Origin of the sequence: Paenibacillus sp. GCM10028914, from assembly GCF_042666275.1 — a bacterium.
Taxonomy (GTDB): domain Bacteria; phylum Bacillota; class Bacilli; order Paenibacillales; family Paenibacillaceae; genus Paenibacillus_AQ.
The window spans coordinates 173,015-230,685 of record NZ_JBHTFO010000015.1 but is presented as its reverse complement, the minus strand read 5'-3'; the positions used below and the strand labels follow the sequence as shown (position 1 = coordinate 230,685).

Here is a 57,671-nt window from a genome sequence, read left to right as displayed (position 1 = left end):
GACTAGATGGTATCCATTATCTGATATTATCTCCTCAATCCCTTGTGCCATCGACGACAAGAATGGATCTGTAATATCGGGCAGCATTAGTCCAATAGTAAAAGATTTTCGTTGAATTAAACTTCTTGCGACAGCGTTAGGTGTATAATTTAATTCCTTCATCGCTTCAAGAACTTCTTGTTTCGTTTCTGAACGAATGTCAGGATGATTATTCATAGCTCTAGATACGGTCGAGACAGAAACACCTAATTTTTTGGCTACATCTTTAATCGTTGCGATAGGTCTCCACTCCTTCACCTTGATTGGTAACGTTTCCGGTAACGTTTCCAATTTCTATTTTAGAACAGCCTTTTTTTAATATCAAGTATTATTTATCATTATCTTTTTTTCAATTGGCGCGGATTTTGATTATCAATTTTCAATTTTTTCTTCGGAGCTTTAGCGATGTCTTCCCAAGGAACAATTTTGAAATTCTGATTCGCTATACTTCCGTCAGACTGGGCATTTGTATTGTCCTGCGTAATGAAAATACCGTTAGGATACTTATCGCCCAAACCAAACGATTGAACATCGATTCCATCTGTCTCAGAGGTACCATCGATATCCCCGTCAACAATCATAAAGGTTGTTAAATAGGTACCACTCTTACGATCATAAATGACGTACCGGTCACTTCCTTGACTAGAAGCAATTAAATAACCTTCACCATTCTTGCCATAGTATATCGTTACACCTTCAACATCTTCTGTAAGGCGGATGCCATCAACCGTATCGATCTTCGCTTCAGGCAAAAGACCGCCATCCGGTTCCGCATTATATTTCCAAATCGCGACATTCTCTTCCGCAACATAGAACTTACCGTACTCATCATCAGCTACAATGCCTTCTGTAACGCTGCCAATCTTCAGCTCGCGTACGAGTTTACCGTCAACTTTACCATTTCCGTTATCGTACAATTCCCATTGTTCGAATTCACCCTCTTTACCGGTGATTAAACCGTACATTTTGCCGGATCGGTGGCTTTGATACAAGCCGAATCCATAGACCTCTTCCATATTAGATTCCAGATGATCGCCCGTAACTTCAGTTAACTCACTTGTATCTGGATTAATGATAAAAATGTTAATTGTATTTGTTGTACGGTTCGTTGATGCTGCGATATCAACCTTTTGACCATTTAGCATAAAGTTGTATCGAACATCAACATTGTTCATTTTCCCAACACCGTATGCTCCAATACGATTACCATCTAAATTGTAGACTTCAATACCACCCGGATTAGCTTTTTTATTGGCTCCTATAATTAAGCTTTTATTCCCATCGTTAGGATGTATCCAGATTGATGGATCATCAATAGAATCACCACTTTGAGCAGAAGGTTCGGTCTCTAGATTCGCTTTGACCTCAATAAGTGATGCTGGTGGCTGATGTGCAATATCTAGAATATTTGCACTTGCATTTTGTAAATTCACTGCTTTAACAAAATCGTCATCCTCTGGAATCATCATTATGCTTCCATCCAATTGTACAGCAGCAGGGAACCTGCCAACTTGAGTACCAAGCTCATATTGATCACTGCCTACGGTGACTTTTCCTGTCATTCCATTACGAAGCTTAAACAAGATCGATTGTGTGTTTACATCCCATACGGAAGCAGCACCAAGCGGATTTAGAACCTCTTCTTGCAGAGGAACATACTCAATCTCTTCTTCTGCTGCGATAGCTATAGAAGATACCTGTAACAAAAGAGCCAAACTTAAAAGGATCACAAACGTTTTTTTAAAGGATACCATCGCGGAATTCCTCCTCGAATTATAAATTCACTGCGTCTGTTAAACGAGTTGATTCATTCGATCCATTCTTGTTTGTACCAGTAATAAGTCGTTGACTGACTTTATCATAAACATTCACTTTTTCTTTTGGAAACGTAATCCAGACATGACTACCCACCAAGTAATCCATCTCCCCCATATATTTCACCAAGACTGTCGTGCTGCCATTAAAGGTTAATTGAACAAGAGTTTCGGAGCCTGCTGGAAGAATGGATGATACGCTGCATTTAATACTATCTTTGACTTGCTCAGGATAAATTGTGATATCCTCCGGGTAAATAGCAAGAACCACATCACCTGAATGTTGGTGTTCAGAAGGTATTGCAACTCTTCCTAAACTTGAATCTGTTAGCAGGCATCCAGCTTGATACGTACAAGAAGCATCAACAAAATTGATTGTCGGATTGCCGATAAAATCAGCTACTCTTAAATCAGCAGGATGTCGATAGATTCCTCGTGGCGTATCAACTTGAACCAAATTACCTTCAAAGAAAACAGCAATTTTGGTTGACATCGTTAAAGCTTCAACTTGATCATGAGTGACATAGATAATGGTTGTATTCAACTCACGATGCAATCTTTTTAGTTCTGCGCGCATTTCAAGTCTTAGCTTGGCATCCAGATTTGAAAGAGGTTCATCAAGCAGCAAGATTTTGGGCTCAGTTACAATGGCTCTTGCTATGGCAACGCGTTGCTGTTGTCCACCAGACAGTTCTGAAGGGTAGCGATCTTTATACTGAATGATTCTCATCTTCTCTAAAGCGAGTTCCACTTTTGTGCGGATCTCTTGCTTAGGCATTTTTTTGAGGGTCAATCCAAAAGCTACATTTTCATACACCGTCATATGCGGCCATAGTGCGTAGCTCTGGAACACAAGGTTCAATCCACGTTTTGAAGCTGCAGCATAAAACCGATTTTCTCCATTAACCACTTCCTTTCCGCCAATCGTAATGATTCCTTCCTCTGGATTTTCAAGGCCCGTTATTACACGTAGTGTTGTCGTTTTCCCGCAGCCTGAAGGACCTAATAACGTCATGAAGTCGCCTTCTTCGATGACAAAATTAATATCTTTCAGGATATGGTTGTGATCAAAATATTTGTTGATATGTTTCAATTCAATTCTGCTCATGTTAGCCACCTATTCCTTTCGTTAGATCCGCCTTACCCCACTTGGTCGCTATAAAGTATGTCACGATAATGATCATGATAATAATTACTGTTATTGCATTCGAAAATTGTTGGAATCCGCTTTCTGCATACTGGAAAGTAAGTGTCGTTAATGTACCTGTCTTCGGGGTAACTAATAAAATAATCAAATCGAGTTCCTTCATACCACTAATGAAGCCGAGTAGGAATGCACTAATTACGCCTTTTCGCGTCAAAGGCAGCATGATCTTAGTAAATCTCTTAAAGAAGGAAGCTCCTTGTATTTTGGCGGCCTCTTCAAGTTCACCACTGATCTGCATCATACTACTCGTTCCTGATCGGGTGGCGAAAGGGAGCTCCTTAACCACGGTAATCAAAATGATTATGGTCAATGTACCGTACAATGCTGGAATGAGAAACCCTGGTTTAGCAAAGATCGATAGATATATAGCAGCGAATGCGATACCCGGAATCAAATATGGAGTAAAAGTTAACTGTTCAATGACTCTTGTCGTCATTGATTTTCTACCTTTAGCTACAATATATCCGAGTGTAACACCTAACACTGCTGACAATGCGGCGCCTCCAAAAGCAACTATCAAAGAGTTTTTAAGTGCCAAACGAATATTGTCACTCATCAAGACGCCCACTTCACCCGAAGCGATATTCGGATTCGATGATCCTATCCAAAAATGCGATGTAAAGTTACTCATGCTGTATACACCTTCCTTCAGCATGAACGATTGCAAGAATAACATTAGTAACGGGAATATCCCTGCGATGAACATGAACGACATAACTGTTGAGAATATCGGAATTCTCCATTTACCTAGTGGCGTTAAAGTCTTACGTGCATCCTTACCACCAACCGTTGTGTAACCCTTCCTCTTCCCAATTGCCTTCTGATTGATATAAATCGTTATTGCTGCGATTAAGATTAAAACAATACTAAGAATATATGCTTGTGATGTCATTCGTCCGCGAATACTGCTGTATAACATCGTTGAAATCGTATAGTATTTGATCGGTAATCCAAGAAATGCCGCTGGTCCGAAGGTACCCATCGATTTCGAGAAAGTAAGAATAAATGCTGATAATATTGCTGGTAAGACCAAGGGAAATGTGATTCGGCGTAAAATAGTTATACGCTTTGCTCCCAAAATATCTGCTGTTTCTTCAAGACCACTATTAATCGAACTCAAAGCTACAGCGATCAAAAGATAGAAAAATGTAAAGTAATGTCCAACTAGTACAATAACAATCGGTATAAGTCCATAAGAGAGCCAATCCGGAGGACTAACTCCGAATAATGCTTGGATTAGTCCCTTACTTCCACCAATCCGATCATTTTTAAAGATAACCAACCAAGCCATTGATTTCATCCAAGATGGGAGCATATATGGAATAATCGCCATAAATGCGATCGTCTTCTTCAATGGAATATCTGAGCGTGTGACAAGCCAAGCTAGCGTGCCTCCGAGAATAGCAGATAACACAGAAACCCAAATAGCAATATGGATAGAGTTTAATATCGGTTCATAAAATACATTTTTACTAATATCACCTGCAATCATATAGAGCCAATGCTGTAGTGTTAATTTTCCTGGTTCGGCATCCGGATAAGCGCGCATATCATCATGACTCCAAGTAACGGTACTTGATACCATTTGAACTAATGGAATGACAATCGTATAGACCAGAAAGATGATCGCTACCATGCTAATGACATGCATTGGATTGGTTAAGAATGCAACAAAACGATTCTTGAACCGAGCTTTATTAAATTTTGAACCCTGGTTATTCTGCTGCTTCTTGGTTGTGTATTCGGTATTACTCATTGACATACACCCCTTCTTTGCCGGCACGAACCTCTTCAAGTACGTAAATATTATTTTATGTTTTTAATCCAGAATTCGCGGAATTTGATAGAGTTATTGTAGAAAAACTTACCATCGTATTGCCAAACATTTAATTGATCCATGTTGATAGGATTTTTATGAGCCACGCTTGGATTGGATGGCCATGAACCCAGTACATTAAATGGTCTTAACCCTTCACCCTCTCCTCCGACTTCGCCCATCATCCAACGAATCATAAGCTTCGCTGCAGCGGTATGCTTAGCTTGGTCAGCAATATACAAATAAGACGGTCCTAATACAGAAATCTTTGGCTTCATATCAAAGTTAGCGCTAATTGCTAGCTCTTTTTGTTCGATATTACGTAATTTACTAGAAGCACCGATTCCTATAGGTGGCTTTTCTTGTGCGCTTGTGCCTACATTCTCCACAACATCATCACTGGATTTAACTAATACTGGATCATTCTTGAGTAGGCTTGAGACAAATTCATAACCAGCATTTTCTTCTGTTAATTCAATTTCTTTACCATACAATTCTTTATAAGCAGCTGCCATATCATCGGAGTGTTGTATCATTGAGAGGAACAGTTCCATAGTATCTGAGGATTCTAGAGGATCATTTATGAGTACACGTGTCTTCCATTCAGGTTCCGTTAGTTGCCACCAGTTCGATACAGGAGACTCTTTATATACATTTGTATTGAAGTAGATTGTTCGAACGGTAGCGTTAGTAACCAACCCTGGGAGATCTTGAAATTCTTTTGTTAAGGTATCTAAGATATCAGTCGGTTTATACCCGTGTAAAATCCCCCGTTCAACCAGATCAGAGGATACAACGCCTAAAGTATCTTTTACATACACCATATCCGCATTGTAAACATTGGATTCATGTTCACGCACGAGCTTCTCTACAATTTCATTAGTGCTCATGTCATAAGCTTCAACCGTCACTCCTGGATACTGAGCTTCGAATGATGCTTTGACATCTTTAATACGACTTGACTGAGAGTATACGACAACCTTTCCTTCTTTCTTTGCTTGCTCATATAGTTCGTCGACCGTTTCAGTTTTATCGAGACCTTGCTCGACTGCCCAATTAGAGCTTCCTGAGCCTTGTTTTGCTTTGCTTTCCTGTCCGCAACCCGCAATGACAGTCATCATACATATTGAAATAAGGAATAATTTGAAGCCTTTACCTCTCCCCATATCACAGAACCTCCCTTAGTTACTTACAAGTTCAATTATTGTGTAAGTCTATTGTTGGGATTATGTCTGAGTCTGTAGCCAGGATTGCCAATTCATATGATCAATACCTTGCTCACTCGCGCAAAATGCATAAAATGCATGAATAAAACTCAATCTTTCGAGAGCAGCTTTACGAAGATGTAGTCCTTGCTCCGGATTCAATCGGTACATATCTCGGCCACCAATCTTTTGCTGGCGAAGTAATATATCATCTAAACTCACTTGTTTGGCATTACGAATCATGTCGTACATCAAAATAAATGTGGTTGCACGACCTACACCTCCACGACAATGAAAGTGCAACCACTCCCCTGAAGATAACGCTTTCACAAATGTGATAAACTCATCAACAATTGCATCTGATGGACGATGATGATCCGTTACACAAAACCGGATATATCCAACTCCCTCTTGAGCTGTTAATTCTGCTTCTGAATGCACTTGTTTGGGAGAAATTATAGAATTTCTTAGCTGAAAAGATTTCCCTTCGATGTAATCAAATTCAACCTTATCTACCTCAATAAGCTCATCCAAATATTGTCTTTCAAGCTTAATTACAGCTTCTTGGCTCAAATCACGATTTGAATCATTGAAGAGACTGTACCAACTAATAGCCATTCCATTCACAAATCCATGACATTCTTGCCTAAGATCTACGACGGTTAACCTATCGTTTGGAATGACGGATTTCATATACTTCAAACCATTTAATGAAAACTGTCCGCTTGCAGATGCTTTCAAATTATGCAGTCCTATAGTGCTCGACTCATGTTCTACGGAATCAATGCACATACGAAATCTTTTAGGTGGATGTTCAGCGGTTTGATTATTGTCGCAATCAATCAACTTGAAAACTTGAGATGTACTGATATCGAACTGTTCAGACAATCATGTCACCCCTTTTTAATTCGTTAGGCTCTGATTTTATCTTGTGTTCGTTTCTGTGCGAGTCAATTTAGTTGAGGTAATTATGTGTGGTAACGCGTATGAGGGAAGATATGAGGAAATTTGAATGTATATTAAGCGCTTACAACTGTTCGAGAAATATCTATCCATTCAATCAGAATATAAGATTTCAATCAATAGACCACCTCCGATATTGTTCTGGTATCGTTATCGGTAACGTTACCAATGTCATATTCGTATTATATATTTGTGAAAATTATGTGTCAATACCCTCTATTCAATGATTTTTATCATAAACAAAAAAAGAATTGCATCATCAACTCATTTTTATGTGACAAGATGTATGCTCAATAAAAAAAGCCCCTAAATGGGGCTTTTTATCAAAACGAACACAAAGGCGACTTATGATGTCTCCACCTTGGAAATCCTTCTTGCAAAATCTACAAATTGAAATTTGTCCAATCGATGTCTAGATTCCGTAAATTGAAAGAGCGTTGTGTCCTCCAGATGAACATATCCCCGGACGACAACGACATGGGTATCATTCTTAAGATCCATATACTCCTTGTCCATTTCTGTAACTTGTTCCACAGAGATCACTTTCTCTGCATAACTAATCTTGAAATGAAGCTCCTTCTCTAAATACTCATATATCGAATATGCTGCAATGTCCTTCGTCAAATTCACAACGATATCAGCTGGAAAGTAATCGATGTCTAGAATAATGCGCTCACCATCAAGCTCTCTGGCACGAATGACCTTCCATACAAGTTGATCAGCTCGAATATGGAGTTCCTTGGCAATAGTGTCTCCTGCAGGTACACGTTCGGTTACATGAACATGGGTTCGGTTCTCTTTCCCTAATCGCTCGGTAACCTCTTTATAACTGACCAGTCCCGTTATTGGGAATTTCAATCTCCCTTTATCCAGGACAAACGAACCTTTCCCTTTAACTTTGTTAATGTAACCATTCTGGGCAAGCAGGTTCAGACCCTTCCGTACTGTTTCTCGAGAGGTCTGATACGTTGCGCAAAGCTCATTCTCTGAAGGGAGCTTACTTCCAGGTTCAAGATTTCCATTATCAATACGTTCGGCATAATCGTTGTAAAGTGTAAAATAAATATTGTTTGTCATCGCATCATCACCATCGTTATTGTACCATGTTTTGCAATGATTTCATTCGTTCAAACCTAGACGATTTGATCAATTAATAACGAACCTGAAGTATCGGGGTTTCGCCTTGAATAGCTTCTCCCTCATATTCCTTCACTTCTTGAATACCATCCTGACCGTCCGGTATAAGAATCGGAGTAATGATAGGCAGTCCTGCCTGTTTAATAAGATCCATGTCGAATTCCAGCAATAACTGTCCTTTCTTAACACTCGATCCCGTTTCTACGTGTGCAGTAAAACCTTCTCCTTTTAAAGAAACTGTATTGATTCCTACATGAATCAATATTTGAATATCGTTCGGACCAGAAAGAATGATAGCATGTTTACTCTTCTTAATGAGATGGGCAACCGTTCCGTCGAATGGAGCGTATACCTTCCCGTCAGAAGGAATGATGGCGATACCTTGTCCCATTTGTTTCTCTGCAAAAGCTGGGTCAGGTACTTCGGATAGTGGTACCACTGTTCCGTTCATCGGAGATGATATATCTACAACAAGCTTCTCCGAGTTCAGGTCTGCTCCAGGTGTTACAACGACCTCATCACAATCGACATCATTCGTCGTTGCAGCCTGTTCACTCGCTACGGGTTCCTCTGATTTCTCTTGAGCGAGTCCATTAGACTGTCTTGACAATAGATATTTTCCGTACAAGAGCGTTCCGGTAAATGGAACCACCAGCACCACAATCATACCCAGGAAGAAGATCCCCCATTTATTCGGGAAAATCGACAAGAACCCTGGTATACCACCTACACCTATAGATGAAGCAAGTACGTTATTTAACGCTAAAAGGACGCCTGCGATTCCGGAACCGATCATACCGAAAATAAAAGGATATTTGTGTCGAACGTTCACCCCGAAAATAGCCGGCTCGGTTACGCCCAAAAAGGCTGAAATCGATGAAGTTACGGCTAGACCTTTCGCTTTTTGTTCTCTAAAGATGAACATCATTGCAAGGGCTGCGGCACCTTGAGCAATATTAGACAAGGCAAGCATTGGCCATAAGAAGGTACCACCTTCACTTCCGATCAATTGAATATCCACCGCAAGGAACGTATGGTGCATCCCTGTAATGACCAGTAATGCATACAAACCGCCATAAATTAATCCACCGAGTGCAGCAAATGAATCAAAGATGCTGACAAGACCTGAAGTGAGTACATTACCAATCGCAAATGTGATTGGCCCTACGACAACAAAAGCAAGGAATCCGGTCACTAATAGGGCAACAGGTGCCACAATAAGCAGTTTAATCGAATCATTTACCCGTTTATTCAGAAAAATCTCAATCTTAGCTAGGATGTAAGCAGAGACGAGCACCGGCAATACTTGACCCTGATAACCGATCTTCTCAACTTCAAATCCGAACAGGTTCCACACTGGAACTGTACCTTCCAGCTTGGCGTTCGCATAATTGTATGCACTCAGCAAATCTGGATTCACGAGAATCAAGCCGAGTACGATCCCGAGAAGTGGGTTACCTCCAAATTGCTTCACAGCTGACCATCCGATCAAGACCGGCAGGAATGTAAAGGCTGTACTTGCAATCAGATTAATGATGGAAGCTACATCTGCCCACTGAGGATACACATCGATCAGAGATCGATCTTGATAAAAAATACCATCACCTGCAAGTATATTGTTTAACCCGAGCAAGAGACCCGCCATAACGATTGCAGGCAGGATCGGAATAAAGATATCGGCAAGTGTTTTTATTGCCCGTTGTACAGGATTTTGTTTCTTGCTGGCAAGAGACTTCACATCATCCTTGGTTGCTCTCGCCCCTCCGGTGATTTTAATCATTTCATCATAGACCTGATCTACTAGGCCCGGACCAATGACCACCTGAAATTGCCCCTGGGAAGAAAATTGTCCCTTTACGAGGGCATTTTGATCTAGTGCCTTGGCATCTACCTTGCTCTCATCCGCAAGGGAAAATCTCAATCTTGTTACGCAATGTGTAGCGGCTTCAATATTGTCTTTACCACCGATAGCTTCAATGATCCGCTCCACGTTTTTACGATCTATATTCGCCATAGCCATCCGCTCCTGACTTTAGAATTATTAGTGTATAGAATTATCAGCCTTTATCAGCCACATATAAGATCCATACGGTTGAAGTTTAATGGTCTGAGAAAGTTCTGGCTCTTCTGCAGTATTGCCAATTAGAAGCTCTGCTGAGCGACCTTTGAGAAGACTCTCAGTGAACTTTTGCGGAAGTTCAAAAGATACCTCTTCCCCGCTGAAATTGGAAATAACAACCAAAGTTTCTTCTTCATTTACTCTGGCATAGGCATAAACCTGAGGATGACCTTCGTCAAGACGAATGTATTTTCCATCTGTAATGACCTGTAGTCTTTTGCGAAGTTCGATTAACTTACGATAATGATGGTAAATTGAATTCGGATTTTCTACCTGTGACTTTGCATTGATTGACGAGTAACGCTCATCGATCTTGATCCAAGGTGAACCTGTCGTGAATCCAGCCTGGTGACTGTCATCCCATAACATTGGGAGCCTTGAATTATCCCGAGATCGTACTCTTACAATATGAGCTGCTTCTTCAGGCGTTTTACCTCTTTGTACTAGAATTCTGTACATATTGAGTGACTCTATATCTCTAAATTCGGAAATATCGTTCCATTTAGGATCTGGCATGCCGATCTCTTCTCCTTGATAGACATAAGGCGTACCTTGTAATCCATGGAGTGTCGTAGCCAGCAGTTTGGCACTTTCTTCACGGTATTCGTTATCGTTCGTAAACCGTGTAAGCGCCCGCGGTTGATCATGATTGTTCCAGAACAACGCATTCCAGCCGCCGCCTTCCTGCATGCCGATCTGCCAATCCGAAAGCACCTTTTTTAGTTCCTCGAAATCATAAGGCTTCAATTCCCATTTTTGTCCGTTCGGATAATCTACCTTCAGGTGATGGAAGTTAAATGTCATGGAAAACTCATTTTCCTCTGGGTTTGAATAACGAATGCAATGTTCCAGTGTCGTGGACGACATTTCACCTACGGTGACTATGTTGTATGGTCTGAACACTTTTTCATTCAGTTCTTTAACATATTCGTGTACACGAGGTCCATCAGTATAGAACTTTCGTCCATCCCCAGGAGCTACAGAACCGTCATCGTCCGGAAATAGCTGATCTTTAGATATCAGGTTGATAACATCCATCCGGAAGCCATCTACGCCCTTTTTTGCCCAAAATGTCAGCAAATCCACGACTTCTTGTCTGACCTTCTCATTCTCCCAGTTCAAATCTGCTTGTGTCTTATCAAACAATGTTAAAAAGTACTGTCCTGTTTCTTCGTCATATTGCCAAGCAGGTCCACCAAATTTGGATTGCCAGTTGTTAGGCGGGCCTCCATCCTCAGCAGGATCTTTCCAGATGTAATAATCCCGATAAGGATTATTTCGCGAAGACTTCGCTTCCTTAAACCAGCGATGTTCCGTTGATGAATGATTGACCACGATATCGATCATAAGATGCATGTCTCTCTTCTTAAGTTCCCGAACGAGCTCGTCAAAATCTTCCATCGTACCATATGCAGGATCGATATTGTAATAATCTGCAACATCGTAACCGTTATCATTTTGGGGAGATACATACACTGGCTGAAGCCACACAATATCAATACCCAATCCTTTTATATAATCAAGCTTTTCAGTAAGACCTCGAATATCACCTGTTCCTCGGCCTGTTGTATCATTAAAGCTCTTAGGATATACCTGATAAATTGTAGATTTTCTCCACCAATCCCGTGGTTTGTTTTCCTTCGTTTGCATAGTGAAATTACCCTCCTCGTCGCCCTGTATATACAAGTTGTCTATAACAAAATATAAACATGTATATACAGGATGTCAACTTCCTAATAATACATACCCACTTCAATGTATTATTGACTACTATTTTGAGTGGAATTCACAATACTAAAAACAAAAAAAGCCGCAAATTTGCGGCTTTTCGGATAATTAGCATATTGTCAGACATTGGATAGTCAAATAATCATTTAAAATACTTTTGTCGTCCATGATTCGCAGTTCCAAACAACATTCGCAATATCATTATAAAACTCAGGTTCGTGAGAGATCATGAGAATGCTTCCTTTGTACGCTTTTAAGGCGCGTTTCAATTCGTCTTTAGCATCCACATCCAAGTGGTTTGTCGGTTCGTCAAGAACCAGCAGGTTGGTTTCGCTGTTTATAAGTTTGCACAAACGAACCTTAGCCTTTTCCCCACCACTCAGCACAGCGATTTTGCTCTCAATATGCTTTGTCGTGAGTCCACATTTAGCAAGAGCAGCACGCACCTCAAACTGAGTATAGGAAGGGAACGTTTCCCAGATTTCCTCAATACAAGTATTGTAGTTGCCTTCTTTCATTTCTTGCTCGAAGTAGCCAATTTCCAGATTGTAACCGAGCTCAACCGAACCGGATAACGCAGGGATTTCACCTAAAATACTGCGTAGCAATGTCGTTTTACCGATACCGTTCGCTCCGACTAGGGCTACTTTTTGACCACGTTCCATTTGCAGGTCTAACGGTCTGGATAGTGGGCTATCATAGCCGATTACAAGATCTTTCGTTTCAAATATCATTTTTCCGGAAGTCTTGGCTTCCCTAAAGTTAAATTGCGGTTTCGGCTTTTCTTTCGCTAGCTCGATGACTTCCATCTTATCAAGCTTCTTCTGTCTGGACATCGCCATATTTCGGGTAGCCACACTGGCTTTATTCCGAGCTACAAAATCCTTCAGATCTGCGATTTCTTGCTGTTGTCTATTATATGCTGACTCCAGCTGTTGTTTTCGCATTTCGTAAACTTGCTGGAACTGCTCGTAATCTCCGACATAACGTGTCAGCTTCTGATTTTCCATGTGATAAATCAGATTAATAACGCTATTCAAGAACGGAATATCATGCGAGATCAGGATAAATGCATTTTCATATTCCTGAAGATAGCGCTTCAGCCATTCGATATGCTGTTCATCCAAGTAGTTGGTAGGCTCGTCTAACAGCAGAATGTCTGGCTTTTCAAGCAGAAGTTTAGCGAGCAAAATCTTGGTACGTTGACCACCGCTTAAATCATTGACGTCACGATCCAGTCCGATGTCTGTAATTCCCAGACCCCGAGCTGTTTCTTGCACCTTCGCATCAATCATATAAAAATCCTGGTTCGTCAGCGTATCTTGAATGGTACCCACTTCTTCAAGAAGCTTATCCAGTTCTTCAGGAGAAACCTCTCCCATTCGGTTATACATTTCGTTCATTTCTTGCTCAAGATCGAACAAATATTGGAACGCACTCCGCAGCACATCTTGAATCGTCATACCTTTCTGAAGAACAGCATGCTGGTCAAGGTAACCTACCCGTACACGCTTAGACCATTCCACTTTTCCTTCATCGGGCTGAAGCTTATTTGTGACGATGTTCATAAAAGTTGATTTACCTTCGCCGTTGGCACCGATCAATCCAATGTGTTCGCCTTTTAGAAGTCTGAAAGATACGTCTTTAAAAATAGCGCGATCTCCAAAACCGTGACTTAAACCTTCAACATTTAATATACTCATCCATAACACCTTTTCTTATATTTATCGATTTATTATAAGCTTGATAAAGTGATGATTTCAATACAAAGTCTTCAAGAAGAGGATGCTCCACTTAGGATACCTCTTTTTCTGTCTCGCTAATTCGGTCCCAGTCAATCGTATTCTCAAGTATAAGAGCTAAACTAATACCCATGAGCAATCCATTACTAATGAAAGGCTGAAGGAAGGTAGGAAAAGATGAAAAGTACGAACTTGGGAAAGTCATAATTGCGACTGCTACAAAGATCGGTACAGCTGTCCGGTATACATTCCGTTTGTTAAATTTAACTCTATTAATAAAATCATAAGAAGATAGAAACAATTGTAAATAGGACACGAACAAGACTGCACTTCCGACACTGACTGGAATATCTGAAAAGAAGTGAGCTATCGGCGGAAACACTCCCATCATTAGAAAGAGGAAGCCACCAATGATAAATGGCAATCGATCTATAATACCAGATTGTTTCAGGAAACCAATTGAAGATACAAACGGTGTATAGGGTACGAGTCCGAATAAACCACTAATTGCTGTTGATATGCCTGATATAATGAAGCTGGCATTGTATTGTTTTTTTGTTGTGACTACACCGTATAAATCCTCTGTTCCCTTTAATGAACCAAACGTATTCGCCAGATTTAGAATTCCTGTTACAACAGCTACAATAATAATCCCCACATTAAGTGTAGGTTTACCAAACGGAAACAACTCTAGAGCAAATGAGGATTTGCTAACCACACTATCTTTCTGCCCGATTATCAACTCGAATGCAATCCAACCTATGACAATGCCTGCTAAGAGCGAATACTTACTTATTCTGTTTGGAAGCTTAACATTAACAATGATGATCAACACGACAAGAATTAACGAAAGCAGCGTAATATGAATATCAATTTGGGCATGATCAGGTGTATTACCCATTGGTAATCCTAACATTCCTTTAAGAAAGATATGTATGATTTGGAAGCCGAATAAGAGCATGAATACGCCCATTACACCCGGTTTGAACAATTTAGCTAAGGCAGACCCCCATCCGAAAATCCCTACAAGCATTGTCAGCATAGCTGAGATTAGTATTCCTACAGACAGACTTCCTCCGAGTTCAGCTAAAGAAATTCCTTGTCCAGCTGCTATGTTCACCGTTGTCAAAATCATGCCCCACCATAAACCAGATTGCCCTTCTAAAATGGCCCGCTTATGACCAAAGAATGCTTGGCATACACACGCACTTCCCGTAACAATAAATGACATTTGTAATGAGGCCATGATCTGATCCTCTGACAAATCAAACGCAGCCCCAATGGTAAGCGGTATAATTACAATGTTAGCAAAAATGAAAAACAGCCACTGCAGGCCCGCTATCCAATTTTCTGATCTTCTTAAATCTGTTATCATGAAAAATCTCCTTAAATCGAAGATAGAAGCAAATACATGGAAATTTCCAAGCGATAATTGTAACATATATGTCGATTTTTTTATACTCATAAATACAACAGAAGTGTATCCTGATTTGTTTGAATTCAGCATTATTGGCCCTTACTCTTTTTTCGATCCTTCCATCGTTTAGCAATGAACAGGAATAGTGGAAGAATAAATCCCACACAGAAAATGGATGCGATCCAATCTGAAGCATTAAATTTAGCTTCAAATACTGAACTTGGAAAAATATCTACAGAAACGATAACCAGAATGAACCCCATCGGTAGAAGCACGGAACGTTCACTTTTCAATCTAGCGATATGTACAAGACCGAATACAGAGGTGTAGAAATATAATGACAATTTCACAAAGGTAGTTATTAGCCACATGATGGCTACGATTGCTTCTACCCGTTCAAGAAATTTTCCAACACTAATCTTTTGAACAAGATAATACACCGGGAATTGCTGCAGAGATGCGATGTCAGACCCAAGAACTAATATCGTTAACATAACAATGATAACAGATATTCCGCCACCAATAAGCACAGCTGTATAATATCCTTTTCGTCCTGTATTGGGATGAGCTATTGATTTAGCTTGAACCATGAGGAAGACAACAAGCGGCATAAAAGTGATACTCATCACCATTAGAATCGAATAGAACAATTTATTCGTTTCGTGTACAAAGATAGGCTGAACATTATGAAAATCAATCTGTGGAGATAGAAATATAACGATCAGAAGAAAGAATAGTATAAACAATGGGAATAGTAACTCTACCATGCGCGCAAATGTATTAAGACCGCTTCGAATCGCAGTAATGACAAGAATAGCAACAATAGATTAATAAATAAAATCGGTGTTTCCGGCATTATTACAGTAGTAATAAATCTTCCCACATCGAACAATACCATGGCAGACGCAAGAAAGAAAAAGACGACAATCATAAGGGATACCACTCTGCCAATCCATTTCCCTAGTATCGATTCGCATAATTCAAACAATGTCACTCCTGGTGCAGCACGATTTATTCGATTATATAGAAACACCAGAAGTAAACCGGGGATGAGAGCAATCAGTGGTGCCATCCATGCATTCTGCTTTATTTCGGTAGCCAACGCAGCAGGCATAATTAGAATGGAGGTACCTACCGTAAACAGGATGACCAATATTTGAAATTGCCGGGTACTGATTTGAGGAGGTCGTTGCATTCATAATTCACTCCTTTCCTTGATATGTACATTTATTGGAGCATTTGGATAAGATCACTCAATGGTTTGAACAACCAGCTAATCATATATAAAGGGGTTGAAGAATATAGTTTTAACACCTTTACTAGTCCCAGTACAATAGCTGCAGTCAATAGCAATAGAAACATAACGATGTCCCTAATGCTTTTTTGTTTTCTTAGAATGGGCATATCTATCCAAAATAGAATTACTGCCGCGACAAAAACTCCAATCACTTTGATCGTCATCGTACGCCTCACTCTTTAATTTTCTCAAGGAATGATCCATCCGTTTTACCGGTATTACGCAGTTTAACTGAAGCTTTGACTGTTACTGGGATCGAACTAAATCTTTCGCCCCAGCCCTCCTTATACTTCTCCCAAGTACTTGGGCTTACTCGGTTAATGTGCATGCCAAATCCGATAAAATCAGTTTTAAGTAGAGTAACTTTATCAATCGCCTTCTGTACTTTATTTACAATCGCTTCTGCCGCGAGATCCTCCAATTCTTTCAACGTTTTTAAGTTCGTTAAGTCAGACCGGCGGCACTGAAATTCTCCAACATTCCCTTCAGCCTCGATTTTAATGTTTATTTCAGGAGATTGATCCTTGTGACTTACATGAACATTACTGTTTGTTCGAATAAGTTCAACCGACAGCTCCCCATCTTCCTCAGGGCATGAAATCGCCTTAACTGTACCTTTTGATTTTCCCGATATATAGTTGTATCCTTTGCTCTCATCTTCATCCAGCCACCCGACTAACTTATCTCTACGAAAAACAGCTATTCCCTCATATTTCAACTGAGCGTATGGATCGGTTACATCCAAATTCTCTTTCTTATCCGCCTTATCTTTATCTCCGATATACCGAATACCTGTGATTGCAGGAGACTTCCCCTCTGTAACAAGATCCGACACCAAATCATCTATCTTACATGTTTCCGTTCCTGCATAAAAGTGGCTTGACATATCCAATGAAGTAAAAAGTTTGTGAGCAGGGATATTTTCGATCGGAGTTAGTCCCTCCAGAACTTCTTTCGCCGTACTGTTTCTGGCGACGGCAATATAATAGTCCGCTCTTAACTCATGATCTCGATATAGAAATTCAGTCACATTTGCAATGCCATCCTTTCTTGCTGTCTCTTCTCCGATAACGAACATTCTTAAATGTGAAAAATAGATTTTTCGTGCTGCAACGGTAGTCATTTTACGTAAGGCAGCGAATACAGTCTCACCCGTTTCGGAATACACCGTTACCGGTGTATGACCACCACCTTTTTTAGCAGTGATTTCACCGGGATCAATGACTTGGATTGTGACAAGGTATCCTTCATCTACTTTGTCTACGCCCATTCCCGCAGCAATAAGTAAATCGTTCATTTCTCTTCTGTTCCAACAACCCGTTAAGACAAGCAGCACAGAAATTAACACGAAGACGCTTCGGAAACTTTTTGACACCAACCTCCCTCCTTATTTCCTTTTGTTTTTTTTGCCAATCGATTGTGATTGCATCCTAAGTCCGACTTTAGGTAATCGAAACAAGCTATCTTTTTGATCTTCCAGGTTAAATGGTGCGAAAGGTGCCATATAAGGCATTCCAAACGATTTAAGCCCACACAAATGAATGAGAATCAATCCGACTCCGATGAAGATACCGTATAAACCTACAACGGCGGCAAGTGCCATAAGAGGAAACCTTAATATTCTTACAGCGATGCCAAAATTATAGGAAGGCAAAGCAAATGAAGATATCGCAGTAATGGCAACAACGATAACCATTTCTGGCGATATTAGTCCCGCTTCTACTGCTGCCTGTCCAATAACAAGTGCGCCGACAATTGAAACCGTCTGTCCGATCGCTCTAGGCATTCGTACTCCTGCTTCTCTCAATATTTCAAATATAGTTTCCATAAGCAGCGCTTCAATAAATGCCGGAAAGGGAACCCCTTCTCTGCCTGAGGCAATACTGATAATCAGTGGGGACGGTAGCATTTCTGGATGAAAGGTAGTTATTGCGATATAAAATGATGGTCCAAGTAAAGCTATTGCGAAACACAACGCACGGAGCATTCGAAGCAAGCCGAAGTCAGCTCGTTGGTAGTAGTCCTCTGCAGCTTGGAAATAATGTATGAACAATGCTGGAACTAACAAAACAAACGGAGTCCCATCAACAAGAATAGCAACTCGCCCTTCCATCAGTCCTGCAGCAATAACATCTAGCCTCTCGGTATTGTATATTGTAGGAAAGGGTGTAACGGTTTTGTCTTCAATCAACTCCTCTATATTGCCGCTTTCCAAAATTCCGTTAATTTGGATGCTGTCCAATCTTTGGGTAACTTCCTTTATAACTTGTTCTTCGGCGATGCCTTTGATATACATAATGGAGACATTGGTTTGTGAGACTGTTCCTATGGTCTTAGTAAGCAGCCATAAATTCGGACTTTTCACTTTTCGTCTGATAAGAGCCGTATTGGTTCTTAAATTTTCGGTAAATGCATCACGTGGTCCGCGCACAACCGTTTGATCTTCAGGTGCTTCTACACCCCGCCCTTCCCAGCCAGCTGTACCGGCAGCAATTCCAAGACGGCAACGATCTAGAAGTATGACGGTATCACCTTTTAAGATGGACGATAAAAGTTCCTTGAAAGTACTCAACTCATTGATTTCTGCGATTGAAACCGCATGGTTTTTTATTGCTGTTAAAAGATCAGTTTCGGAGTCTGCTTGTTTCTCACCTATTAGATCCTTATTTGTAAGGGTGCGAATAATAAAGTCTTGTATCATCGTGGTATCCACTAGACCATCGATAAATAGAACCGCTGCTCGCTGTTCCGATCCTTGTATTCTCAAGGTGAATTCTCTTGTAATTAGATCCGTGCTATTACCTAGGGACTCTTTAACGAATTTCAGGTTTGCTTCTAGATCTTCAGAAAAAGATTCATTGTTCGAAATGCCAGAATGATCTAGGTTGCTGGAAGACTGATCTTTTGGCTTATTTGCCCTAAATCTACTTATGAATCTTTTCAAAAGATATCCCTCCCGTTATTTACCTTTCAGTATTTCCTGCACATCCAAAACTATGCGAGGTCAATGAAATGTCTCATTTGGGATAAAAAAAAGGAGCTACTCATCGGTAGCTCCTTTTTGCAGATATGAAATTGAATTTTGGCACACTTTATCCTTGGTACAGTTCTCAGGGATTTACTCAATAGATCGTTATTTAAATGTGCTATCAGGGACGTAATACACTTTCTGCGTATTCTTCTTATTTACGGGATCCGTAACAATCGTGAAGTATACATTACCATTTTTGGTCTGTACTCCTTCGATTTCTCGTTTCCCCACATTCGTTATATTCACAAGGGTTTTGTATGCACCGCTGTTAGACATCAGAGCAATTTTTGGAGTATCACCATCCGCTCCACCTGAAGTATATATTTCCGATTTACCGAGCAGATCAGCACCTTGGAAAGATCCGTTTGGACGTACAATATTACTTCCAGACTGCGTAAAGCTGGTAACAGAAGCCTTCACTGCAGCTGCACTGTCCATACGTACCTGTTTATTGCTGTCAAGTAGCTTGTTGAGTGCTACCGTGTCATAAATGGTCCAAGTTACGGTTCCTTCTTTCGTTTGTACTCGGAATACCGTATGGGTACTGTTACCCCCAGCATCAACTCGGTAAGTATCGCCTAATCTGGAACCATTCTTATTGGCGTAATTCATATAGGTAAAGCGATTAAGATCCGTGTAGTCGACAGTTTTTCCGGCTGAGTATTTAACTCTTGCTACTTGCAGAGACCAGTAATAGTCAGTTGATGGATCTGCTTTTGAGCTGAAATAAAAGTAGTTTTCACCATTGTAAGTGTACATATCAAGAGTCTGGCAATGCCCTGTATTAGTAATCGTCATTTCATCTACATACTTAGCGTCTTTTCCGTCTATAAGTAATCTTGAAAGATAACAAGTTCCCTTAGAACGCTGCGTTACATAAAGATACTTATCTGCGATATATGCCTTCTGAACAGCTACATTGTGATTAAGACCTTTTAGATTATATGCGAGTGTTGCAGAAGCGTTTACTGTCTTCCCAGGAGACGCCGCAAATGCTGGCAGAACAGGCATCCCAAAGAGCATAACTCCGAGAATAACAGATGTGAACATTTTTAATTGCCTTTTAAACAGTCTTGACGCTTGGACTTGTATCATAGAATACCTCCCACAACTCTTCAAAGTATGAATGGACTACAATCATGTGATTACCCCTGAAAACTGTACCTAAAATAAAGTAACAAAGCTTTGCTACGCATACTCTATAAGTTATACTTAACCAAACCTCAGAATAATTCACTTATTTTTCTATAAAAACCAAAAAAAGAACACAAAAAAGCCACGAATATTTGAACTGCACCCCAACTGTTAGAGTATGTCTAACAATTGGGGTACAGTTCAGATTCATATCCATTGTGGCTTTACATGTTATCAATTCTAGAAAAAACTTTATTTGATTAGTAAGCTCATCATTTCATCGATTCTTCTGCTCATCCTTTATTTCCTCATATCTTGTAATTTTATCATCCATACGAGCTAAGACTTTCTGCATCTCTTCCAATCTATTTAAGAGTTGTTGTCGCTGCTCGATTAGTATTTCTTGTCTTGCGTGAACTGTCTCGTCCCCTTGTTGATACAGACCAACATATTGAACTAACACATCAATAGGAAGACCAATAGCTCGCATACATTTAACATATTCAACCCATCTGCAATCTTCCTCCGTGTAATCCCTAATACCACTGCTATTGCGGTTTACTCGAGGTATAAGCCCTACTCGTTCGTAATAACGGAGTGTATCTTGTGATATATCATATTTTTCACTGACTTTAGCAATGAGCATGGAGAATCACCTTCACTTAGAATTTCTGAATTATCGGTTATTGATAGCCAATAATCGGATGAGGAACATATGGTTCTTCGAGCGAAGCAACCTCTTCACTGGTAAGCTTAATTGAGAGAGCTGCTACCGCATCTTGAAGATGTGTCACCTTCGTCGCACCGATTATCGGAGATGTCACAGGCTCCTTCTGAAGCAACCAAGCTAGTGCAACTTGTGCACGTGTAACTCCGCGTTGTTCAGCAATAACGGCTACCTGCTCCACAACCAATCGATCGGTAGAAGCGGTAGCATCGTATTTTACTTTCAGCATTTGATCCGTTTCGGAACGATGTGTCGTTTCGTCTAAGTCGCGAGTTAACCTCCCACCTGCAAGCGGACTATATGGAATAACGCCGATTTTTTCCTCCTTACACAGCGGAAGCATTTCTCTCTCCTCTTCACGGTAAATCAGATTAAGATGATTCTGCATCGAAATAAACCGAGTCCACCCATTCTTCTCAGCTGTATGTAACGCCTTTAGGAACTGCCAAGCGTACATTGCAGAAGCACCAATATATCTTGCCTTTCCTGCCTTTACTACATCATGCAACGCTTCCATTGTTTCTTCTATGGGGGTGTTGTAATCCCAGCGGTGAATCTGATAGAGGTCGACGTAATCAGTACCGAGTCTCTTTAGACTCTTATCAATTTCACTCATGATCGCCTTTCTTGACAGTCCTGCACCATTCGGGCCTTCATGCATGCGATTATATACCTTGGTTGCAAGTACAATTTCATCTCGATTGGCATAGTCCTTCAGCGCCTTTCCAACAATCTCCTCACTAGTTCCATCTGAGTATACATTAGCTGTATCGAAGAAATTAATTCCGAGCTCCAAGGCTTTTTTGATAATAGGTCGACTGTTATCTTCATCAAGCACCCATGGATGAATCCATCGTTCTGCTACACCAAAGCCCATACAACCAAGGCAGATCCGGGACACATCCATTCCGGTATTCCCAAGCTTCACATATTCCATATCATTCGCCCTCGCTTTCAAGTAGAGTTTGATTTAGATATAGTGTACTCCTTGGAGTTAACTCCAAGTCAAATTCTATACGATAAGAAAAAACAAAAGCGCCCGTTTTTTGACGGAGGCTTTTGTTTTCTAATCATCGTATTTTATTATGAAACAACGTTCAGCTTGTTCAATATGCGATCTCACCTTTTTTTGATCTCTGACATCGAAGCTGACTTCGTCTTAGCTACTGCTCCTGCATGTCTTCCTGAGGGAGGGGTTTTCCAGCTTCCACCAGCCTCTTGTTCGTAGAGAAGAAGAAGGTAAGAGCAAGGAATAACAATCCCGTTCCAAGGAGCAGCCACTCAACCTTGACCACATCGGCAAGTGGTCCAAATATCAACATCCCTATTGGCATCATGGAGGTTGAAATCATCCCAAAGACACCGAAAATACGTCCCAAATAATTGTCTTCCACCTTCTCCTGCAGTAAGACCATTGTCGGTGTATTAAATATTGGCATCGCAACTCCGAACACAGCCATCACGGCCAAGTATATCCAGAAGATTGGCACTATACCGAGTGCAACGGTACACACACCCATGATGAGACTGGCGAAAGTCATCGTGTACACTTTATTTTTAAATCCACCCCATGAAGCAATGACACCACCACCGGCCATCATGCCGACAGAGAACGCTATTTCGATAGCTGTCAGCCGCCATACCTCATCACCGAAGGTTCTCGTCACTTGAAGAGGTGTTAAGAAAGACGCAGGCGCCATGAGAACAAAGAATATGGCGAAGAAAATAAATAATGTTTTTAAAAACGCATGTTGTCTAATATAGACCAAACCTTGTTTGAAGTCATCCAAGTACCCTGTCTTCTGTTCGTCGGACGCCTTTTGGTGTAACGGAATTTTGAGAAAGAAGAACAAGGTAAGGATCGCAATCGCCGCAGTAATGACGTCGATGAATAATATCATTTCGATCGTTGCAAGTGTAAGGATTGCTGCGCTGACAATGGGTGCAATGAACATCATGAGCGCTTGCAGGCTACCGTTGATTCCGTTGATTCTCGTCAACTTGTCTTGTGGCACTATTTGGGGAAGAATCGCACCTACCGCTGGTGTCTGAATTCCTGCTCCGAGTGCGCGTACAGCAGCGATGACGAACAACAGCCACATGGCTTCGTACCCGAGCATAAAGGTAATCGCAAGAATAAGGGTGACAACAGCGATCATAGCGTCAGATATCATAATGAGGAATTTGCGGTTATAGCGGTCCGCCCAAACGCCGGCAAACGGAGATAGAAAGAATGTCGGAATAAAGCCGCAAATGATATATAACGTCATCATCATACCTGACTGTGTTGTTAAGGTTATATGCCACATTATCGCGTATTGAACCAAAGCTGAACCAAATAACGAGAGCGTCTGACTGCTTAAAAATAGTAAGATATTCCTTTTCCAATGCGTCTTAATGTCTTCAGATTGAGGCATCATTTCCAACCTTTCTTATTGTTTAATTCCAAATACTAAGAGAATCCTCAAGATCATAGCTTATGGATAGCGCACCGTCAATATTTCCAAGAATGAATAAGAAAGAAACCGCGAAAATCGCGGTTTCTTATTATGAAAAGGAGCTTCGATTCCATTATAGACCACTTTACTGCTAACAATGCCTATCCATGGAACGTATCAACTATTCTCCATTGCCTTTTGAACATCATAATCGTTTACATTGATATCAAGTTCCATGCCTAACGCCAGCTTTGCTAGCTGGCTTCCAATAAAGGGACCCATCGTTAATCCAGACGATCCTAGTCCGTTTGCCGTTATTAGACCAGCCCAACCTGGGACATTGCCGATTACAGGTAAGAAACCTGGGGTGAATGGTCGAAATCCGACTCGTACCTCCTGGAATGTACTATTTACTAAACCAGGAGCTAACGCTATCCCTTTATTCAGAATTTCTTGCATCCCTCCAGCAGTGATCCGTGTATCGTAGTCTTCGATATCATTTTCATGTGTAGCCCCTATAACAATTTTCTGATTATCAAAAGAGAGTAGATATTGATCAGTCGGCGGTATAACTACAGGCCATGAACCTGTTTCATGTTGCTCAGCCACCTCTAAATGCATAATTTGTGCTTTTTGATAACTAACCTGAAAATGAATACCTAAAGGCTGAAACAGTTGAGTTGCCCATGCACCCGCACAAACAATAACTGCGTCAGCCGAGTAACTATCGGTTCCAACCGTTACTCCTGTTACACAATTTGACTCATACTGTAGTTTCGCATCTCCCTCGTTCAGGACTGCACCATTTCTCACTGCTGAACGGATTAGCGCATCGCGTAGCGCACGACCGTCTATGCGGGCAGCGCCGCTAATATGTACAGAATGATATCCTTCTAATAATAGAGGAAACTGCTCCTGGGTATCCCTTTCATTAAGTTGAGTAATTTCACCGATTTCTGGAGCATCCTCTTTTCGAGTACGTGCCCGCTCCTCCATCTTTTCTATTTTCCCCAAATCCTCATGAATACTTAGTGCTCCCACCATAGCATACCCAGTCTCAGTTTCGCCCTCGCTCTGAAGTTCATTAATCAATATTGGATAATAACGTGCACCTGCTTTTGCTAACTGATACCATGCTTGATTCCGCCTTTGCGACAACCACGGACAGATAATGCCAGCAGCGGCATCTGTCGCCTGTCCTTTATCTTTCCGATCTACAATAAGGACATCGGCACCCATCTTTGCTAACTGATAAGCTGTTGATGCCCCAAGAATCCCTGCTCCAATGACAATTACTTTCTTCAAAAGATTACATCCCTTTCTTAAATGACTCTATCCATTATAGCGAACATAGCAAAAAAGTATAAATGTAACCCTTCTATAAAGCCCCCCATTTTCTCCGAATACGGACTGCATCATTAATCATTCTTTCGATTAGCTCGGAAACTGTAGGGATATCATGGATCATACCGGTTACTTGGCCAGCCCAGCCAAAGCCCTCTTCCTTGTTATCCTCGTAAATCCAACGTTTATTGGCTTCACCGCTGATATAATCTTTTAAAGCCTCATATGTTGGCGACTGGCGCTCTATCTCAAGAATTTTACCAACGTACTCACTGCACAGCACTCTTCCAGGAGAATGAATCGAACGTTTAATCACAGTCGTGTCACTCTCTGAGCTCTCGATTAATGCCTTTTTATATGATTTGGAAGCATGTATACATTCCTGTGTTGCTATGAAACGTGTCCCCATTTGAATCCCTTCAGCACCTAGTGCATGAGCTGCCATCCACCCGCGTCCATCTCCGATCCCGCCAGCGGCAACAACAGGAATGCTAACAGCATCAACCACCTGTGGAACAAGCACCATCGTTCCAACATCGTCACGTCCCAAGTGTCCTCCACCCTCGTTACCAACAACAATAATGGCAGAAGCACCAAGTCGCTCTGCTTTTTGTGCCTGCCTTCTTGAAGAAACAAGTACCATTGTTTTTATATTCGTTGGTTGTAACATCTCTAACATTGGTGCAGGATTCCCACCCGTAATCGTTATAGCGAATACTTGCTCATCAATTGCGACTTGCACCCAATCTTTACAAGAATTACCGTGCATACCGATCGCAAAGTTAACACCAAATGGCTTGTCTGTTAAACTACGCGCACGCTGAATTTCTTGCCGCAGGACTTCTGTATTCGGAAGGCACATGGCTGTAATTTGGCCTAATCCACCAGCATTCGAAACGGCTGCAGCGAGGTCGGCATAAGCTAAATAGCCAAGCCCTCCTTGAATAATTGGATACTTTATTTGCAATAAATCAGTAATACGTGTATTCCATTGCATCATCTGTGCCTCCTGTTATTAATATAACCACATCTATCTATATCTTTAATAACAGCAGAGTCAGTACACATAAAATCGTTATTCCTCCAACTAGAAAATCTGCTTTCATAAATTCCAACTCTTTATAACTCGTTCTACCTTTACCACGACCATAAGCACGTGCTTCAATCGCGAAGGTTAGTTGTTCCGCACGTTGAATCGTAGTAAATAACAATGGAACTAGAATGGGAATGTATGAAAACAAACGTTTCATTAGCGGTAATGTCGTTATATCAAAACCCCTGGCCTTTTGAGCAAGGAGAATTCGATCTAACTCTTGCATGATTGTCGGGATAAACCGAATCGCAATAACAATCATTAGAGAGAACTGTTCCACTGGTATGTTAAGTTTGGATAGCGGAGACAGTAATTTTTCGAGACCATGAGCTAGTGTTAGCGGTTTTGTCATTAAAGTTAAGATGGATGCCAGTAATACAAGCAAAACAATGCGCCAGACGAAACGAACCCCATTCATTAACCCTTCCACGGTTAGTTCGATGAATGACCAAGACCATATAACCGTTCCTTCTGTGAATATAACATGATATAAAAAGGTGAAAATTAAGATGAATAAAATTGGCTTTATTCCTCTCCAAACCACGTGAGCTGGAATCTTAGATACCATCAACGCGCCGAGTACGAGAATGGTTGCGACCGCATAGCTAATGGCAGACTCTAGCATTAGAATGCTTAACATGAATGCAGTAATGCTAAGCAGCTTCGTCCGTGGGTCCAGCTTGTGAATGAAGGAATCTCTCTCAATATATTGACCTATTAACACGGCGTTACCCATTTTTAGACACCCTCGTATTCCAGATTGGCATAATGGATGCAAAAATATCTTTTTCTCTACAACTAACCACTTCAATCTTCCTCCCGGATAACTCCTCAACCAACTTTAATAACTGGACAGGCTCGGGCAATGTTAACCCGATTTCATTGAGCATTTGTGAGTTTTCCAGAAATAAAGTACTGGTGTCAAAGTGACCCATGAAGTGACCTTCATGTAACACGATAACCTCATCTGAGTATTCAGCGACATCTTCCATTTGGTGTGACACGAAGATTATTGTTCGATCATCTTGTTGTTGCCATTTCTGGAGTAACTGCAGCATAGCGACGCGGCTTGCCGGATCAAGACCTGCTGTCGGTTCATCAACAATAAGAAGCTTGGGATTCATCATGAGCACAGAGGCGATGGCTATTCGGCGCTTTTGACCACCACTTAATTGAAACGGAGGTAATGGAAGAATATCTGCAGAAAGACCAACTTGCGGTAATATCACATGAATAGCTTCATCGATCTGTTGACTGGATAACCCTAGATGTTTAGGAGCAAAGGCAAGCTCTTTATAAACCGTTGTTTCAAAAAGTTGATGTTCAGGATATTGAAATACAAAACCGATTTCCGGGATAACCATCATCTGCCCTTTTGCATTTCGATTAACAGGCTGATCATTAATTAAGTAATCTCCTTGCATATTAGGCACTAATCCTTTAAGCACTTTCACAAAAGTAGATTTCCCTGCGCCCGATTGTCCAATGATGGAGATCCACTTTCCAGATTCAATCGTACAGCTTACATTTTTCAAAGCCGCTTCCTTAGAGTAATTCACACTTACCTCTTGTAGTTGATAGACCATTGTGAGCGAATCATCTCCTTCCAATCGGCGGCAAGCGGAATATGATGATCGAGTTGTCGATGGAGACGCACCGCAAAAGGTAGATGCAGCTGGTAGTCTGCAGCAGGCATCGAATTGAAAAATGCCAGAGGATCACCATCGTATTCAAGCCTACCTTCATGAATAAGTAACATACGCTCTGCTGTTAATACTTCTTCCATATGATGCGTAATATGAACAATGGTCAAGCCTTGCTGGTGTAGTTCATGCATGATAGACACAACCTGCTCTCTCCCCTGTGGATCAAGCATAGAGGTCGCCTCATCGAAAATAATAACTTGAGGCCGCATAGCCACAATAGCCGCAATCGCAACGCGCTGCTTTTGGCCCCCAGATAGCTCGTGAGGCATCGCTTCTAAATAATCACCCATGTGAACAGCTTGTAGTGCATGAGAAACCCGCTCCGACATTTCCTCTCTCGGTACTCGTATATTTTCGAGACCAAAAAGCACCTCATCCATAACGGTTGTGGTAATGAATTGATCTTCCGGATTTTGAAATACCAGACCGATTTGCTCATGAATCTTGGCGAGGTCCTCAGGAACTGACGTATCTAAGTCGTTAAGTTTCACGCTGCCTCCCTTCGGAAGCAGCAAGCCATCCATAAGCTTAGCAATGGTAGACTTCCCGCACCCATTAGCACCGACAATAGCTACAAACTCACCTGGGTTGATCGTAAAACTTACATTATCCAAGACAGGCTGCCCTTTTTTATAATAAAAATGTACTTGATTGAATACCAGCATCTATGTACTCTCCTTTTGCGTATACCATGTTGCGAAGAATTCTTCAATGCTATCTTCTGAAAAGACAGGCTGTGGCTTCTGCCACCTTGTTATTCGATTACCATTAACGCCAAATATTTCACCTGTTAATCGTTCATCCGACTGTGCCAGTAAGGAGGTAACGAACCGCGCAACTTCGTCTGCTTCACCTACTCGCCAGTATTCTGGAAATGGCTCATTTCGCCGATCGTACTTTTCTCTCAGATGCTCGATTACAGGCTTTGTCATATCCGTTAAAGCAGCTGGAGAAATGGCATTCACCCTGATTTGGTACCGTTTGAGCTCTGCAGCTAGCGTCCACACCATACCGAGCATTCCAGCTTTTGCTGCACTGTAATTTACTTGTCCTACAGAACCCGTTAATCCCGCTGAGGAGGTCATCAGAATGATGTCACCTCCACCATTCTGCATATACGGCAGTACTCGCTGAATGGTATAAAAGGCTCCATCCAAATGGACCTGAAGTACAGACTTCCATTCTTCATCCGTCATGTGAAGACATCTTTGATCATGTAAATTACCGGCATTATGTATTAGCACATCGATCCGTCCATATTTATTTAGAACGTTATCAACCATCGCAGTGACTTGAACTGGATCTGCAACATCGGCAGAATACCCCATTCCTTCACCACCTGCGTCATGTATCTCTTGTATGACTTGTTTGATCAGCGCGTTATTGGTCCCATTTACAATGACTTGATATCCAGATTGTCCAAGTAGTAATGCGATACTGCGCCCGATCCCTCTCGTTGATCCTGTTATGATCGCTACTTTTTTCATTGCAGCCTCTCTTTCACAGATAGCGTACCCGATGCGATAACTTCGCCAACATCATCTGTAACACTCACTTGGATAACCCCGAAACTTCCTTTATATACGAATGTTATTTCCGAATCAACTAAAAGCGGCTTTTGAAATTTCATATCATAAGAAGTGATCCATTTCGTTGGATGCTCAATCATATAAAGTGACTGTGCTAGTCCCATGATATACATTCCATGCACAATTGGACGCTTGAATCCTGCACGGTTTGCAATTTCAATATCAAGATGAATGTCTGCCATATCTTTAGAAGCAGCAGCATATTGCCGGATAGCTTCATACGTTATTCGTTTCTTCATCTTCTTCACCTACCCGAATCAGCACGGTTTCCGCTGTGACAATGAGTTCGCCTTCACATGTACAAACAAGCCGATGTGTGTAAAATGTAAGCTCGCCTTGTCTACCCGCTTTTCTTTCTACATTTGTTAATGATAACTCACAATCTAAGATCATGCCTGAAGTTAACATGCTCTCATATGAAAAACGCTGTATACCATGTATCAAATTTGCTCTCATATTGATCCACGGAATATCAAATTCTTGCCAGAAAATAACGGGCATCGTTGCAGGTGCAATAAGATTTCCATCCATAGTCGTCTGTAGCGGAGCTTCAATGCTACTGGCATACTGTGAAATCCAATCAGCTGTAACGTGGATCTTCTTCTGAATGGTATTCATTTCACAGCCTCAACGAGGGTTGCTAGACCTAAACCGCCGCCAATACCTAATGTTGCTATAGCTCTGTTAAATGGCTGGTGTAGCATTTCAGCACATAAACGTGTCATTAATATTGCACCTGATGCCCCGTAAGGATGACCAAGGGCTAACGCTCCACCACCACGATTGACTTTTTCTAGCGGAATATTAAGCTCCTTCAGTGAAGCCAATACTTGTGAGGCAAATGCTTCATTAAACTCTACAACTTCTAGATCGGTGACGGTTAATTGTTGACGGCTTAATAATCTTTGGACAGCTGGAACGGGACCCATTCCTAAATAATTCGGATCTACACCTGCCGCTTGAGCATCAACGATCCTCATAATAGGCTTTAGCTTCAACTCTTCACATTTTTCACGCGACATAATTAAAAGAAGCGCAGCCCCATCATTCATTGGACATGCATTACCCGCTGTTACGGTTCCATTTTCGAGAAAGATTGGTGAAAGTTTTTGTAGCTTTTCGTAGCTCGTATTGTCTCTTGGACATTCATCGGTCGTAATCCATTCACCATCTACTAGAAGAGGTACAATCTCCTGTTGAAATCGGCCAGTTTGCTGTGAATAAACAGCTTTTTGGTGACTTTCCAAAGAATAATGATCTTGTTCTTCTCTAGTAATCTCATATTTCTTGGCAACATTCTCTGCGGCGATACCCATATCTGGATCACCATAAGAGCTTGGGGTAAAATGTGCTCGTGTATACAACTGCGGCGTCCCCATTAAAGTTTGTGGCTTCGTCATTCTCCACGGTGCACGGCTTGTACTTTCCACACCACCTGCTAAATAAACCTCACCTGCACCGCTTTGTATAAAACGAGCCGCTATATTAATAGCCTCTAAGCCAGAACCGCACTGCCGATCGATGGTAACACCCGGGATTGTCACTGGAAGTCCTGCTTCCAGCGCAGCTACCCTTGCAATATTCCCACCTGGACCAACGACATTACCAATGATCACATCATCAATGATATCCATGGGTATTTTCGTTTCTTCGATTACCCGTTGAATCAGAGGTGCTAATAATGCTTCCGGCTCTAGACTGCTAAACATTCCCCCTAACCTGCCTATGGGCGTCCGTTTAGCCATGACAATCAAGGCTTCTTTCATACCATCACTCTCTTCATATAATCTTTCATCGCTTGGCGAGCTAATTTCCCGCTGCTAGTGTAGATAAACTCATCCACTGTGATTAGCTGCTTCGGTACTTTGTAACTCGCTAAATATTGGCGACAGTGTTGTTTTATATCTACGATAGACAATGTCTGGTGACTGTTCCATTTCACAAGTGCTGTCACTTGTTCACCCCAGTATTCATCAGGTACTCCAAAGACCATTACCTCTTCAATTTCAGGAATTTGGTTCAGAACAGACTCGACTTCCTCAGCATATATATTTAGGCCGCCGGATACGATCTTATTCTTGGAACGTCCAGCTATATACAAATAACCATCCTCATCCATATACATATAATCTCCACTCATAAGCCACCCATCGTGAAAGACTGCATTTGTTTCTTCAGGTAATTGAAAATAGCCCATGAACATCATATTACTTCGAATGTACAGCTGCCCGACAACTCCCAAGGGCACCTCCTGAAAATTCTCATCTCGAATAGATGCTTCTACGCCTGTAAATGGCCTGCCAACTGAACTCTCTTTGTTTTCATCAGAAACGTTCAAATAACTAATGTAACTTGCTTCGGATGATCCGTAAAATTCATAAAGCCTAGCCCCGCTAAAAACTTCTCTGCACCTTTGCTTAGATGTGTCAGACCACTTTCCACCTGAGCTAATGATCGCTTGAATTTGTATTTCGTGAGGGATGGAATGCTTCATCAAGGATTCAATCATAGTAGGCACCACAAACAATATCACATCTGGTATCTGCTTACATATTCCTAAAACCTCTTCGGCATTGAAATGTCGTACGATATGAAAAGTCCCGCCACTTAATAGAGTTTGCATCAATACAAATAATGACAGAGAGTGAACAAGGGGGCCTGGTGCTATAATATGCTCCATGTTATCTAGATTGAAAGCTTCTTTTGTCGCCTTAAAGCTGTTAATCCAAGATAAATGGTTACGCATGTAACCCTTAGGCGTTCCTGTAGTACCTGAAGTAAAGCCAATAAATAAGGTCTCGTTTGTTTGATCTATTTCCGCTTTTGGCTGAAACGTATGTAACCAGCTATCATAAGAACCTGCTTTTTCATCCGAAAAGGTTAGGATCTCTAAATCTCTATCCTGAAACACAAGATTCTTTACGAATTTACTTTCTGAAAATATCATTTTCGGTTGGGCTTGCTCTAAGATCGAGTTTACATCATGTATACTCCATTGTGGATCTATAGGAATGGGTACACACCCTGCATAAACAGCCCCTAGAAAAACCTCTACAAATTCAATGCGATTCGTAGATAAAATGGCTACTTTGTCTTGGGTAAGGCCATTATGTTTCAGCCCCTGAGCGACTTGTAACATCCTCTCTACTAACGCAAGATATGTACGATGATCTCTTCCATAGGATATCGCAATTTGATCAGGTTGGTGTTCGGCATAACTCAGTAATGGTTCTACTAGATTCATCTCATATCACACCTACTAGAAAATTTAAGAATTATTCACTTTCTCTTCAATTGGACTAATCGCTTTCAGCTGCATTGCAATAATCGCTGCGATGACTGCTTTAATACAATCCCCTGGCAAGAATGCTGTAGCTCCCACAAGTCCGGCCCATACAGAAGTATTCGTAATAAGAGCCATTACCGGCGCACCAATCAAACTAATCAATACTACACCAAACACAAAATTTATAATGATCAATTTCCACACGGCTAGCTTAGACCACATCTTTTCCGTTACATACCCGATGCAAAACACAGCCAGTGGCCAGCTTAGTAAGTATCCGGCAGTCGGTGATACGAAAACAGCAGGACCTCCACGTCCTCCTGATAATAATGGTAAACCAATTAGAATTAATACCATGAATAATAACACGCTAATTGTCCCCGTCTTTCTCCCTAAAAAACACCCCGCTAACATAACCCCTAACGTTTGTGCGGTTACAGGTACGGGAATAAAACCAAGTGGAATGGGTGGAATCAATCCCAGAACCCCTATTAATGCAGCGAATAATGCAGCTAAGACTAGCTCTTTCGTTTTCATATTTTCGTCCTCCAATGTTTGAACTCATTACTCAATTTTACTAGAGTCGACTTCTAGGCATAGGTAATCATATCTTTTTATATTTCAATTGTAAACCATTAATTATAATTACGCGGTTAACAATTAGAAGGGGAGTGGGTAAACAATAGAAAAAACCATCCCAAAGGATGGTTTTTGATTGCACATTTCATTTTGCATTAATATAAACTTACGAGTTCATCAATGAGTGACCCCACATATGCTGCAGCACTACGAATCGGATCAGGCTTAGTCATATCCACCCCTGCCAACTTCATCAGTTCAAGAGGACTCATTGATCCACCTGCTTTCAACACTTCAAGCCAGCGATCTACTGCGGGCTGCCCTTCTTCTTTTATAAGTTGTGCTACAGCCGTTGAAGCAGTCAGACCAGCTGCATAAGTATAAGGATACAAGCTCATATAATAGTGTGGTTGACGCATCCAAGTTAACTTCGCATCCTCATCAATCACCACATCTTCGCCCCAGAATGATGACAGGATATTCCCTTTCAACTCACACAACTTAGCAGCAGAAATCGGAACATTATTCATTGCTAGATCGTAAACTTGACGCTGAAGTTCCCCTTCAAGTAAGTGGGTTACAAAGTTATGATAATAGGTTCCAAGCAACTGAGAAATAACCCACCGGCGCATTCTCGGATCGTTGGAACTTGAAAGTAAATGATCTGCTAATAATAGCTCATTCATCGTTGACGGAGCTTCTATGAAATATAGCGAAGGTCTAGAGTTCGTTAATCGTTGATATTTGCTCGCCAGCATGAGATGACCCGCATGACCAACTTCATGAGCAAGTGTAAATGCTCCTCTCATGCTATCAGCCCAGCTGATCAGTATATAGGAATGGACTCCAGGTATCGACAAGCAGAACGCACCAGTTCTTTTGCCTGCATTATCCGCGTAATCGATCCAACGATTCTTGAACGCATCCGATACAATTTCTCCATATTCCGGACCGAGGATACTTAAAGCGTTTTTGATCAAATCACCTGCTTCCTGAAAAGAAATTCCAGGACTGAAATCAGGATCTAGCGGAGCCTTCAGATCCGCAAAAGTAATCTCGTCTAGACCAAGTACACGCTTCTTAAGTGCTGCGTATTTGCGCATATGAGGCGCAAGCTCTTCCTGCATAATGTCCAAAATATTATTATACATTTCTGTTGTTACCTGCTGTGGTTTCAATAGCATATCCGTAACAGAATCATATCCGCGAAGACGTGATTCAATCACTTGCCTCTTCACTTCAGTGCTATAGGTTTCAGCATACGTATTACGGTATTTATACAGCGTATCGCTAAAGGTTTTAAACGAATTTCTTCGTAGCTCTGTATCCGGTGATTCAATATATTTGTTCTCGTAAAGTGAGAATGACAGAGGAACGTCTTCTCCTTGACCATTTTTTGCAGTGGGGAAAGTCATATCCGCAAGCTTGCTCCGTTCATAAATACGATAAGGAGCACTTAATACTTCACTAAAGGAGGCAAGAACCTTTTCCGTCTCAGCAGACAATTGGTGTGACTTGGTTTCTAGAAGTAGCTTGAGACTCCGCTCGAACACTTGAAGCTCTGGCTGTTCTTTTATGTACTGTTCAATCGTTCCGTCAGGGAGTGCGATAATTTCGGATTTAATAAATGAAATTGAAGAATTGACAAGTGATGTTAAATCACGTGCTTTCGCAGCATTTATCTGATTCTCTGGATTAATGCTGTCACCCGATTGGTGTAAATAAGCATACGCAGAGACATGATTTACTCTGCCGTGAAGTTCCTCTTGTGCATTTAGGCAGGCAAGCAGCATGTCAGCTCCTTCGCTAAGTCTTCCTTCATATTTTGTAACGGTGGAGATGTCCTGAAGTACAGAATTCAATTCTTGTTCCCATGCTTCTATTGTTTCGAAAATATCATTCAAATTCCATGTTGTTTCTATATCCACTTCTGCTCGAGATAAAATTTTCGACATGCGTTTTACACCTCTCCGATTTTATTATTGATTCCATCTTTCATACCAATAAAATCCATTGTAGCACATTTAGAAATATAGAAGGTTTTAAATATACAGACTATTCCTATATATAAATCCTAACAAGAATATGATTTAAATTGAGAAATATCCCAAGTATGCTTAAAAGCCATGAGATTCTCTCACGGCTAATTGACATCCTATAGTTTTGTTGAGGAACTACTTATCGCTTTACAAGGAACACCCTCAGCCAATAGTAACGGTGTAGTTCCAAAATAAAGTGAAACACAATCACTGCTAGTAATGCATACACACACATGAGCACAATCGTAACCGTCTCCTCACTAATCAACATGAACGAGAGATTAGCCAGAAGATAACCAAGACCAATAAGCACCGTCAGCGTCACCATGGGCATGTCCGATCTTGATTGGTTTGCTTTTTGCGGAGATTCTAATTTACGTATATGCGTTCGAACATACTGATAAAGTGCAAATCCATAAATAGCGAAGGATCCAACAGCATACCAAGGTGTTGTCAGACCGAGCCCACTATAGGCAAATTTCTGAATTACAACCATAAATCCCACTGAACATATAATTCCAAACACACCTCGGAACAATATGTAGTTAAGCTGTAGCTTCCGGGGAATCGCGATAATAGCTAGAGCCCATACGTTCATGACAATAAGCGGCGGAATCAGAATATAAGCATATAACGGTTGGTACGGAACACTAAGCACGGGAATAACCAGAAATAAGTTAAGGAAAAACAGTACCAATATACCAGCATTTAACCTAATGCCATTCACCGGATATAAGGTGAGGTATTCTTGAAGTGCTTTCCGATTATAATTTGATCCCTTTAAATCCTGGACATCAATTTGAGTTCTATGATGATGTGTCATTTAATTAAAAACCCCCGCAACGAACAGCAGTTTTCTATTAAAGCATTAACCGTCTGAGCTTCTGCCAACGCATCACTCTGATGACAACAAGTATACATCCCTCCTTCTGGCTCATTGATACGAATAAATAGTCAATTCAATTTATTGTATAGATAAAGAGTAACGGACTCAATCATTCATTACTCCCATGCCAATATGCCCTGTTTTAGAAGTGAATTCACAATCAGGAAAATAAAAAAACAAAATTAAAAGCCCCTGACCAGTGAAGGACAAGGGCTGAGAATCCTTAATTAAGTTAATGAAGCTTTATAAATCGATTCAATTGAGCTAGACAGTAATTGATTAAAATCTTGGTCCGTTTGGTCTGCAATCAAACTTTCAGCGAGTGCGCGTGAGAAACTGGCGATTATCCCGTGGTTACGTGCCAACTTCTCATTCGCTTCCTTACGCTCATATCCTCCAGAAAGGGCTACTACTCTTAGCACGTTGGGGTGATCTACCAGTTCTTTGTAATAATCATCTTCCGTAGGTAAGGACAGTTTAAGCATCACTTTTGTATTTTCATCTAATGCAGAAAGATGCTTCAATAGCTCTTCTTTCAAAATCCGTTCGGACTCTTGCTTATCAGAACTGAAAATATCAACCTCTGGCTCAATGATCGGCATAAGATCCATAGCTAAAATTTGCTTTCCGACTTCAAATTGTTGTTCTACGACTTTTCTAATTCCAGTTGGGTTAGCCTCCTTAATAACAGAGCGCATTTTAGTACCAAAGATATCTCTTTCCTTCGCCCGGCCAAGCAAATCGATAAGACCAGGCATGGGTTTCATAATTTGAACACCATCCTGAAGTTCGGCCAAACCTTGATCAACCTTGAGGAAAGGAACAATGCCTTTCTGCTTCCAAAGGTATTCACCTGTGTATATTCCATCAATTTTACGATCCATCGTATTCTCGAATAAAATAGCTCCCAGAATGTAATTCGAGCTGAATGCAGGGCTCTTAATGATCCGTGTTCTCATCTCATGCACTAAAATATACATTTCTTCTTCATTGGTATAACGATCTTCTTCAACACCATATTGAAGCAGCGCTTTGGGTGTACTTCCTCCACTCTGATCCAGTGCTGCGATAAATCCTTTACCTGATCCCATACGTTCGAATTGCTCTTTGTTCATTGTAATACGCCTTCTTTCGTAGATTTCTTGATCACTCTTGAATCTCACCGGATTCATATCATTTATAATGTCTCTATTACAAACACTTAACACATTCTAGCGTGATCGAATCTTTAAAAAGAAAAAGCATATAAAAATAGAACTGTGACCCGAAAGAGATCATTTTTTTCAAAATGTCCTTCTTTCGGATCACAGTTCTCAGACTTCTGTTAATAATCTTATTCTACACTTTTTTGATCGTTTTCGAAGTATGTTGTTGCAGGAGATCCGTTGTAACGATGTTTATTATTCCCAATAAAAAAAACCGCCCATTGGACGGTTTAATACTCCTTAAAAATTAACAATTCATATCGCTCTTACATCATTTAAGCGATCCAAACAACAAATCTAAAATCTTTTCCTCCGGCTTCCGATTCGTTCCGATATAAGGATAAGCATGTATATGAATCGCTGGGTTAAAATTGATCTCAATAATACTGTAGTTACTATCTGTGGCTTCTTGCTCTATATCATCAATCATCATATCCACTCCACAAATAGTTGCCCCTGCAGCTTTAGCGGATTGAATAGCTAGATCTTTATAACTCTGCGGTATGTCATCAGTAAAATCGACACTGTCTCCGCCTGTACTAATATTTGAATTTTCTCTTAAGAAGATAACTTCACCCTGTTGCGGTATATCGCTCCAGTCCCTAGAATGATTGTTTAGAAACATCGTTTCTGCTTCGCCTAACTGAATTTTCTCTAGCGGTGTCTTATATCCTTTGCCTCGAAGTGGATTCTTGTTCTTTTCATGGACAAGCTGCTCAATCGTATGAATACCATCCCCAACCACATTTGCCGGGACACGATGGAGTATTCCAACAACTTCGTCGCCCATAACGAGGAATCGATACTCTTTACCTGTCATGAATTCTTCAAGCAACACAGTCTGGTCATGTGCAAAAGCCATTTCAAAAGCTTTTAGCATTTCATCTCTCGTAAATTCCTGATTAAAAATCGTAATACCCAATCCAAAATTGGTGGATTTAGGCTTGATTACGATGGGAGACCCTTGATAGGTGTCGTATGAAGCTATTGCTTCATCCAAGTTACGAAATGCTTCGCCCGCCGGCACACGAATGCCTTGCTCCTTGAGAACTTCCTTCGTAACCACTTTATTCTCCATGATCAACACGGTGCTGTAAGAGTCTAAGGATGTTTTGGTAGCTTGCTTCACATATTCAATGTGAGTATCCCGAGATAGTCGTACAAAATTCTCATCCCGATCTACCAGTTTAAACTTTATTCCCCTCTTCACTGCCGCTTTTAACAGCAATTGAGTAGATAATTCGAGATCTTCATATCCTACAAAACGGTATCCATTTAATGCACTTGCCTCAGCATACATTTTTGCCTTCTCTAAATGATAGTTCAGATAAGATGATTCCTGAATATCCGACTTTACTTTAGACGCAACATTCAACTCCGGATTATGGATTTTGCGTTTCTCCACGTCCAAGATATGTTGATATTCCTTATCTTGCGGAAACAAGAGCCCAACCATTTCTTTCATCTCATCGATACAAAATAGTGCCATTTCCTCCATCGTAATCATGTCATTTTGTCGATCATTTAATCTCCCTTGTATGCCTTCCATAATCAGCTGATCATGATTTAAATCAGCAAGCCTTTGATCCAGTTCATCGAAAGGTTCATCTTCTTTAAGTAGCATAAAGAGAATAAACAGATGGATAAAATGCATCATCTCTTTACTGATCCCAATCTTTTGAAGTGGATTGATATCAATAAATCGAAGCTCCAGATAGGCAACCCCATTTTCCATTAGTTCTTGCAATGGATTTATTCCTTTGGCTGTTTTAATACGAATAGGACTGTAAAATTCCTTTGCGCTCAATAATTCCTTTTGTTCAATTAATCTATTTAAACCTCGAACATAGTCCTTAGCCGAGTTATAGGATACGTAAAAAGACTTTTCATTCCGATATCCGCACACACTATTACGGAGCGAATTCATATTCAACATATAATAGCTTTTGTCATCATGCGTATCACCTAATGCAACACAGCGTTCGAGATAAGTTTTATCAAAAACAGGACTTGCTGCTGTCAGATAAATGAGCATCCACCGGTATCTCAACAGATTACGCGCTATTTTGAAATACACATCATCTTTAAACTCTTTAAAGTCTATGTCATGCCCTTCTAACTCATATAGCTTTCTAAGAAATTTATCATCAAACGAAAAATTATAATGAATTCCACTTAGTAATTGTCTTTTCCGTCCATACTTCTGCGCCAGTTCGATTCGATATTCATCTGCTTCTGGATCATTCATTTGAGCAATAGGAATATCCTGCTCCTTCGGTAGCATCGGTGGATTGCTGCTTGGCCACAAGTATTCGTCTTTTAACTCTAAAGAAACAATATCTTGTATAGCTTCTAAAAAAAGATATGTCTCATCAATCGAGTCAAAACAAGGAGTAATCATCTCTACCTGACTCTCCGAGAAATCTGTTTGTATATAAGGGTTTTCCGTCTTACTGCCAAAAGCTTTGGGATGAGGCGTTAAAGCAAGTTGTCCATCTCGGTCCACCCGCAGGTTTTCTTTTTCTAATCCAAAATGTCCTCGAATGAGATCATTCTGTAACCTGTTGTCTATCAATAGCTGAATTCGTTCACGATTTAACAATTTCATCTTAATGACCGTCCTTTTAAGCCTTATTTATGAAGAAGTTGCCTGGGGAATATTTATATTTCGTAAAGATCTTCTAAACCAGAAGACTAAAACGACTCCCTTAAACACACTACTGAGGGCTATGGACATCCACACTCCATTTAATCCAAACGGTTCAGATAAAAGCAGAGCAAGTGGTATCCGTAAAGCAGTAAATGTAATACTGAATATCGGCGGAATATGGGTTTGGCCAATGCCATTAAATGCGCCTACCGTCATGAGCTCTAAACACATAAACATCTGAGAATAACCAATGATCCGCATATAGTCTGTTCCCAACGCTAAACTAGATTCGTCTGCTAGGAATAATGAGAACAGTTGTTGTGGGAATAAAACAAACACAAAGGATATGATCAGACCAAATACAGATGTCATTACTAATGCCTTACGATATCCCTGATGAATACGATCTAGCCGGCGAGCCCCATAATTCTGTCCGAAAAAGGCTGCAATGGCTCCTTGTAAACCACCTATGGTCATATACGAGATCGATTCAATTTGAATCCCGACTTTCTGAACTGCAATCGCATCAGCACCCCATTGTACGATAATCTTAGCGATAATAATGGATATTAGTGTAAATGTGACACGTTGAATCGTTATGGGAAGCCCCATACGGATGACTTCTTTCATCAGACGACTATCCCATATCGACGATTTAGAAATCATTTGTGAATCTCTAGTTTTGATGATAAATAGAAGGGTCACCGTTATATTCGACGTAACCGTTGCAATAGCAGCTCCGACCACACCCCAACCTTCAAAACTTCCTACTCCAAAAATGAAGAATGGATCGAGGATGATATTCATAATGAGACCTACAGTAAATATATGAAATGGCTGTTTACTGTTACCCATAGCATTCAAAATGGTTGCATATAACGTATTAATGATAGTGAATAAGGTTCCTATGATTGAAACCATCAGAAACTGCTTCGACATAAGTTCCACTTCAGCACTGCCAAGATCAAAGAAGCCAATAAAATAATCTTTAGACATGAAAATAAAAACCATGTAGAGAAGACCGAGAGCAATAGACATAATAAATCCGTTCTTCACATATGACTTAGCTTGTTCTACCTGTCTAGCTCCTATACTATGTGATATCCTGATTCCTGTACCGATGGTGATCATGGTCGATAAAGCAATCGCTAAATTGATGAAAAAACTTGCCGTGCCTATCGCTGTAACGGGTCCACTCCCCAACCTTCCTACCCATATCATGTCGACAAGACCATAGGTTGTTGAAATGAAATTAGTTGCAATAATAGGTAGAGCTAATTTCATTAGTGTAGGCATTATTGGCCCTTCAGTTAAATCGGTTGTACCTTTCATGTGTAACTGCTCCTTCTTGCACGAATGTAAAAAAGACCTCTAGGGTCAATTTGCAGATGATGAATTTGAATTTGGATAAAAGACACAACACAGCTTTTCAGATAATAATCCTTTGATTTCATCTTCATTGAGTTCATAGAAATTCCATTTCCCGATGCGTTCCATAATTATTAAATTTGCATCGAGCAACATTTTCAAATGATAAGACAATTTAGATTGAGGCAGATCCAGCATGTCAGTTAGTTCGCACACACATATCTTTCCCCGTTGATTTAATTCATAAATGATTCTTAAACGATTTTTATCCGACAATGCTTTAAACTTTTGTTCATACATGTTTAAAACATCTTCTTGTATTGTAGGGACCTTCATAATATCACCTCAATTATCCCATCAAATATTTTTGATGAGTTAATCTTAGCAACATATACTCCATAAGGTCAAGCATCAATTTTTATTGATATGTTAGGGACGTAATCATTGATTATTTTTCTTTTCTGTGCCACTTACCTTTTTACAATGTTGAGATTGAGTAAGTAACGTATTGTGATGATTTATGGAGAGGTATCTAGATATATGATATTTTTTATTTTTCTGTTGTGAATTTTTCATATGTTGATTTTTTCATCTGTTGTTGCATATGGAGTCTTTATCATTAAAAAATAGACCCGACAAAGGACGGATTTACCTTCCTTTGCCTGGCCTATTTAGAATAAACAACGGTCATCCAAATTTGCATTAACCTTTGATTGCGCCTTCTGTCAGACCCTTCTCGATAAACTTAGAAATAAACAAGTAAACAATTAGTACAGGAACTACAGTAAGTGAAACCGCAGTAGCCATCAATCCAAAATCTGTTCCATATTGTGAGCTGATCTCATTCAATAAAGCAACGATTGGCCGAACTTTCTCTTTGTTAACAAAGATCAACGCAGAGAACAGATCATTATACGACCACAGGAAAACGAAAATACTAACGGAAGCAAAGACGGGTCGTGAGATCGGTACAAACAACTTGACAAACATCTGCCATCTATTACATCCGTCTATAAAAGCTGCCTCTTCCAACTCCTTGGGTATAGTCGCCATGTACCCAGCCATTACCAAAATAGCAAAAGTCAAGTTTCCTGCAGTTTGAGGGAAAATCAGTCCCGCATACGTATTCACAATACTTGTTTTAATCAAAATTTCATACACTGGAACGACTGTAGCAAACGCAGGAATCAACAATGTAGCATACAGAATTGAAAAAATTGTTCTCTTACCTTTAAAAGTGAATCTAGACAATACATACGCGGCTAACCCGCCTAACAGGAGCACCAATAATACAGTACTGCCTGACATGATCAAACTGTTAATATAACTTCTCCCAATGTTAATTCGATCAAACGCATTCTGATAATTCAACCAGATCGGATCAAAAGCAATCTTAAATGAATTATTCATAACATCTCTAGACGCCTTAAAAGAGTTATTCACAATCCAGAACATTGGATAAATTGTTGTCATAGCCCACGCTGTCAAAACAACGTACATTAGGGCGCTGCCAATACTTATTTTTTTACGTTTAACATGCGGCACAACATGTTCTTCCTTAATGACTTGCTGCATAATAGTACACCCCTAATAACAGCTTAGTATGTAATTTCTTCACTCTTTAACAAGCGGTTGGCAAGAAGGGCAAGCAACACGCCGAAGACAACCATATAAATTGCAACTGTCGACCCATAACCAAAGTTCTGATCAACCATCGCTTTTTTGTACATATACGTACCCAGTACTTCCGTACCGTTCTGACCGGAAGTAATAACCCAAACGAATTCAAATACCTTCATAGTACCTGTGATTGCCAGTGTAATAACTACTTTGATATCACTCAAAATCAACGGTATCGTTAGTTTAGTCGTTTTCTTAAATCCAGTAATCCCTTCAAGTTTAGCTGCTTCATAAAAGTCAGCAGGAATCTTCGACATAGCTGTTAAGAACAATACAAAGTAAAATCCAACATAATGCCATACGGTCGGGATCGATACCGCTCTAAGAGCATTACTCTCATCTAGCCACAGCACTTTCTCGATACCGAAATTAGCCAGTATGTTGTTTAAAAGTCCGAAATTGTAGTTGTAAAACAGAACAAACAGCAAGGAAATCGCCGTTCCTGATATGACTACTGGAAAGAAAAATACGGTCCGGAAAAATCCTTTAAGCTTCGTAATATTATCGACCATTACAGCTAGTACTAATGCAATACCTACTTGAAACACGATGACGTATAACATGATTTCCAACGTATGAAGTGTAGCGGCCCCTAGAAGCTTATCTGTAAATAGCCGTTCGTAGTTATCCCATCCAATAAACTTCTTGTCGAAAAAACCAGATGTACGATAAAAACTTAAGTATAAACTTTTAAAGAACGGATAATACAAAAAAACTGACATTATGGCTACGGTTGGAAACAAAAACATCAAAATATACTTACGATCACCCTTCATCATTATCACCTTTGATGTTTATTTTCTTCTTTAACTGATTAAATGATTGTGCCGCCCATGTATATACAGAGGGGCGGCGCAATTACATATAGAAACCGTATTAGATCTACAACCTATTTTTTGTTATCATCTTCTATTTTCTTAGCTTCTTCGATGGCTTGTGTAGGAGTTTTGGACCCTGTCACAACCGGTTGTACGCTAGCACGAAGATTGGAGAACGTTTCTGGTGCAATTTTACTGTCAACAGGTGTGTTGATTGCAGCTGCTTGTGCAGCCATTGCAAAACCATCCAGAGAAACTTGTGGCAATCCACTTATCTCAACATCAGCAGCTGGTGTACCACCGTTAGCAGTAGCGACCTTTTGGATGCTTTCTGGGGAAGTCAAGTGCTTAAGCAATTCAATAGTCATTTCTTTCTTATCTGCGTTTTCATAAGTAGCTTTTGAAATGTAGAATCCGGAACCAAAACCACCAATGAGGTCATTACCGCTTCCTGCCCCACCAGGTACTGTTGGGAATGGAACTACTGTAGAATTATTTTTTGTATCGTCACTCCAGCCACCAACAGCCCATGAACCTTCAAGGATCATTGCTGCAAGACCTTCGCTGTAGTAGTTACCAGCCATACTTAAATCGATTGTAGCTGCATCTTTAGGGAATGCTCCCAGATCATAAAGCTCTTTCATAGCGGAATATGCTTTTTCCCAGTTTGGATCGATACCATCTGCCAAACCTTTGTTTTGGCCTTCAGGACCCGCAGCAGAAAGAATCGTGTGTTCAATCAGGTAATGAGATTGATCAAATGGTGCGGAAATAGGAATGATTCCTTTAGCAGAAAGTGTAGTTACTGCTTTTTTCAGCTTTTCCCAATCTGTTGGCGGTTCCAAACCGTTATCATCGAAAATCTTTTTGTTGTAGAACAATCCTTCATAATAACCAGTCAATGGAACAGCGTAAATATTTCCGTCCTTTTGTCTCGCTTGCTCAAGCGCAGCTGGAATAATGCCATCCTTCCATTCCGGGTTAGAATCAAGTACTTCATTTAAAGGTACTACCTTACCGGCATTTACGAAACCTTCAGCATCTGCTCCGATGAAGTAGAAGAGCAGATCCGGTTCGTTACCGCTGTTCATGTCGGTGTTAACCTTTGTTCTGAAACCGTCATCATCTGCAGACAAAGTGTCGTTTTCAATTTTTACATTCGGATATTTCACTGTGAATTCATCCAATACAGCTTGGAATGCTTCACGCGCTGCGTCAGTACCACCAAAAGTCGAGAATACGCGAAGCGATACATCTTTAGCTTTCGGCTCTTCCTTTGGAGTTTCTGTCTTTGGTGTCTCCGGTTCAGCCGCAGGAGTCTGCGGGGTATTGTTATTACCACATGCCGCTAAGAACATGCTCAGTAATAACATTAGGCTCAAAAGCAGTAATGAAGACCTTTTCATTTTTGTATCCCCCTAAGTAATTTTTCACAACAACCAGTATCTCTAGCTGTTTATTAAAATTTTATGCCAAGGTTGATGGTAATCAAAGGGGGATATTCCTCTAAATGAGGGATAAAATTAAAGCTTGAAATATTAAATTTATGAAATTATTAGTCATTTTAACAATTTCATGTATAAAGGAAGGCATGTGTTTAGTGAGTGTATAACCGAAATATACAAGGGAGAGATCAGGGGTTTATTGTTATGAATTTTTCATATGTTGAAATAATCACATTATTTAATAAAAAAAAGACACCTGCAAAGGTATCTTTAGTGTAAAGCTTTATCAGCCCTTTAGGATATTTTAATCCCTTTCGCTAGAGCTTTCATATCATGATTCGTGTTTACCAGTTGGGGCAGCGTCTTAATACTTCTGATCATTGTCGAGTTGCACTGATGGCATGTTGGCTGAGTCTCGAATGCAAAATTGTCTCGAATCCAGCCATTACATTCTTCATTCTCACATGTCCAAACTGCGGTCTCTTCTTGAGGTAGCTCCTCTAACGATTTCTTTCTGAAGTACATTTAAACCCCTCCTTATAGTAAAAAGCCGCCCTTAACGATAGGTTAAGGACGGCCTTTCCGGTAATCAATTTACAGTTTTACAACGTTCTCAGCTTGTGGACCACGGTTGCCTTGAACTACGTTGAACTCAACGCGTTGGCCTTCATCCAAAGATTTAAAACCGTCGCCTTGAATCGCGGAGAAGTGAACGAATACATCGTTTCCACCTTCAACTTCGATAAATCCAAAACCTTTTTCTGCGTTAAACCATTTCACTGTTCCTGTTTCCATAATGTAAAAACCTCCAATAATTTATTAACATGTAATTCTGAAATTATAGCGTACAAAATAACAAATTCACATATTGAAAAAGTTGCCAAGCATAAGTCGCAACCTTTTCAATATGTGAATCACAAGGTTTTCTTATTTGCTATACATTTATAATACCACAGATGCGAAATAATATGCAAGTCATTTACTTGTAAAATACTGTGATGGATTGCCACGCTCTGAATCCACACGTTCTTCATATTGATAATTCGTATAAGCACCTATCGTCTTTCTCCAAAATGCTTGTGCAGGTTTATTCGTACTGACTTGTGTTACTTTCCAGCGACCACTCAAACGATCAAACAGCTGATGAGAAGCCCATGAACCCAATCCGCAGCGACGGTATTTTTTCATAACGAAAAATTCACTCAAATAAAAATCGGCTTCTGTCCTGTCATCCATTCGATCAACCAGTGCAAATCCTGCTGGTTTGCCTAGATAAGTCATCAAATAAGGGAATCTTGTTTCTCGTTTGACCCAATATTCATCAAGCCCAGGATATGGAGCAAAGCTTCCCAGATTAGACACATCAATATCTAGAAACTCTGTGAAATCATATAAGTAAAACTGCATTAAGTGTTCAATGACAGCCTTTTGCTTACTAGGCACTAAGCTGATTCCCATTGGATTAATATTCTCAAAGTGGGTACTCATTCGAAAATCCTCCATTTCAAAGTTAGAATTACGCTTGTTGTTGAACTGATTACAAGACGAACAAGTATTCGTTATGATAAACTATAGAGACATGCATTGATAAATCAGGATATCCTGAACCGAGGTGACACACTTGAATATTCAAAAAGGCATTGACCGCGCAAAGTTAGATGAAAAGGCTCCTTCCATGCCTTGGTATGTTCAGCAATTCATCGATTATAAGCTGCCGGATCTCTCTCCTTCTACATTACTGGAATATGTAAGAGATTACGAAACCTTTTTCAATTGGCTTCGTTCTGAAGGACTTTCCGAAGCAGAAGACAATTCCAAAGTAACGCTGTTAGAACTTGAGACTCTTCGGATGGAGAGTGTAACCGGATATCGACTTTATCTTACGACGAGAAAAGATGGAACCAACTCTCGAATTACGGTATCACGTAAACTTTCTTCTCTTCGCTCCCTTTTTCATTATTTAAGCCAAATTGCTGAAGATGAAGACTTCTACCCGCTTCTCAAGCGCAATATCATGGCTAAAATTGAAAATAAAAGGATACATAAACCGAAAGATACCGCAGCTAAATTAAAAGGGAAAATCTTAGAGGAAGATGAACTAATCGACTTCATCGCATACATCAACGAGGGCTATGCTGCTGATGTCGCCAATAATAAACAGGCACTTTATGCTCATGAACTCAATAAAGAGAGAGACGCCTGTATTGCTAGCCTAATCCTTAATTCCGGTCTTCGTGTATCTGAAGTCGTTAACTTAAACATTACGGATTTGGATATTAACAATAAGATGTTACATGTTTATCGCAAAGGTAATAATGACGAGACCTTCAAGACACCCGTTTACTTTCGAGCACAAGCTAAAGATGATTTAGAACATTATCTTACACTAAGGCAATCCCGCTACAAAGTCCCTAAGAAAGAAAAAGCTTTATTCGTGGCTCTGCGTAACGGTCAGGTCGAAGGTCAGCGAATGACGAAACGTGCAATACAGGCGATGATTATTAAGTATGCAAAACGCTTTGGTAAGCCTTACCTAACCGTTCATAAATTGCGTCACTCTTTTGCTACCGATTATTATCTCCAGAATGATATTTACAAAACGAAAGAGCAGCTAGGCCATGCTTCAACTGAAACAACAGAAGTGTACGCACACTTGACTGACAAAACAATGTCCGAAGCTATTGAAAAGCGTGTAGATTAGCCAGAGAGGTTGCACCATCAACAAGATAACTTGTTATCTTCTGCCACATTCCTTAAGTACTACTTCCACTTCATTTCACTAAATATTAGAACCGAGCTGCTTTCTTGATATTCAAGAAGCAACTCGGTCTCCTTATCCAGCAACAGATTCGGATCGTGCACTACACGAACCCTCCTATACCTGTACTACTATCTCTATAGCGATCAAGAAACAGCACCAGGTAGTAAGAGCACTTTAACTTTCTGACCTGCAACAGCGCCTTTTAATTCAGGGGGGATGACAATAAGACAGGAGCTGTCTTTGATTGTAATCATTACATTAGATTCATCGAGTTGTGCCGGTATGGCGACTACCCGACCATCCGCAACTTCCAATCTACCTCTTACAAAACGGGTGAAATTATTAACTCTCGTGTAATCTGTCCCGAGTTCAACGACCCATTCTTTAAGATAAATCTCTTCCATGCCGAGCATCTGCCGAATCGTTGGTCTTACAAAGAGAAGAAAACCAACAAAGCAAGCCCCAGGGTTACCAGACAATGCGAACAATAACTTATCATGTTGAACAGCAGCTGTTGTCACACTTCCGGGCCTCATCGTTACCTTATTGAATAGCATTTTCATGGATCCATTACGAACGAGATCTCCCATAATATCAAAATCCCCAACTGAAACTCCACCTGTCGTAACAACGATATCATAACGTTCCAGCGCCTCTTCTACCTTTTGACGTGCAACATTAATATCATCAGGAATAGCGTCCATTACTACCGGTTCTGCTCCGGCTTCACGGATTTGAGCTGCGAGCATATGTGTATTGCTATTTCGGATTTTACCAGGTTGAAGTTCCTCACGGATATCCAGAAGCTCTGTACCGGTTGAAAAAATGCCGACGAGTGGCTTTCTCATAACCTCGACCTCGTGCACGCCGAATGTTGCCAATACTGAAATTTCCCCTGGGCCAATCCGTCTTCCTTTCTTAAGGATTACCTCGCCACCTTGCAGTTCTAAGCCGATAGGAGTTATATTTTTATGTTTCTCAATGACCTTTTTAACTCCAATCCACTCCGTGCTGCCTTCCGTCTTACGCTCTGTCATTTCCAGCATCACCACAGCATCGGCCCCATCTGGAACCTGAGCTCCCGTCATAATGCGTGCTGCAAAGCCTGAAGTAATCTCATGCTCAGATACTACTCCACATGGGATATTATCAATCACTTTTAGCCACACCGTTTCCCCACCACTGCACTTCTCAGTGTCTGATGAAAAAATAGCATATCCATCCATCCCAGATCGCCGGAAAGTCGGATATGGATGGGGTGCTGATATGTCTGTTGCCAATACACGGCCATCACTCTGCTCTAACGGAAGAGTCTCCGTCATCTTGTCTCCCCGACTCACATATTGACTCACCAAGGCTTGTGCATCGGGTACCTGCAACGCTTTCCGTTGAAATCTATATGGATCTTGCGCGTTTGAATTATCATTCGTTCTTTCTTTTTGATTCATATGTATATAGCCTCTCTTTCGCAATTGAGCTTTTCAATGTAAATATGATCAGCAAATTGATTGTATCTTATATATCAGTTATATCTACAATTCCTACGGATAGCAAATCCACAACAGTTCGAGTATAAAAAAAGACGTATGGCATTTACTGCCACACGTCTTATCCGATTACCTTCGACCTCTTCTACCAATCTTACCCGAACCAATGCGGGTCTTAGGCTTCTTATACGATTTCTTAGGGGAATCAAATAATCCGCCTCCCCCGCTTTCACCACGTTTAATGGTGCCTTTGCTAGTCTCGCTGGAAGGTTCCCGTTTAAAAATATTCCCGCTCGATCCGACTGTTCCCTGTCCGCGTCTCGAAATTTTCCCGCTCCGGTCTACTGTTAACGGAGGCGCGACTTTCTTGTCACTCTCGGTCGGTTTCCGGTAGCTACCTTCCTTCGGCTTATACACATCTTTACTTGTGTATCCCCGGTATCCTCCGCCGTATTTCCCGCTCAGTGAATCAAATAAATCACTGATCAACACAGCGGTTAGATACCCTTGGAGAAAGCTCGAATCATAGTTCCGTCTGACATACTCTTTCGAATCAATCTCGATTAGGGTATCTTCCGGTTTGGCAGGATCTTGCTGCAGATGATAATAATCATCTCCATACACGAGAAACATTCTTTCATTATCTTCCGGAGATATATCATCCGGTTTGTTTTCTTCAACCAATTCCTGCGCTACAACCGGCACACTTTTACCTGCCGCCCGGTAAACATACGAACTTGCATTGCCGTCCCTATTCACCGACTCTAACGGGTAAGATTCCTTAACATTAGGTGCTCCGCATCCGCTTAAAAGTGAGACGAGGAAACTGAGCACCAATACAATCTTTATCGATAACAAAGAGCGTTTTTTCATGTTACCACTCCTAAGCCCGGATGACCTTAACATCCCCCGGAATCACTTTCTCACCTTCATAGAGCATAAATCGACCATTCTGCCATTCTATTCTAACGAGCCGATAATCGTCGGATTGATATTGCCACACATGTTGTTCTCCACTTTGTGTAAATGGAGTGCGTCCAGTAATCGACACATGTCCACCATACTCTTCCTCAAGATGGTATACTCCATCATCCAGCTCAATGATTGTTGGAACTTCATCCGGAGCATCAAGTCTACCATCAATCGGCGTATATAATGCATACTGCACAGTCTCCCGTTCTTCTATATGAAGATATGCAATATTGCTTCCATCTTGCAATGTTAATACAACTGCATTTCGAGCACGGTTATGTACACGCCCCGTAACTTCGTAGGTAACAAGCGAAACTTCGCAAATATCACCAGGATTAAGTTGTAACATACTCTTTTCTACCTTTGGGGGCTCCGGTTTCGCAAACAAGTTGCCAATTCTTTTCCACACACTCATTCTTTCAGTCTCCTATCACATATATGCATGATTAAAGGCAAGCTGTAATAATCAATGCCCCAACAACATGAAGCGTACCTGCAAACAAACCGTAGCCCGTCTTTCCTTCTTTCGTTCCTTTGTCGAGGTCAATGCCGCCAATCTTCTTAAGGAAAAGTTCAGCCAACGCTTCGATAATCAGCAGGATAATAAATGAAACAACCGATACCACAATTGCTTCTACCAAATGAAGTGAAGTACCAATGGAGACGGATAAAATATAGCCCTGTGCTACCAGCTTCAATACGAGCCGTGTCGTAACCGCCATGTTTCCTGCCTTCACTTCTTCAAGATCCTTGTACTTCGTAAACAATGAATCTACAAACATCAGTATAAATAACAGTAGCGCACCTGAACCCGTCCAAACCGCGATCCCCAAGATCATGTCAAAATTCATTACCAAGCCTCCACATTCAACATTGGACCATATAAAAGCGAAGGAGAAAATCGCAATATAAGCGCTATCCCCTTCGCCCTTCTAAGCCCTTAAATCAATTTTACAAAGCGTACCCTGTTATTGATCTTTATTCTCGTACTGTTTCATTAATGCAGCTAACTCGTCTTCAACAGCTTTATCTTTACCAAGGTTTTCGAATTCTTCATCCAATGATTTTTCCTTGGTATTCATTTCATTGCTAGCCTCAGCGCGAGCTTCCATCTGAAGCATTTTCTCTTCCATCCGTTTCAGACCGGAAGATGCAGAATCCGAGCTGAATCCGTTCATCGCTTTGTTGATCTCTGTCTGAGCTTTAGCCGCATTGTAACGTGCCACCAGTGTTTCACGCTTATTCTTCATAGCTGTAAGCTGCTTACGCATTTCTTCAAGCTTGCTACGAAGGTTATCAGCAGCAAGCTTGTTCTGATCATAGCTGGCTTTGTACTCGTCTCTCTTCGCTTCTGCAGCTTTCTTCTCTTCAAGCGCTCTGCGCGCAAGGTCAACATTTTGTGCTTGGGCAGCAGTATGAGCTTGTTGTGTACGTTTTTCAACCAAAGCAGCTTGTTCTTCATACAATGCTTTAAAGCGTTTTTCGATTGCGATTTGAGCTGCTACTGCTTTTTCAGCATCCTCAAGATCTTCCGTCATATCCCGAATGTATTGGTCGGTCATTTTGATTGGATCTTCGGCCTTGTCGATGATAGCGTTAATGTTAGACATTGTTAAATCACGTAATCTTTTAAAAATGGACATGGTTCGTGCCTCCCAGTAAACTTAAATGTTTTCTTATGTTCATTATTTACGTGACAAACCAAAAAAACGTTTCAAGTTTTTCTAAAACAGTTAGTTCGTTTTTTTCTAATCATGTCTATTCAACAAAACTTTATACTTTTCCTTCCAAAAATGAAGCCACCATACTCTCTGTTAAGGATACAATCTGATCGATTTCACTTCGCTGCAGATGGTCGAAATGAATACCCATCACAACGGTTACCGTCTGACAGAGATGTTCCGCGCACTGACGAGCAAATTTTTCAGTCAAAAGATGCTCTTTATGGCCAGGTACTGACATCGTTTCAACCTTTACCCTGATTGGATTGTTATGAACCAGATAAGCTGTCGATACCGCACCAATATGTGCTTCGCCGCCCTTGATAATAATAAGTTTATCTCGCCCTACTTCTATCTCTTCTAAAGTTAGAGCTTCAGCATAGTTAGCCGTCATACGCTCCCCCTTGTATCTTATGATAGATTAAACGATCCCTCTAACTTCATCTAGGTGATTGATTTTCTCATCCAGCATAAAACGATTCAATTCCTCGATCAGCCTTTCACCTGCACGTAAATCCGCAAATCCAGCTGTTCCGACTTGAACGGTAGCTGCTCCTGCCATAATAAACTCCATAATATCTTCACCAGAAGATATACCACCGATCCCAATAACCGGAATAGTAACAGCTTTGGCGACCTGATGCACCATCCGGAGTGCAATCGGTTTAATAGCAGGTCCTGACAAGCCAGCATAACCATGGCGAAATACACTTTTTCTTTGTCGCACATCGATTTTCATTGCTGATATGGTATTGATCAAAGATACCGCATCAGCACCTTCTGATTCGCACATGTACGCCATTTCAGTTAATCTTTCGGCACCCGGAGAAAGCTTAACGATAAGCGGTAAAGTAACCACATCTCTAACAGCCCGCACTACTTTCTGTGCTTCTTGGGTCTGAATACCGAAAGCCATCCCGCCTTCCTTAACGTTAGGGCAAGATATATTGAGTTCTATCATGTCAACTGCAGAACGTCCACGTTTACGTCTTTCGTCCTCATTCTTTTGAATGAGTCTAGCCCCTTCAACATAATCCTCAATACATCCACCGCCGAGATTTGCAATTCTCACTGTATTAAGCGTTTCCCAGAAGGGACACTCCTGATCCAAGAATGATTGTATACCTGGATTTTCCAATCCCACACTATTCATCATACCAGATGCAGTTTCATAAACACGTATCCCTGAATTTCCTTCTTTCGGCTGAATAGTAAGTCCTTTACCGCTAATGCCCCCTAATATGTCTACCGGATATAGTTTCCCATACTCCCGTCCAAAACCGAACGTTCCCGACGCCATAATAACCGGATTTTTAAAGTGAACCCCTGCGATTACACAACTTGTATCAATCATTGAAAACAACCTCCTCTACCGGAAACACAGGTCCATCAGTACATGCTTTTTTACGCCCGTCCTTACATTTCACACTACAAACTAGACAAGCCCCAATACCGCAAGCCATACGGTTCTCCAATGACACGTACACGTGATTTGGCTGACCAATCACCTCTTGCATTTGCTGTACTGCTTTTAACATACCGTGAGGACCGCATGCAATTACCGTACCATAATCTTTAAAATCAATTTGTTCCAGAACGGTTCCTCCAACTCGAATATGTAACTCTTTACTCACATTACGGAACTCTTCTGTTAGATAAGCTTCCTTACTGAAACCAAGATAAACGTCTGCATCTGTTACTTTCTTAGCCATATAATACAGCGGTGCAATTCCAATTCCACCACCAACTAAAGCTAAAGAGCCCTTCACTTCAGGAAAGCCATTACCGAAAGGACCTTCGATCTGAAGATCATCACCTGGACGTAGTTCGTAAAATCGTCTAGTACCTTCACCAACAATCTGATATAAAAATAGAATTCTATCTTCTGTTACATCAAAAATACTAATGGGGCGTGAGAGTAATGGATATTGATCCCAAGCTCTCAGCATATAAAATTGTCCCGGTTTGCCTCCTTGGCTGCTTTCCACTTCCAGCAGGCCGATTCCATCCGCTACCTTCTTGTTCGACATCACTGTTGCCATTGTAAGACCCTCCTGCTCATGTCTAATCCCAATAACTTTGCACGGAAATCGTCCAAAAATCAGTGATGGAGTTCACAGGTTCGCAAAAATGACAAAAAAGCCCCGGATTATCCCGGGACTCTCTCATAATTCCTTCACTATTCACTTGTATCCACGTTCATATTGTTTCGTAACCTTTTGCTCTCCGTCCAGCGCTTTAGAAGCATGAACAGCCCAATAGGGATCGCGAAGCATTCCTCTCCCTACAGCTACAAGATCGGCCTTACCAGACAAGACTACGTCTTGCGCTACTTCATATTCATCAAGCAGACCAACCGCAATAACTGGCACATGAAGCAAGTCTTTAAATTCCTTTGCCAAATCGACCTGATAGCCTGGCTCAGCTTTTGGGCCACCGTCTGAACCGATGGGACCCTCTCCACCAGATGTAATATGAAAAATATCAACTCCAGCGTTTTTGTAGCGTTCGCTGATTTTGGCACAATACTCTACATCGTATCCACCATCTACATATTCTTTAGCAGAAACTCGCATGATAAGAGGCATGCCCTCAGGAAGCACTTCTTTAACAGCTTTAACCACTCGTTCACCGAATAAAGCAAGGTCCTGACCGTATTCATCATCTCGTTGATTCGTAAGAGGAGAATGAAACTGATGAATGAGATATCCGTGTGCTCCATGAATCTCAACCGTATCAAATCCAGCTTCTACTGCCCGGCGTGCACTATCCTTGAAAGCAAGGATCAGTTCTTCGATTTCACGAACAGTAAGAGCCCGGGGCATTTTATATCGTGAACTAAAAGGGATAGCTGAAGGTGCTACTGGAGGGTTAGCGTCCTGTGCTTTACGCCCTGCATGACCCAGCTGAATTCCTATTTTTGTACCGTATGAGTGAACACTCTCCACAATTTTTCGGTAAGCTGGAATCTGTTCGTCGCTCCACAAACCTGTATCTTGATTGGAAATACGTCCATCTGGATGAATACCTGTCATTTCTATAATGATTAGACCCGTACCACCAACGGCTCTACTTACGTAATGGACATAGTGCCAATCGTTTGGAGTACCATCTTCTGCCTGAACGGAATATTGACACATCGGAGGCATCACAATTCGGTTCTTAAGCGTAAGGTTTTTAAAATTATATGGTGTAAATAAGTCAGCCAAACGATCTCAATCCTTCCATACTCTATTGTTATTTCTTAAAGGCTATTATACACGTTTCTATTTCAAAACCAAAAACGCGTTCATAGTCCGGTACCTTAGGATAAATCAGGATTAAAATGGGAATACCATATAAAAAGATAAAAAGGAGCGAGGAATGATGTACCACTACCGCATATGGGGTTTATTACTAATCGCGCTGCTGCTTCCACATACGGAAACCTCATCAGCTGTGAATACCGTCGTTCATTATACAAACTCCTTTTTGCAGAACCCGGCCCATTCATCCGTTATGTCTTCACAGAAAGCGGCTGAGGATAAGGAACATACGAATCCACCTGTTGCCAAGTCATTAAGTCAGCTTATTAAAAAATACCCGGATACGTTCCGCGTTCGAGGACCGCGCATTAAGCAGGTTGCATTGACCTTCGACGATGTTCCAGATCCTCGATTCACCCCACAAGTGCTTGATATATTGAAAGAGGAAGGTGTAAAGGCAACCTTTTTTGTTGTGGGCAGCAGAGCAAAAAAGCATCCCGATCTCTTAGCTCGAATTAAACGAGAAGGTCATGCGATCGGTAATCACTCTTATAATCATCCGCAATTTAACAAACTGAATCTTGTTGAGTTCCGTGATCAGATTGAAAGAACGAACAAAATTATAAAATCCATCACAGGCCAAGAACCCCGACTCATTCGCCCCCCTTATGGTGAAATTAATGAGGAGCAGCTTCGTTGGGCACGAAAGAATAATTATAAAATCGTGAACTGGAACGTGGATTCGCTGGATTGGAAAGGCCTTACCAAAGATCAGGTCAAACAGAATATATTATCTGCCACAGGACCTGGGGCTATTATTCTTCAACACGCAGGTGGAGGGGTAGGTTCTGACCTGTCTGGTACGACCGAAGCATTGCCTGAAGTCATTTCAGAGCTACGGAAGAAAGGCTACTCTTTCGTTACTCTCCCAGATATGCTAAGCGTTCCTGAGGATAGATAAAAAAATTAAAAGACGGCGGTGGTAGCTCATACAAGCTACAGCATACCGCCGTCTTCATATTTGATTATTTAAGAACGTATAATTTCACATTTTGATAGCCAAACTTACTCACTGACTTTTGAGATCCCGGAATAAAGATATCAATTCGATTTCCTTTGATGGCTCCACCAATATCTCTTGCCACTGCTACAAATGCTTTCTTAGGCAGACCCTCATGAGAATGACCAGTCACAAGGACTTTCGTTCCTAGTGGAATAACACTAGGATCCACAGCAATCGTTCCGAGTTCAAGCGGATTACCGAAATAATCTACGGCTCCCCATCCTCCGTTTTCACTAGCATCTGCAGAGTACGCTGTTGCTTTTACGTTAATAGTCTTGCTGTAATTAAACGTTTTTCCCCACGCCTCTACCACATTTTTGCTAGGGTATACATTCAGGCTTGGAACCATAGTACTTGTAGATTTGACTGTTGTTGTACCAGGGATTTTAATCTTTAATCCTGCATATATATTCGTTGCTTTAATATTAGGATTAGCTTTCATCAGTTTATTTAAATCCACACCATATTTTTTGGACAGAAGATAAAAAGTATCTCCTTCTTTCGCTACATGCGTGGAACTTGTTGCTGCTTCAGCAGGAACCGCAGTTGCTCCAAATGTCATTCCAAGAGCCATAACAGCTGCCGTTAGAACTTTTACTGTTTTAAATTTATTCATCTTTACGGATGTACTCTTCTTATTTTTCATATTCAACCATCTTAAATTTTGTTTCATTCTTGATGCCTCCCTTGTTTAACGATTACGAATATATCACAACTTTGTAACCTTTTCTTCAAGAAAATGTTGCCACAAGCATAAAAAAGCGACTTTGGTTAAGCCATTAAAGGCACCAAAGTCGCTGTTACGCGCATGTATGAAATCTATAAAAGGTTACAAAACTTTACTTAAAAACTCTTGAGTCCGAGGATGCTGCGGATTCGTAAATATCTGTTCCGGTGTTCCATCTTCTACGATTTTGCCA

54 protein-coding genes and 1 pseudogene (2 of these 55 running past the window's edge) are annotated in these 57,671 nt (G+C 40.8%); 2 read left to right on the top strand and 53 right to left on the bottom strand.

Features of this window, described 5'->3' with window-relative positions; translation table 11 throughout:
- The 42 genes and pseudogenes from ACFQV5_RS14565 to ACFQV5_RS14360 all read right to left on the bottom strand — a co-directional run.
- Window positions 1-330 carry the 5' portion of a LacI family DNA-binding transcriptional regulator gene (locus tag ACFQV5_RS14565; RefSeq protein WP_379248009.1) on the bottom strand. It extends 729 nt beyond the left edge of the window, so only the first 330 of its 1,059 coding nucleotides appear in the window; its start codon is at window positions 328-330; its stop codon lies off the left edge, out of view.
- Window positions 331-377: 47 nt separating this feature from the next.
- Window positions 378-1,793 carry a phytase gene (locus ACFQV5_RS14560; RefSeq protein WP_379248007.1) on the bottom strand — a complete coding sequence of 472 codons (1,416 nt, stop codon included), beginning with the start codon at window positions 1,791-1,793 and terminating at the stop codon, window positions 378-380.
- Window positions 1,794-1,812: 19 nt separating this feature from the next.
- Window positions 1,813-2,961 (bottom strand): ABC transporter ATP-binding protein, encoded by a 1,149-nt coding sequence (locus ACFQV5_RS14555; protein WP_379248005.1) that lies wholly within the window; start codon window positions 2,959-2,961, stop codon window positions 1,813-1,815.
- Window position 2,962: 1 nt separating this feature from the next.
- Entirely contained in the window at window positions 2,963-4,816 is a 1,854-nt protein-coding gene (locus tag ACFQV5_RS14550; RefSeq protein WP_379248003.1) for an ABC transporter permease, read from the bottom strand.
- Window positions 4,817-4,866: 50 nt separating this feature from the next.
- Window positions 4,867-6,042 carry an ABC transporter substrate-binding protein gene (locus tag ACFQV5_RS14545; RefSeq protein WP_379248001.1) on the bottom strand — a complete coding sequence of 392 codons (1,176 nt, stop codon included), beginning with the start codon at window positions 6,040-6,042 and terminating at the stop codon, window positions 4,867-4,869.
- A gap of 60 nt (window positions 6,043-6,102) precedes the next feature.
- Entirely contained in the window at window positions 6,103-6,969 is an 867-nt protein-coding gene (locus tag ACFQV5_RS14540) for a phosphatase domain-containing putative toxin (RefSeq protein ID WP_379247999.1), read from the bottom strand.
- A 420-nt stretch (window positions 6,970-7,389) separates the two neighbouring features.
- Window positions 7,390-8,121 (bottom strand): trehalose operon repressor, encoded by a 732-nt coding sequence (treR, locus tag ACFQV5_RS14535; protein WP_379247997.1) that lies wholly within the window; start codon window positions 8,119-8,121, stop codon window positions 7,390-7,392.
- A 73-nt stretch (window positions 8,122-8,194) separates the two neighbouring features.
- Window positions 8,195-10,195, bottom strand: coding sequence for a PTS system trehalose-specific EIIBC component (gene treP / locus ACFQV5_RS14530; protein ID WP_379247995.1), 2,001 nt, complete (start codon window positions 10,193-10,195; stop codon window positions 8,195-8,197).
- A gap of 27 nt (window positions 10,196-10,222) precedes the next feature.
- Window positions 10,223-11,950, bottom strand: coding sequence for an alpha,alpha-phosphotrehalase (gene treC, locus ACFQV5_RS14525; RefSeq protein WP_379247993.1), 1,728 nt, complete (start codon window positions 11,948-11,950; stop codon window positions 10,223-10,225).
- Window positions 11,951-12,174: 224 nt separating this feature from the next.
- Window positions 12,175-13,731 (bottom strand): ABC-F family ATP-binding cassette domain-containing protein, encoded by a 1,557-nt coding sequence (locus ACFQV5_RS14520; protein ID WP_379247992.1) that lies wholly within the window; start codon window positions 13,729-13,731, stop codon window positions 12,175-12,177.
- A gap of 91 nt (window positions 13,732-13,822) precedes the next feature.
- A complete protein-coding gene (locus ACFQV5_RS14515) occupies window positions 13,823-15,145 on the bottom strand; it encodes a uracil/xanthine transporter (RefSeq protein ID WP_379247990.1) in 1,323 nt (440 codons plus the stop codon).
- A gap of 131 nt (window positions 15,146-15,276) precedes the next feature.
- Window positions 15,277-16,382: pseudogene (locus ACFQV5_RS14510) on the bottom strand (GerAB/ArcD/ProY family transporter).
- Window positions 16,383-16,414: 32 nt separating this feature from the next.
- Window positions 16,415-16,660, bottom strand: a complete 246-nt coding sequence (locus ACFQV5_RS14505; RefSeq protein WP_379247988.1) for a hypothetical protein — start codon at window positions 16,658-16,660, stop codon at window positions 16,415-16,417.
- A complete protein-coding gene (locus tag ACFQV5_RS14500; RefSeq protein ID WP_379247986.1) occupies window positions 16,657-17,859 on the bottom strand; it encodes a Ger(x)C family spore germination protein in 1,203 nt (400 codons plus the stop codon). Before ACFQV5_RS14500 ends, ACFQV5_RS14505 begins: the two co-directional genes overlap by 4 nt.
- A gap of 12 nt (window positions 17,860-17,871) precedes the next feature.
- On the bottom strand, window positions 17,872-19,428 hold the full coding sequence (locus tag ACFQV5_RS14495; RefSeq protein ID WP_379247984.1) for a spore germination protein: 1,557 nt from the start codon (window positions 19,426-19,428) through the stop codon (window positions 17,872-17,874).
- 189 nt (window positions 19,429-19,617) lie between these two features.
- Window positions 19,618-20,610 (bottom strand): phage baseplate protein, encoded by a 993-nt coding sequence (locus ACFQV5_RS14490; RefSeq protein ID WP_379247982.1) that lies wholly within the window; start codon window positions 20,608-20,610, stop codon window positions 19,618-19,620.
- Window positions 20,611-20,926: 316 nt separating this feature from the next.
- The gene (locus tag ACFQV5_RS14485) at window positions 20,927-21,295 is read right to left on the bottom strand and encodes a MerR family transcriptional regulator (RefSeq protein ID WP_379247980.1); all 369 of its coding nucleotides are present in this window, start codon (window positions 21,293-21,295) and stop codon (window positions 20,927-20,929) included.
- A 37-nt stretch (window positions 21,296-21,332) separates the two neighbouring features.
- Window positions 21,333-22,313: an aldo/keto reductase gene (locus tag ACFQV5_RS14480; RefSeq protein WP_379248277.1), complete on the bottom strand. Its 981-nt coding sequence runs from the start codon at window positions 22,311-22,313 to the stop codon at window positions 21,333-21,335.
- A 226-nt stretch (window positions 22,314-22,539) separates the two neighbouring features.
- The gene (locus tag ACFQV5_RS14475; RefSeq protein WP_379248276.1) at window positions 22,540-23,793 is read right to left on the bottom strand and encodes an MFS transporter; all 1,254 of its coding nucleotides are present in this window, start codon (window positions 23,791-23,793) and stop codon (window positions 22,540-22,542) included.
- A 198-nt stretch (window positions 23,794-23,991) separates the two neighbouring features.
- Window positions 23,992-25,119, bottom strand: a complete 1,128-nt coding sequence (locus ACFQV5_RS14470; protein ID WP_379247978.1) for an NAD(P)/FAD-dependent oxidoreductase — start codon at window positions 25,117-25,119, stop codon at window positions 23,992-23,994.
- A 73-nt stretch (window positions 25,120-25,192) separates the two neighbouring features.
- A complete protein-coding gene (locus ACFQV5_RS14465; RefSeq protein ID WP_379248275.1) occupies window positions 25,193-26,155 on the bottom strand; it encodes an NAD(P)H-dependent flavin oxidoreductase in 963 nt (320 codons plus the stop codon).
- Window positions 26,156-26,192: 37 nt separating this feature from the next.
- On the bottom strand, window positions 26,193-26,987 hold the full coding sequence (locus tag ACFQV5_RS14460; RefSeq protein WP_379247976.1) for an energy-coupling factor transporter transmembrane component T family protein: 795 nt from the start codon (window positions 26,985-26,987) through the stop codon (window positions 26,193-26,195).
- On the bottom strand, window positions 26,980-27,837 hold the full coding sequence (locus tag ACFQV5_RS14455) for an ATP-binding cassette domain-containing protein (RefSeq protein WP_379247974.1): 858 nt from the start codon (window positions 27,835-27,837) through the stop codon (window positions 26,980-26,982). The genes ACFQV5_RS14460 and ACFQV5_RS14455 overlap by 8 nt, the downstream gene beginning before the upstream one ends.
- Window positions 27,813-28,622, bottom strand: a complete 810-nt coding sequence (locus tag ACFQV5_RS14450) for an energy-coupling factor transporter ATPase (RefSeq protein ID WP_379247972.1) — start codon at window positions 28,620-28,622, stop codon at window positions 27,813-27,815. Before ACFQV5_RS14450 ends, ACFQV5_RS14455 begins: the two co-directional genes overlap by 25 nt.
- Window positions 28,623-29,444: an SDR family NAD(P)-dependent oxidoreductase gene (locus ACFQV5_RS14445; protein ID WP_379247970.1), complete on the bottom strand. Its 822-nt coding sequence runs from the start codon at window positions 29,442-29,444 to the stop codon at window positions 28,623-28,625.
- Complete coding sequence (locus ACFQV5_RS14440; RefSeq protein WP_379247968.1) at window positions 29,441-29,785, bottom strand: MaoC family dehydratase; 345 nt, start codon at window positions 29,783-29,785, stop codon at window positions 29,441-29,443. Before ACFQV5_RS14440 ends, ACFQV5_RS14445 begins: the two co-directional genes overlap by 4 nt.
- A complete protein-coding gene (locus ACFQV5_RS14435; RefSeq protein ID WP_379247966.1) occupies window positions 29,763-30,164 on the bottom strand; it encodes an FAS1-like dehydratase domain-containing protein in 402 nt (133 codons plus the stop codon). Before ACFQV5_RS14435 ends, ACFQV5_RS14440 begins: the two co-directional genes overlap by 23 nt.
- A complete protein-coding gene (locus tag ACFQV5_RS14430; RefSeq protein WP_379247964.1) occupies window positions 30,161-31,312 on the bottom strand; it encodes a thiolase family protein in 1,152 nt (383 codons plus the stop codon). Before ACFQV5_RS14430 ends, ACFQV5_RS14435 begins: the two co-directional genes overlap by 4 nt.
- The gene (locus tag ACFQV5_RS14425; RefSeq protein ID WP_379247962.1) at window positions 31,309-32,790 is read right to left on the bottom strand and encodes an AMP-binding protein; all 1,482 of its coding nucleotides are present in this window, start codon (window positions 32,788-32,790) and stop codon (window positions 31,309-31,311) included. The genes ACFQV5_RS14430 and ACFQV5_RS14425 overlap by 4 nt, the downstream gene beginning before the upstream one ends.
- 24 nt (window positions 32,791-32,814) lie before the next feature.
- Window positions 32,815-33,369, bottom strand: a complete 555-nt coding sequence (locus tag ACFQV5_RS14420; protein WP_379247960.1) for a biotin transporter BioY — start codon at window positions 33,367-33,369, stop codon at window positions 32,815-32,817.
- 197 nt (window positions 33,370-33,566) lie between these two features.
- Complete coding sequence (gene pepF / locus ACFQV5_RS14415) at window positions 33,567-35,366, bottom strand: oligoendopeptidase F (RefSeq protein WP_379247958.1); 1,800 nt, start codon at window positions 35,364-35,366, stop codon at window positions 33,567-33,569.
- A 223-nt stretch (window positions 35,367-35,589) separates the two neighbouring features.
- Window positions 35,590-36,273, bottom strand: a complete 684-nt coding sequence (locus ACFQV5_RS14410; protein ID WP_379247956.1) for a hypothetical protein — start codon at window positions 36,271-36,273, stop codon at window positions 35,590-35,592.
- Between the two features lie 290 nt (window positions 36,274-36,563).
- Window positions 36,564-37,451, bottom strand: coding sequence for a fructose bisphosphate aldolase (locus ACFQV5_RS14405; RefSeq protein ID WP_379247954.1), 888 nt, complete (start codon window positions 37,449-37,451; stop codon window positions 36,564-36,566).
- A gap of 361 nt (window positions 37,452-37,812) precedes the next feature.
- Window positions 37,813-40,149, bottom strand: coding sequence for a bifunctional glutamate--cysteine ligase GshA/glutathione synthetase GshB (gene gshAB / locus ACFQV5_RS14400; RefSeq protein ID WP_379247952.1), 2,337 nt, complete (start codon window positions 40,147-40,149; stop codon window positions 37,813-37,815).
- Window positions 40,150-40,176: 27 nt separating this feature from the next.
- Window positions 40,177-41,523 carry an MATE family efflux transporter gene (locus ACFQV5_RS14395; RefSeq protein WP_379247950.1) on the bottom strand — a complete coding sequence of 449 codons (1,347 nt, stop codon included), beginning with the start codon at window positions 41,521-41,523 and terminating at the stop codon, window positions 40,177-40,179.
- Window positions 41,524-41,568: 45 nt separating this feature from the next.
- Window positions 41,569-41,895 (bottom strand): ArsR/SmtB family transcription factor, encoded by a 327-nt coding sequence (locus tag ACFQV5_RS14390; protein ID WP_379247948.1) that lies wholly within the window; start codon window positions 41,893-41,895, stop codon window positions 41,569-41,571.
- Window positions 41,896-42,261: 366 nt separating this feature from the next.
- On the bottom strand, window positions 42,262-43,134 hold the full coding sequence (locus ACFQV5_RS14385; protein WP_379247946.1) for a carbohydrate ABC transporter permease: 873 nt from the start codon (window positions 43,132-43,134) through the stop codon (window positions 42,262-42,264).
- Window positions 43,135-43,157: 23 nt separating this feature from the next.
- Window positions 43,158-44,015, bottom strand: coding sequence for a carbohydrate ABC transporter permease (locus ACFQV5_RS14380; protein ID WP_379248274.1), 858 nt, complete (start codon window positions 44,013-44,015; stop codon window positions 43,158-43,160).
- Window positions 44,016-44,128: 113 nt separating this feature from the next.
- Window positions 44,129-45,463 (bottom strand): ABC transporter substrate-binding protein, encoded by a 1,335-nt coding sequence (locus ACFQV5_RS14375; RefSeq protein ID WP_379247944.1) that lies wholly within the window; start codon window positions 45,461-45,463, stop codon window positions 44,129-44,131.
- Window positions 45,464-45,796: 333 nt separating this feature from the next.
- Window positions 45,797-46,027, bottom strand: coding sequence for a cold-shock protein (locus ACFQV5_RS14370; RefSeq protein WP_379247942.1), 231 nt, complete (start codon window positions 46,025-46,027; stop codon window positions 45,797-45,799).
- A 69-nt stretch (window positions 46,028-46,096) separates the two neighbouring features.
- Window positions 46,097-46,297 carry a cold-shock protein gene (locus ACFQV5_RS14365; protein ID WP_078496932.1) on the bottom strand — a complete coding sequence of 67 codons (201 nt, stop codon included), beginning with the start codon at window positions 46,295-46,297 and terminating at the stop codon, window positions 46,097-46,099.
- A 180-nt stretch (window positions 46,298-46,477) separates the two neighbouring features.
- The gene (locus ACFQV5_RS14360; protein ID WP_379247940.1) at window positions 46,478-46,990 is read right to left on the bottom strand and encodes a GNAT family N-acetyltransferase; all 513 of its coding nucleotides are present in this window, start codon (window positions 46,988-46,990) and stop codon (window positions 46,478-46,480) included.
- A gap of 133 nt (window positions 46,991-47,123) precedes the next feature.
- Between ACFQV5_RS14360 and xerS the strand changes: the two genes are divergently transcribed.
- Window positions 47,124-48,203, top strand: coding sequence for a tyrosine recombinase XerS (gene xerS, locus ACFQV5_RS14355; protein ID WP_379247938.1), 1,080 nt, complete (start codon window positions 47,124-47,126; stop codon window positions 48,201-48,203).
- A 203-nt stretch (window positions 48,204-48,406) separates the two neighbouring features.
- Here xerS and ACFQV5_RS14350 read toward each other — a convergent pair whose 3' ends face one another.
- From ACFQV5_RS14350 to ACFQV5_RS14310, 9 genes are all read right to left on the bottom strand, one after another.
- Window positions 48,407-49,711, bottom strand: coding sequence for a molybdopterin molybdotransferase MoeA (locus ACFQV5_RS14350; protein ID WP_379247936.1), 1,305 nt, complete (start codon window positions 49,709-49,711; stop codon window positions 48,407-48,409).
- Window positions 49,712-49,879: 168 nt separating this feature from the next.
- Entirely contained in the window at window positions 49,880-50,623 is a 744-nt protein-coding gene (locus ACFQV5_RS14345) for a DUF4247 domain-containing protein (RefSeq protein WP_379247934.1), read from the bottom strand.
- 10 nt (window positions 50,624-50,633) lie between these two features.
- Window positions 50,634-51,137, bottom strand: a complete 504-nt coding sequence (locus ACFQV5_RS14340; protein ID WP_379247932.1) for a DUF4178 domain-containing protein — start codon at window positions 51,135-51,137, stop codon at window positions 50,634-50,636.
- 31 nt (window positions 51,138-51,168) lie between these two features.
- On the bottom strand, window positions 51,169-51,573 hold the full coding sequence (locus ACFQV5_RS14335) for a DUF350 domain-containing protein (RefSeq protein ID WP_379247930.1): 405 nt from the start codon (window positions 51,571-51,573) through the stop codon (window positions 51,169-51,171).
- A gap of 117 nt (window positions 51,574-51,690) precedes the next feature.
- Entirely contained in the window at window positions 51,691-52,365 is a 675-nt protein-coding gene (locus tag ACFQV5_RS14330) for a PspA/IM30 family protein (protein ID WP_379247928.1), read from the bottom strand.
- Window positions 52,366-52,495: 130 nt separating this feature from the next.
- Entirely contained in the window at window positions 52,496-52,837 is a 342-nt protein-coding gene (gene lpdD, locus ACFQV5_RS14325; protein WP_379247926.1) for a prenylated flavin chaperone LpdD, read from the bottom strand.
- 27 nt (window positions 52,838-52,864) lie between these two features.
- Window positions 52,865-53,797 (bottom strand): dihydroorotate dehydrogenase, encoded by a 933-nt coding sequence (locus ACFQV5_RS14320; protein WP_379247924.1) that lies wholly within the window; start codon window positions 53,795-53,797, stop codon window positions 52,865-52,867.
- Entirely contained in the window at window positions 53,790-54,485 is a 696-nt protein-coding gene (locus tag ACFQV5_RS14315; protein ID WP_379247922.1) for a dihydroorotate dehydrogenase electron transfer subunit, read from the bottom strand. Before ACFQV5_RS14315 ends, ACFQV5_RS14320 begins: the two co-directional genes overlap by 8 nt.
- A 141-nt stretch (window positions 54,486-54,626) precedes the next feature.
- Complete coding sequence (locus ACFQV5_RS14310; RefSeq protein WP_379247921.1) at window positions 54,627-55,652, bottom strand: NADH:flavin oxidoreductase/NADH oxidase; 1,026 nt, start codon at window positions 55,650-55,652, stop codon at window positions 54,627-54,629.
- Between the two features lie 154 nt (window positions 55,653-55,806).
- Between ACFQV5_RS14310 and ACFQV5_RS14305 the strand changes: the two genes are divergently transcribed.
- Window positions 55,807-56,649, top strand: coding sequence for a polysaccharide deacetylase family protein (locus ACFQV5_RS14305; protein WP_483874802.1), 843 nt, complete (start codon window positions 55,807-55,809; stop codon window positions 56,647-56,649).
- A 64-nt stretch (window positions 56,650-56,713) separates the two neighbouring features.
- Here the strand turns inward: ACFQV5_RS14305 and ACFQV5_RS14300 are convergent, their stop codons facing one another.
- Window positions 56,714-57,397, bottom strand: a complete 684-nt coding sequence (locus ACFQV5_RS14300) for a 3D domain-containing protein (RefSeq protein WP_379248272.1) — start codon at window positions 57,395-57,397, stop codon at window positions 56,714-56,716.
- A gap of 183 nt (window positions 57,398-57,580) precedes the next feature.
- On the bottom strand, window positions 57,581-57,671 hold the end of the coding sequence (locus ACFQV5_RS14295) for an amino acid ABC transporter ATP-binding protein (RefSeq protein WP_379247919.1). 632 nt of this gene lie beyond the right edge of the window; the window shows 91 of its 723 coding nt (coding positions 633-723); its start codon lies off the right edge, out of view; its stop codon occupies window positions 57,581-57,583.

What these genes read in the sequence shown, in the direction of transcription:
- ACFQV5_RS14560 (WP_379248007.1), bottom strand. Translation starts at nt 1,793, where the DNA reads ATGGTATCCTTTAAAAAAACGTTTGTGATCCTTTTAAGTTTGGCTCTT.
- ACFQV5_RS14555 (WP_379248005.1), bottom strand. Translation starts at nt 2,961, where the DNA reads ATGAGCAGAATTGAATTGAAACATATCAACAAATATTTTGATCACAAC.
- ACFQV5_RS14550 (WP_379248003.1), bottom strand. Translation starts at nt 4,816, where the DNA reads ATGAGTAATACCGAATACACAACCAAGAAGCAGCAGAATAACCAGGGT.
- ACFQV5_RS14545 (WP_379248001.1), bottom strand. Translation starts at nt 6,042, where the DNA reads ATGGGGAGAGGTAAAGGCTTCAAATTATTCCTTATTTCAATATGTATG.
- treR (WP_379247997.1), bottom strand. Translation starts at nt 8,121, where the DNA reads ATGACAAACAATATTTATTTTACACTTTACAACGATTATGCCGAACGT.
- treP (WP_379247995.1), bottom strand. Translation starts at nt 10,195, where the DNA reads ATGGCGAATATAGATCGTAAAAACGTGGAGCGGATCATTGAAGCTATC.
- treC (WP_379247993.1), bottom strand. Translation starts at nt 11,950, where the DNA reads ATGCAAACGAAGGAAAACAAACCACGGGATTGGTGGAGAAAATCTACA.
- ACFQV5_RS14520 (WP_379247992.1), bottom strand. Translation starts at nt 13,731, where the DNA reads ATGAGTATATTAAATGTTGAAGGTTTAAGTCACGGTTTTGGAGATCGC.
- ACFQV5_RS14515 (WP_379247990.1), bottom strand. Translation starts at nt 15,145, where the DNA reads ATGATAACAGATTTAAGAAGATCAGAAAATTGGATAGCGGGCCTGCAG.
- ACFQV5_RS14490 (WP_379247982.1), bottom strand. Translation starts at nt 20,610, where the DNA reads ATGATACAAGTCCAAGCGTCAAGACTGTTTAAAAGGCAATTAAAAATG.
- ACFQV5_RS14485 (WP_379247980.1), bottom strand. Translation starts at nt 21,295, where the DNA reads ATGCTCATTGCTAAAGTCAGTGAAAAATATGATATATCACAAGATACA.
- ACFQV5_RS14480 (WP_379248277.1), bottom strand. Translation starts at nt 22,313, where the DNA reads ATGGAATATGTGAAGCTTGGGAATACCGGAATGGATGTGTCCCGGATC.
- ACFQV5_RS14475 (WP_379248276.1), bottom strand. Translation starts at nt 23,793, where the DNA reads ATGCCTCAATCTGAAGACATTAAGACGCATTGGAAAAGGAATATCTTA.
- ACFQV5_RS14465 (WP_379248275.1), bottom strand. Translation starts at nt 26,155, where the DNA reads ATGCAATGGAATACACGTATTACTGATTTATTGCAAATAAAGTATCCA.
- ACFQV5_RS14460 (WP_379247976.1), bottom strand. Translation starts at nt 26,987, where the DNA reads ATGGGTAACGCCGTGTTAATAGGTCAATATATTGAGAGAGATTCCTTC.
- ACFQV5_RS14455 (WP_379247974.1), bottom strand. Translation starts at nt 27,837, where the DNA reads ATGGTCTATCAACTACAAGAGGTAAGTGTGAATTACTCTAAGGAAGCG.
- ACFQV5_RS14450 (WP_379247972.1), bottom strand. Translation starts at nt 28,622, where the DNA reads ATGCTGGTATTCAATCAAGTACATTTTTATTATAAAAAAGGGCAGCCT.
- ACFQV5_RS14445 (WP_379247970.1), bottom strand. Translation starts at nt 29,444, where the DNA reads ATGAAAAAAGTAGCGATCATAACAGGATCAACGAGAGGGATCGGGCGC.
- ACFQV5_RS14440 (WP_379247968.1), bottom strand. Translation starts at nt 29,785, where the DNA reads ATGAAGAAACGAATAACGTATGAAGCTATCCGGCAATATGCTGCTGCT.
- ACFQV5_RS14435 (WP_379247966.1), bottom strand. Translation starts at nt 30,164, where the DNA reads ATGAATACCATTCAGAAGAAGATCCACGTTACAGCTGATTGGATTTCA.
- ACFQV5_RS14430 (WP_379247964.1), bottom strand. Translation starts at nt 31,312, where the DNA reads ATGAAAGAAGCCTTGATTGTCATGGCTAAACGGACGCCCATAGGCAGG.
- ACFQV5_RS14425 (WP_379247962.1), bottom strand. Translation starts at nt 32,790, where the DNA reads ATGAATCTAGTAGAACCATTACTGAGTTATGCCGAACACCAACCTGAT.
- ACFQV5_RS14420 (WP_379247960.1), bottom strand. Translation starts at nt 33,369, where the DNA reads ATGAAAACGAAAGAGCTAGTCTTAGCTGCATTATTCGCTGCATTAATA.
- pepF (WP_379247958.1), bottom strand. Translation starts at nt 35,366, where the DNA reads ATGTCGAAAATTTTATCTCGAGCAGAAGTGGATATAGAAACAACATGG.
- ACFQV5_RS14410 (WP_379247956.1), bottom strand. Translation starts at nt 36,273, where the DNA reads ATGACACATCATCATAGAACTCAAATTGATGTCCAGGATTTAAAGGGA.
- ACFQV5_RS14405 (WP_379247954.1), bottom strand. Translation starts at nt 37,451, where the DNA reads ATGAACAAAGAGCAATTCGAACGTATGGGATCAGGTAAAGGATTTATC.
- gshAB (WP_379247952.1), bottom strand. Translation starts at nt 40,149, where the DNA reads ATGAAATTGTTAAATCGTGAACGAATTCAGCTATTGATAGACAACAGG.
- ACFQV5_RS14395 (WP_379247950.1), bottom strand. Translation starts at nt 41,523, where the DNA reads ATGAAAGGTACAACCGATTTAACTGAAGGGCCAATAATGCCTACACTA.
- ACFQV5_RS14390 (WP_379247948.1), bottom strand. Translation starts at nt 41,895, where the DNA reads ATGAAGGTCCCTACAATACAAGAAGATGTTTTAAACATGTATGAACAA.
- ACFQV5_RS14385 (WP_379247946.1), bottom strand. Translation starts at nt 43,134, where the DNA reads ATGCAGCAAGTCATTAAGGAAGAACATGTTGTGCCGCATGTTAAACGT.
- ACFQV5_RS14380 (WP_379248274.1), bottom strand. Translation starts at nt 44,015, where the DNA reads ATGAAGGGTGATCGTAAGTATATTTTGATGTTTTTGTTTCCAACCGTA.
- ACFQV5_RS14375 (WP_379247944.1), bottom strand. Translation starts at nt 45,463, where the DNA reads ATGAAAAGGTCTTCATTACTGCTTTTGAGCCTAATGTTATTACTGAGC.
- ACFQV5_RS14370 (WP_379247942.1), bottom strand. Translation starts at nt 46,027, where the DNA reads ATGTACTTCAGAAAGAAATCGTTAGAGGAGCTACCTCAAGAAGAGACC.
- ACFQV5_RS14365 (WP_078496932.1), bottom strand. Translation starts at nt 46,297, where the DNA reads ATGGAAACAGGAACAGTGAAATGGTTTAACGCAGAAAAAGGTTTTGGA.
- ACFQV5_RS14360 (WP_379247940.1), bottom strand. Translation starts at nt 46,990, where the DNA reads ATGAGTACCCACTTTGAGAATATTAATCCAATGGGAATCAGCTTAGTG.
- ACFQV5_RS14350 (WP_379247936.1), bottom strand. Translation starts at nt 49,711, where the DNA reads ATGAATCAAAAAGAAAGAACGAATGATAATTCAAACGCGCAAGATCCA.
- ACFQV5_RS14345 (WP_379247934.1), bottom strand. Translation starts at nt 50,623, where the DNA reads ATGAAAAAACGCTCTTTGTTATCGATAAAGATTGTATTGGTGCTCAGT.
- ACFQV5_RS14340 (WP_379247932.1), bottom strand. Translation starts at nt 51,137, where the DNA reads ATGAGTGTGTGGAAAAGAATTGGCAACTTGTTTGCGAAACCGGAGCCC.
- ACFQV5_RS14335 (WP_379247930.1), bottom strand. Translation starts at nt 51,573, where the DNA reads ATGAATTTTGACATGATCTTGGGGATCGCGGTTTGGACGGGTTCAGGT.
- ACFQV5_RS14330 (WP_379247928.1), bottom strand. Translation starts at nt 52,365, where the DNA reads ATGTCCATTTTTAAAAGATTACGTGATTTAACAATGTCTAACATTAAC.
- lpdD (WP_379247926.1), bottom strand. Translation starts at nt 52,837, where the DNA reads ATGACGGCTAACTATGCTGAAGCTCTAACTTTAGAAGAGATAGAAGTA.
- ACFQV5_RS14320 (WP_379247924.1), bottom strand. Translation starts at nt 53,797, where the DNA reads ATGATTGATACAAGTTGTGTAATCGCAGGGGTTCACTTTAAAAATCCG.
- ACFQV5_RS14315 (WP_379247922.1), bottom strand. Translation starts at nt 54,485, where the DNA reads ATGGCAACAGTGATGTCGAACAAGAAGGTAGCGGATGGAATCGGCCTG.
- ACFQV5_RS14305 (WP_483874802.1), top strand. Translation starts at nt 55,807, where the DNA reads ATGATGTACCACTACCGCATATGGGGTTTATTACTAATCGCGCTGCTG.
- ACFQV5_RS14300 (WP_379248272.1), bottom strand. Translation starts at nt 57,397, where the DNA reads ATGAAAAATAAGAAGAGTACATCCGTAAAGATGAATAAATTTAAAACA.